Raw genomic sequence first — 56365 nt, forward strand, 5'->3', positions numbered from 1 at the left:
TACGGACGGAGCGCGCACGCGCCATTGCGGACGGTCAAGCTACGCGCGAACCGCAGGCATCGCCGATGAGGCAGCGCGCGAGCAATCGCAGGAAAGCGGCACGAATGCGGCCGAATCACGCACGAGATCGCGTAAAATTCAGGCTTCTCTGCTTGCCTTTCATCGCCCGACATGCCCGCGGAACAACCGCCCAAGAAGGAAGAAGGCGTCGCCGTCATCGACCGCGCGTGCGCCATCCTGTTCGCTTTCCGTCCCGAAGACGGCCCGCAGAACGCGGCGCTCACGCTCGCCGAACTCGCGGCGCGCACGGGGCTCTACAAGAGCACGCTGCTGCGCCTCGCCGGCGCGCTCATTCAGCATCGCTTGCTGCTGCGGCTCGAAGACGGCCGCTATCAGCTCGGACCGGCCACCTTCGGACTCGGCGCGCTTTATCAGCGCAGCCTGAATCTCGGCGACATCCTGCTGCCGCTGATGCGCGAACTCATGGAAAAAAGCGGGGAAAGCGTGTCGTTCTATGTGCGCGACAACGCGGTGCGCGTGTGTCTGCATCGCGTGGATTCGATGCATGTCGTGCGCCATCACGTGCGCGAGGGCGACGTGCTGCCGCTCGAAACCGGTTCGGGCGGGCGCGCGCTGCTCGCCTTCGGTCATGAACCGGGCGAGGCGTTCGAGCAGATCCGGCGCGACTTCTATTGCATGTCGATCGGCGAGCGCGATCGGGAAACCTCGGGCGTGTCGATGCCCGTGTTCGGCGTGCAGAACGCGCTGCGCGGCGTGATCACGCTCGCGGGTCCGAGTTCGCGCATCGACCGCGCGTTCGTGGAAACGAATCTCGATGCGTTGTTCGATTGCGCCGTGCGCGCCACCGACGCGCTGGGCGGCGACTCGCGTGCGCTGCGCGCGGCCCGTCAGGCGCACGCGCAGGGCGCGTAAAACGGCAAAAAAAGCGGCGAAAAACCGCGTTCAAACGCCGAAAGCTCAGCCCCCGCGCGGCTGCGCGCCAGCCGGCAGATGACGCTCCGGCGCGCCGGTGTACGCGTAATCGATCTGACGCGGCATTGGCCCCTTGTTGCGCTCGCCGCGTCCGCGCTGCTCCCACGCATGCGCCAGAATCCCCACCGCGCGCGAGAGGATGAACACGCCGCGCGCGAGTTCGGGCGCGAAGCCCAGTTCCGCGTAAATCACCGCGGTCACGCCATCGATATTCATCGGCACGGGCTTGTTTTTTCGGCGCTTGAGCAGCGCTTCCACGCCGCGCGCGATCAGCGCGTAACGACCGTTGATCGCGCCCGATTCCACGCGCGCATCGACGAGTTCGAGCAGCCGTCCGGCGCGCGGATCGACCGGATGAAACCGATGCCCGAAGCCCGGCAGATACTTGCCGTTTTCCGCGACGAAGGCGTCGACGCCCGCCTCGACGGCCTCGTCGAGCGGCGCGCCCGCATCGAGCCGCGCCGCAATCGACGCATAGAGTTCCACTGCCTGCTGACCCGCGCCGCCGTGCACGTCGTCGAGCGCGTTGATGGCGGACGCCATCGCGCCGTTGAGCGGCAGGCCGCAACTCGTGGCCATGCGCGAGATCGCAATCGACGGCGCATGCGGACCGTGGTCCACCGAGGCCACGAGCGCCGCTTCGAGCAGCGACGCTTCGTCGTCGCCGGGCAGCTCGCCGCGCAGCATCAGCCAGATCATCTGCGGAAAACTCACGCGGCCGATCAGCTCCTGAATCGGAAAACCGCGCACGGCGATCGAGCCGGGATGAATGTCGATGATCGAGGTGCGCCAGTAATCGGCGCAGAGGGCGGCGAGGTCGGTGTTCGTCGTGCTCATGTTCAGATGACTCCTTCGGCGCGCAGGGCGTCGATGTGCGCGGCGTCGTAGCCGAGTTGTGCAAGGGTTTCGCGTGTGTGCGCGCCGAGTGCGGGCGCGGGCGCGGCGGGGGCGGCGTCGCCGTCCGAAAGACGCAGGCCCGCGCGCGTCACGCGCTGCGCCGCCTCGCCGTTCGCCGGCGCGAATTCGCGCACGAATTGCCGCTCCGCCAGATGCGGATGCGCGAGAATCTGCGGCACCGACAGCACGCGGCCAACCGGCACGCCTTGCGCGAGCAGCCGCGCTTCCCAGTTTGCGGCGCTGTCGGCGGCGAGCGCGGCTTCGATTTCGGCCTTCAATTCGGTGCGATGCTGCTTGCGCAGATGGCGCGCGGCGAAGCGCGCATCGCTCGACAGTTCGGGACGGCCGATCACCGCGCACAGGCTCTCGAACTGACGCGTTTCGTTGGCCGCGATGTTGAGCAGACCGTCGCCGGTCGCGAACGTGCCCGAGGGCGCGGCGGTGAAATTTTCGTTGCCCATCGGCACGGGCTCCACGCTCGCGTTCAGATAGTTCGACACGACCCAGCCCATGGTCGCGAGCGTCGCTTCGAGCATCGACACGTCGAGGCGGCGTCCGCGCCCGCTCGTGCGCGCATCGACGAGCGCCGCGCAGATGCCGAACGCCGCCGTCAGGCCGCCGACCGTATCGGAGACCGGATAGCCCACGCGCAACGGCGCGCTTTCGGCGTCGCCCGTCACGCTCATCACGCCGGCCATGCCCTGGATGATCTGGTCGTAAGCGGGGCGGGGCGACAGTTCGCCGGAATCGCCGAAACCGGAAATCGCGCAATACACCAGACGCGGATTGACTTCGGATAGCTGATCGAATCCCAAACCGAGACGATCCATCACGCCGGGGCGGAAATTCTCGACCAGCACGTCGGTATCGCGCACGAGATCGAGCAGGATCGCCTTGCCGCGCGGGTCCTTGAGATTAAGCGTGATCGAGCGCTTGCCCGCATTCACGGCGACGAACGACGCGCCCATGTTGCGCGCGGCGGCGTCTTTGTCGGCGCCGAGACGGCGCGCGAGATCGCCGCCTTCGGGATGCTCGACCTTGGTGACGTCGGCGCCGAACAGCGCGAGCTGATACGCGCAGAACGGCCCGGCCAGCACGTTGGAAAGATCGAGAACGCGGATTCCTGCTAAAGGCAACATCGTGATTCCAGCCTCTGGTTCAGTTCAATGGGAAATATCGTCGAGCGAGCGGTTGTTGGTGCGCGGGCCGAACAGACCGATGGCCGCCATCACCGCGACCATCGCGCCCGTGATCAGGGCGAAGACGCCCGGCACGCCGAAATGGCGCAGCGCGAACGCGATCATGAAGCCCGAGAACATCGCGGACAGCCGCGACATCGAATAGACGAAACCGACCGCCGTGGCGCGCATGCGCGTGGGAAACAGTTCGACCTGGTAGGCGTGATAGCCGACCGAGAGCAGCGTGCCGCCGAGCGTGATGAGCACGCCGAGCACCATCAGCATCACGGGCGAGGTCTGCATGGCGAACAGCGAACCGAAGACGGCGATGGCGAGCGCGGAGAGCACGACGAGCGTCTTGCGTTCGATGCGGTCGGCGATGGCCATGCCGATCAGCGGGCCGAACGGATTCGACGCCGCGATTACGAACGCGTAGAGCAGGCTGTGCGTGATCGTCACACCCTTGGAGACGAGCAGCGTCGGCACCCACGACGCGAAACCGTAGAAGCCGATCGCCTGAAACAGATTGAAGACGAGCAGCGTGATCGTGCGGCGGCGATACGGCGGCTGCCAGATCTCGCTGAAGCGCGCCTTGCGCGGCGGCGCGGCGGTCGCGCTTTCCGTCGCAAGCGGCGGCGCGGGCAGCAGGCGGCCCGTCTGCGCTTCGATCTTCGCTTCGAGTGTCGCGAGCACGCGCGCCGCTTCGTCGTGGCGTCCGCGCTGCGCGAGCCAGCGCGCGCTTTCGGGCACGTTGCGGCGGATCGCCCACGCGATCAGCGCGCCGGCCGCGCCGAACATCACGACCCAGCGCCAGCCGTCGAACCCGAGCGGCGCGCGCGGCACGAACCACCACGCGAGCAGTGCGACCGTCGGCACCGCCGTGTACTGCACGAGATGCACAAAGGCGAACGCGCGTCCGCGCATGTGCTTGGGCACCAGCTCGCTCACGTAGGTGTCGATGGTGACGAGTTCGATGCCCACGCCGATCCCCGCGATCAGCCGCCAGAGGTTGATCGCGGGCGCGGACGTTTGCAGCGCCATCACGCAGGTGGCCGCCGAATACCAGAGCAGCGACGCCGTGAACATCGTGCGGCGGCCATAGCGGTCGGCGAGGCCGGTGAAACAGAAGGTGCCGATGAAGAGCCCCGCAAACGAGGCCGCCACGAACGCGCCCAGCCCCGAAAAGCCGAAGAACGAGGCCGTCGTGGTCGAGTAAAGGCCGCTCTTGACGAGCCCCGGCCCGACGTAGGCCGTGAAGAACAGGTCGTAGAACTCGAACCATCCGCCTGTCGCGATCAGCAGGACGAGCGTCCAGACCGCGCGCGCGGCCGGCAGGCGGTCGATGCGCGCGTTGATCTGCGCCGCGCTCGCGGGCGGGACGGATTCACGGAGCGACTCGTGCGTCGCGCCGACCGGCAAACTGGACATGGCGGGCTCCTCCTGAGCTCGGGACAAGGGCATCGGGCTGTCTCGTTCTTTTCGTTCTATCTGATAGAACGGCGTTCTAAAAATGGATGAGCCGCATGATACCCCACGTCCGGAACTCGCCTGACCAGGGCTTTTACTGAGCGAACGCAAACGGGAAATCGACGCGCAGGGCGAGGGCGGCGCATTGGGGGGACGAAGAAACGGACCGCTGGTAAGCTCGTCGATACGAGACGCGAGGCACGCAAGGCACGAAGAGGCTTGCGACATCGCCTGCAACGGCCCGGCGTTTCGCCGACCCAGGACGTCAGTCGCTGCGCGCGCAACGACTTGCACCGGCGGTCGAATCCGGCGAACTTTCAGTCAGGAGACGATGTGAACAAGAGAGTCTTCCCTGGAGTCATCGCGCGAGCGGCGCCTGCTTGGCTCGCGTTGTCGATCTCGATTGCACTCGCCGGCGGCCTCGCGCTCGCCGGCTGCGCCCACCAGGACAACGGCGGCGAACACGTGCCGGCGCAATCGAACGTCCCTTCACCGCTCGTCGATCTGGGCACGAGCGAAACCGGCGGTAGCAGCGAGACGCCCGCCATCGACGAACAGGCCACCGACGCGCTCGACGCCATGGGCGCGTATCTGCGCACGCTGCGCACGTTCCAGGTGGACGCCGACACGGTCACCGACGTCGTGCTCGACAACGGCCAGAACGCCGCGCTGCTGCGCCATACCGTGCTCAAGGTGAAGCGGCCCGATCGCATGCGCGCCGACATCACCGGTAACGGCAACGTGCGCGGCATGGTCTACGACGGCCATCGCTTCACGATCTTCAACGAGAAAAAAGGCTACTACGCGCGCCGCGACGCGCCGCCGACGCTCGACGAACTCGTGCGCGATCTGGCCGTGACGTGGCACATCGAAACGCCGCTCGCCGACCTGTTCTACTGGGGCGCCGACAAGCCCGACGATCTCGCGATCAGCTCCGCGCAGTCGCTCGGCACGGAGAAAGTCGATACGCGCAGCTGCACGCATTACGCCTACCGGCAGCCGGGCGCCGATTGGGAGCTGTGGATCGAAGCAGGGCGGCGACAGCTGCCGTGCAAGATGATCATCACCGATACCACGCAGCCGTCGCGGCCCCGGCACGAGGTCACTTATCACTGGAATCTGAATCCGGTTTTCGCGGCGTCGACCTTCGTGTTCCGCCCGCGTCCGGGCGCGCGGCAGATCGAGATGAAGCCCGCGGACCGCCCGCCTTATCAGGAGGCGGAATGATGAACAGGCACACACAACGGGCCATTGCGGCGGGTCTTGCCGTCTCGATGGCGCTGGCCGCGCCGGCGGCGCTCGCGTTCCGCGGGATGGCGCGAACCAGCATTCATCCGATGGGCGGCGGCAATTTTGGCGGCGGCGGACAGTTTCATGGACGACCGGGATTCAACGGCGGCGGCGTGCAGCACAACGGTGGTCAGCCGGGGCCGCATCCGAATCCTGGGCCGGGGCCACAACCGCATCCGCCGGGGCCGGGTCCAGGGCCGCAGCCTCATCCGCCCGGGCCTGGGCCGGGACCGCAGCCTCATCCGCCCGGACCCGGACCCGGACCCGGACCCGGACCCGGACCCGGACCCGGACCCGGACCCGGACCCGGACCCGGACCGGGGCCACAGCCTGGTCCGGGTCCGCATCCGCCCGGGCCGCCGCCTCCGCCTCCACCCCCGCCGCCATATTGGGGTGGCGGCTGGTACGTCGATCCGGTGGCTGCCGCCGTGACGGTGGGCGTAACGGCCGCGGTGGTCGGCTCGATGGTCGCCACGCTGCCGCCGTCGTGCACGGCGGTCGTGATCGGCGGCGCGAGTTACGAACAGTGCGGCGCGACGTGGTATCAGCCGCAATACATCGGTGCGCAGGTGCAGTACGTGGTGGTTTCTCCGCCGCGCTGAAGCGCGGCGAATGCGTCTGACGACGGCCGCGCCGCGCCGCGCCCGGCGCGGCCGTTTGCTTTTCACTCGCCATTGCTCGCCGCGCCACCTTTATCGCATTGATTCAACGGGGATTTTCCGCGAAAAGCAGGGCGGCGAGAGCGTCGCGGGGTAAAGCCGTGTAATGCCCCCCCTCATCGCAAATCGCTTCGACGCACCGGGCCTTAAGCAAGCCTTAAGCAACGGCAATCGAGACTATTGGCCACGTATGAAAAGTGTGCCGATGCGATGAGAGCGATCTATGCCGACCTGAAGCGAGCCCGTATGCGTCCGACCTCGAGTCGCGTCGCGGTGCTTCGGCTGTTCCACGAATTTCCGAACGAGCACATGACCGCCGATCAGGTTTTCCGGCGCGTGCCGCCGGAAACGGAGCAATGCAGCCTGGCGAGCGTGTATCGGGCGCTGTCGCAGTTGCTCGAAGCCGGTCTGATCACGAACGCGTGGATCGGCGAGCAGCGCGTCGTCTACGAACTCAATCGCGGCACGCGTCATTCGCATCTGGTCTGCAACGACTGCGGCGAAGTCGCGGATATCGACGATACCGAACTCGAGTCGCAGCACGAGACGATCGCGGGCGCGCGCGGTTTCCGCTACACGAGCGCGAGCCTCGTGATCTTCGGACGCTGCGCGCACTGTGAGGCGACGCTGGAATCGCGGGTTCGTCGCACGGGCGCGATGCACGGGCTGAGCCGCCGGCCGTAACGCGTCACACGATGCGAAGGCCGCCCGAGGCGGAAATCGGGCGGCCGGACGAGGCTGGAAGGCGCGCGGAAGACGTTTGAAACACGTCGTTCACCGCGAATTTGTGATTTTACATAACATAAATTATCGACATTTTTTGCGGCGCAGCCAGGCGTGTCGAGCGCCCATTCCTTAGCCTCAATCCTTCGCGTAATGAAACTCCGGCATCGCCTTGAGCGCGGCCTTGTCGGTTTGCAGCACGATCTGCTTGGCGCTGATGTGCAGATCGTTAAACGGCACGGCGACGAGATGTTCGCCCATGCCTAGAAAACCGCCGACGGACAAAATCGCAAATGCGCCGTCGTTCGGCGATTCGAGCACGATGTCGTCGATCGAGCCGATCTTGCTGCCGTTGTTGTCATAGACATTCGAGCCGACGAGTTTGGAGGCGCGAAAGCCCGTGCCGGACTGAACCGTCGCCATGCGCTGGACGGCGATCGATTGCGGCGCGCCCTGGGCATGCACGAGCGTCGCGCTGCCCAGCGCACCGGTGAAAACAGCCGCGTTGGCGATGGCCGCGGCAAGCGAGATGGCGCGTCGGTTCATGGTTTCCTCCTTCTATTGATTGTCATTGGCGCGGCGCGTGGCGCCGCCTGGCGAGAGCGAGGAACAAAACGCAACTGCCGTGCCTGTGAAATCGGCAAGAAGCAAGAAGCAAGCGGTCAGCGGCGCGCCAGGCGGCGCTACGCCTGCGATACCCAACGCTCGATCACCGGCCCGCTTGCGCCATCAACCGGATCGCTGGCCGGAAACGGCAACGCCGCCATCGCGCGCAATTCGTCGGACGTGAGCGCATCGCGTCGGATATCCCACTGCTGCCCGGCGGGATAGCCGCCCGCCACCTGAAACGCATCCGTGCGCGACAGAAGACAGTGGCCCGTGCCCGCCGGCAACAGCAGCACGTCGCCGGCCGCAAGGCGCACCGTTCGTCCGCCCGGGCCCCCGAGAATCACTTCCGCCGCGCCCGCGAACACGCCCAGCACCTCGTGCGCCGTCGAATGAAAATGGTGAAAGTCGAACACGCCGTTGCGCCATTGCACGGGCCACGCGTGATGCGCGAAACGCGTTTCGATCTGCTCGACGAGTTTCGGCGCATCGGCATCGAAAGCGTGTCGGTAGACGATCACCGGCAGGCGGCTGTTATTCGGCACCCAGCCGTTCGGCTGCAGCACGAAGGCGTCGATGTCGTGCGCCGACGCGCTCACTTCGCCGCGATGTTCATCGTGCCGACGATGCTGCGCGCGCATGCGCGCCAAACCGCGTGTCAATGGCATGATTACTGGTCCTGTCATGGGTTCTTTCACTCGCCGACAGCCGCCGACGCCCCGCTCGCCGGATGTTTCGACATCGTGTGCGCATGCCGTTGCGACGCGCGATTCGCCGTGCGCGTCGCGCGTGCGCCGCTCGCTGCCACGCCCGGCTCGACGCCCTGCATCGGTGCCGGATACACGCCGTTGACACCGCTTGCGGGCAGCCCCGGGCCGCCGCCGCGTGCGCCATTCGCGCCATTCGAATTGCCCTGTGCGTGCGCCTGCATGCCGCCGAACAGCGACGCCGTTACGCATACAGCGCATGCCAACCGGGGCACCGCGCGTGCGCCGAGCAGAGTGCGGATTTTCATCGGATTGACCATCGGATCGACCTCCTGGTGCGGGTTGCCGCCTCGCATGTCGAGTTCGCAACCCGCGTTCCAGCAGCGCTTTTCGTTTGCGACCGGAGTGGACGACACGGCGAGAACCGGACGAGTCGGCACGTCGCTTGCGCCATCGTCATCTCTCGCGCTTCGCCGGCGCGCGCTTTTACAGGCCTGCGCTCGACGAACACCCGGAGCCATCTATGCCCCACGCTTTCCTGCCTCATCCCTATCCTGCGCCTCTTCACGCGCATCTGCCGACCGAAGAGCCCAACACGCCGGAAACGCCCCAGCGCAAGCCTCCGCCCGTTCCGGACAGCGATGTGCCGCCGCCTCCGCCGCTCGGCGATCCGCCGTCCGACGCACCGCCCGAACGCGCCGTCGATTAGCGCAATAGCTAACGCATCGGCAAACGCGCCGAAAAGCGCGCCGAAAAACGCTACGACGACCGCTGCGGCGCGCGCGCGCCTTGCGCCGCGGTGCGCACGCTCACGAGTTCGCTGCGCGAGCGCGTGAGCAGATGCAGGATTTCGTCGGGGTCGGCGGGCTTCGTGATGTGCCAGTCGAAGCCCGCGTCAAGCGTGCGCTTGCGATCCTCGTCCTGCCCCCAGCCGGTGAGCGCCACCACCACCGTCTCCTGCGTATCGGGCAAGCTGCGCAGCGCGCGCGCCACTTCATAACCGCTCAGGCCGGGCATGCCGAGATCGAGCAGCACCGCCTCCGGATGAAACACGAGCGCGAGTTCGAGCGCCGCCGCGCCCGCATGCGCCACCCGCACCTCGTGGCCCGAGAGCGAGAGCAGCAGCGCGAGACTTTCGGCCGCGTCCTTGTTGTCGTCGACGACGAGTACGCGCCGCGCCGCCCTCGCCGGCTGATGCGCGTCGTCGACGATGGCGCGCGAACGCAGCGTGGGCACGACGATCGGCAGCACGACACGGAATTCGCTGCCGCGTCCCGGCCCGTCGGAACGCGCGTGAATGGAGCCGCCGTGCAGCCGCACGAGTCCTTTCGAGAGCGCAAGGCCAATGCCGAGTCCGCCTTCGGCGCGCGGCGAACGCGCGTCGATCTGCGAGAACATGGCGAAGAGACGTTCGTCGGCGTCGGGCGGCAGGCCGATGCCGTCGTCTTTCACGACGAGTTCGATCGTCGCGCCCTCCACCTGGATCGCGAGTTCGACGTGGCCGCCCGGATCGGTGTATTTACCCGCGTTGTTCAGCAGGTTCGAGATCACCTGTGCGAGCCGCAATGCGTCGGCGTCGATCAGCACGTCGGGCAGCGGCGCATGCACGGTGAGCGTGTGCCGCTTGCGTTCGAGCAGCGGCCGCGACGCCTCGACGGCGGTCTTGATCACGCCGCCGAGATTCACGACATCGCGGCGCAAATCGAGCTTGCCGCACGTCACGCGCGCGAGGTCGAGCAGATCGTCGAGCAATCCGGACATATGCGAAACCTGACGGCGAATCACGTCGGTCGCCCACGCCAGTTGCTCCGGCGTCAGCGACTTCGAATCGAGAATCGCCGCGGCGCTCCGGATCGGCGCGAGCGGATTGCGCAGTTCGTGCGAGAGCGTGGCGAGAAACGCGTCCTTCTGCTGATCGGCCTCCTCCAGTTGCTGACGCACGCGCACCTGCGCCGAGATATCGCGGAAATAGCAGACGAGACCGAATTCGCCGTCCGCGAGCGGCGTGCGATGCACTTCCCATTCGTAGCACTCGACGCGCTCGCGGTCGCGGCGCGGCTCGCTGCGTTCGGGCGTGTGATACGGCGCGCCGGTCGCCAGCGTGTCGCGAAAGATCGCGACGATTTCGTCCGCGTAGGGCGGGTGCCAGACGCGCCGCATCAGCGCGCCCACATCCTGGCCGGTGAGGTCCGCGGCGTCGCCGAAAAACGCCTGCGCGCCCGGATTGGTTTCGCGGATGCGCAGTTCGCGATCGATCAGATAGACGCCGAGCGGCGCTTCGTTCATCAGCGTTTCGAATTGCGCGGTGCGCACGCGGATCGCTTCCTGATCGGCCTTGCGTCCGCTGATGTCGGAGAGCAGCACGGCGGCGCCATGCGCGGCCGGATAGATGCGCACTTCGTACCAGCGCCCGCGACGCGCGCACCAGGTCTCGAACTGCTGCACCGCGCCGGCGTCGAGCGCCGCCCGCAGCGCTTCGTTGAAGCCGTTGCTGTTGGCCTCCGGACACACATCGACGATGCGCCGGCCGAGCGCGTGCGGCGCGCTCACGCCGGTCATCTCCAGGAATTGCGGATTGGCGAGCGTGATGCGCGCGTCTTCGTCGAGCATGAAGAACTGGTCCTGAATGCTCGAGAGCGCGAGTTCGAGCAACTGCTCGTTGGCGTGGCGGATCTGCGTGCGTTCGAGCAGCGCGCCCACGCGCGCGGCGAGTTCGCGCGCCGAAAACGGCTTGACGAGATAGTCGTCGGCGCCCGCGTCGAGGCCTTCGATGCGCGCCTCCTCGCCCGCGCGCGCCGAGAGCAGGATCACGGGGACTTCGCGCAGCGCCGGGTCGCGCCGCACTTCGGCCAGCAGGCCGAAGCCGTCGAGGCGCGGCATCATCACGTCGGCGAGGATCAGGTCGGGACGCGTGCGGCGGGCGCGTTCGAGCGCTTCGGCGCCGTCGGCGGCAAGTTCGACCTGCCACGCGCTCGCGAGCAAGCTGCCGACGTAGGCGCGCATGTCGGCGTTGTCGTCGACGAGCAGGATGCGCGAGCCGAACGTGAGCGCGAAACGCCGGTCGCGCAGCCCCGCCGACCATGCCGGTGCGGCGGCAGCCTCGGCGGCGACGCCATTGCCAGCGCGGGCCGCATCGACGCCGTGCTGCGCGCCCTCGCCGTTTGTCTCGCCCGCGCCCGGCGGCAAGGTGCCGAGCCAGCCCGCCGCTTCGGCGGCGAACGCGGCGGCCAGTTGCGCATCGCCGTTGCGCAGGACGTCGACGCCGCGCGGCGCGTCCGGCCCCGGCTCACGCACGCGCTCGGCCGGCAGATGCGCGCGGCCCAGCGGCACGCGCACGGTGAAGCGCGAACCGCGTCCTGGCTCGCTCGCCGCCTCGATGGTGCCGCCGTGCAGTTTCACCAGTTCCTGGACCAGCGCGAGGCCGATGCCGGAGCCCTCCTGCGTGCGCCCCTGCGTGCCCTCCACGCGATGAAAACGCTCGAACAGACGCGGCATTTCGTGCGCCGGAATACCCGAGCCGCTGTCTTCCACCGTGAGCACCGCACACTGGCCATCGCGCGCGAGATTCACGCCGATACGCCCCGCGAGCGTGAACTTGAACGCATTCGACAGCAGATTGAGGACAATCTTTTCCCACATCGGCCGGTCGACGTAGACCGCTTCGTCGAGCTGGCATTGCACGCGGTACGCGAGTCCGCCGCGCTCGATCGCCGAGCGGAACGTGCTCGCGACGTGCTGCGTATAGCGCGCGAGATCGGTGGCTTCGTAGCCGACGTCGCTGCGCCCTGCCTCGATGCGCGCGAAATCGAGCAGCGAATTCACGAGCCGCAGCAAGCGGTGGCCGTTGCGGCGCGCGAGACGCAACAGCGCGAGGCGCGCGGGATCGCGGTCGGCTGCCACGAGATCGTCGATCGGCGCGAGCATCAGCATGAGCGGCGTGCGCAGTTCGTGGCTGACGTTCGAAAAGAAGGTGGTCTTGGCGCGGTCCAGCGCGGCCAGTTGCTCGACGCGCTCGCGCTCGGTTTCCACGGCGCGCGCGCCTTCGACGATGCTGCCCGCCTGCGATCCGACGAGGCCGAGGAAGGCGCGGTAATCGTCGTCGAAAAGCAGACGCGGACTCACGCCCGCGACGAGAAAACCGAGCGTCGCGTGGCGCGCGCCATGATCGGTCGCGGCGCCCGGTGCAGCCGTCGCGCCCTGCCCGCTCTGTCCGCCCGGCGCGCGACGCCGAAGCGGCACGATCGCCGCGCGGCTCACGGGTTCGGGCCATGCCGATTCGGCGGGCAGCACGCCGTCGAGTACGGTGGTTTCGAGCAGCACGTCTTCGTGCGGCGCACATGACGCCTCGGCGAGCGCCGCCGCGAGGCTGCCGGGCGCGGTGTCGGCGAGATTCAGCCGGATGGGCAAGGGCGACGCGCCGGCGTGATTGGTGGCCGCGAGGCGCGCGCTGCCGCCATCCGCGTCGAGCAGATAGAGCGCGACGAAAGGCAGATCGTGACGGTTGCCGTCGAGCGCGGCGAGCATCTCGGCGCAGGCTTCGGCCACGGACTGCGCGTTGCGCGCCGTCCCCGACAACTGCGCGACGGTGGCGAGCCGCCGCTCGGACAGCACGCGCCGCGTTTCCTCCGTGACCACGCAGAGCATGCCCTGAACGCTGCCGCTGTCATCGTGCACGGGACCGTATGAAAACGTGTGATAAGTCTCTTCCTTGAAACCATTGCGTTCGAGAAAGAGTTGCAGGCTTTCGTCCCAGGTGGCCTCGCCGGTGGCGAGCACGTGCTCGATGCGTGAACCGGCTTCGGTCCAGACTTCGGCCCAGACCTCGCGCGCGGGCAAACCGATGAACTGCTGCTTCGCGCCGAGCGTCGGCCGATAGGCATCGTTGCAGAGAAACGTGAGTTCGGGGCCCCACGCGAGCCACATCGCGTAGCGCGACGCGAGCATCAGGCGCACGACGCTCTGCAGGCTGTGCGGCCACGCCGCGCTCGCGCCGAGCGGCGTCGCGGACCAATCGTAGCCGCGCACGAGTTCGGCCATCGTCGCCAGCGTGCCGGCGGCCTGCTGTGCAATATTTGCCGCGCTTGCCGGTATGAACTGCCCGTTCTGGGTGGGCTGCGCGTTCGCCTGGAGCGCGGGGCGCACGCCTTCTCTCACGGCCGTGCGGGCGGCCGGATTCGGGGCGTGGGCATCGTCGATCCGTTCTGACGTCATGGACATTCCCGCGTAAGCGTAGGGGCGCGATGTGGACGCAATGTGGACGCGTTATAGCCGCTTCGGGGCGGCATGCTGGCTCCGTGCGCGCGCGACGCTGCGCGGCGGTGGCGTTGCGCGCGACGAACGGGCAGCATCGCGCGGGAAGCGCTTCGCGAGCAATGCGGATGAGAGCAATTTGCGCGCCCGGTCCGCAACCGGTTGCGGCGTGCGCGAAGGCCGGGCCGACGGCGGCGGCGATTCATCAGACGAATGACGACCGCGTCGCGACGCATCCGGAACCGCGCAGAAGCGCCCGGAAGCGCGCAGAGCCGTGCTTGCGCGCGGTTGCGCATAGGCTCGCGGACGCCGACCCGCTACAATCCCGGCTTGTGCGCGGGCGCCGTGGATGAGACACGCGGCATGGACGACCCGCCGCGAAGCCTTTCTTATTCGATTATCCGCATTGCGCCATGGCCCGCATCGAGCTCCACTTCCCCGAAGACCAATACTTTTATTCGACGCATCTCACCGTACGCGTCACCGACATCAACTCGGCGAATCACCTCGCCAACGACTCGATGATCTCGATGATTTCGGAAGCGCGGGCGCGCTTCCTGTTCGACGCCGGCATCGAGGACATGAAAGACGCGCACACCAGCATCATCGTCACCGACCTCGCAACGACCTATCGCGCCGAAGCCTACGCGCGCGACCAGCTCTGCTTCGAAGTGGGCATCATGGACTTCAACAAGTACGGCGGCGACATCATCTTCCGCATCACGCGACCCACGGACGGCGCACTGATCGCCATGGCGAAGTCGGGCTTCGTGTTCTTCGACTACGAAGCCAAAAAGGTCGTGCCGATGCCGCCCGCCTTCCGCGCGAAATTTCCCGGCGTCAATTCGCTCGTCTGAGCGCTGGTCTGAGCGCCGGTCTGAGGACGCGCGCTCAACGCGGCTGGAACGCGATCAGCGCCATGCCCGCGAGCGTGAAGGCGATGCCGGCCCAGTCCCACGGGCTCGGCCGGATCGCTTCCACGCCCCACAGCCACAGAATCGCCACGCACACGTAGACGCCGCCGTAGGCCGCGTACGTGCGCCCCGCCGCGCTCGGATGCAGCGTGAGCAGCCACGCGAACAGCGCGAGCGACGCGGCGGCCGGCACGAGCCACCAGGCGCTCGCGCCTTCGCGCAGCCAGCGATACGGCAGATAGCAGCCGACGATTTCGGCCAGGGCGGTAACGACGAACAGCAGAAACGTCTTCATGAGCGGCGTGGTGGGCGCAAAGGCGCTCATGGTAGCGCAGCGGGCGCAAGACGCGCGGCGTGATCCGCGACGATTGAATCAAGCGACGATTGTGCGATTCGCAAGACTCCATTCCGGCATTGCATATCCATCAACGGATTTTCCCGTTGTTGCGGATTTAAATCGATCCTCGCATCACCAATCATTTAATCGATTTCAATTATTCAAATAATAGTCCCCAAACTCATACGCATACTGCATTCTGGCGAATTTTCATCCATGCCGATCGCATTGAATCGCAAATAAAAAGCAATTATTTCGCAATCCAGATTTGAATTTAATGGCCTATGGCGAATAATGTATTTTCGCAGTGGTCGTTTTTAATAATCGATTATCGATCGCCGAGGAAAACCATCATGCTGATCATGCGACATGCCATTTACGCCCGTTGCCTCGCCGCCGCGCTCGCGGCCGCAGCCGCCTTGCTGCCCGCTCGCGCGGCGCTGGCGCAGGACACGGCCGCCCTGCCGCGCGTCGCCGTGCTCGCCACCGGCGGCACTATCGCCGGCCAGGCCGACACGCGCGCCGCGAACGCCTATAACGCGGGCGCGGTCGGCGCGCAGCAACTCGTGCAGGCCGTGCCCGGCATCGACAAGCTCGCGCGGCTGAGCACCGAGCAGGTCGCGTCCATCGGTTCGCAGGATATGAACGACAAGGTCTGGTTCGCGCTCGCGCGGCGCATCCAGGCGCTGTTCGACCGCAACGAAGCCGACGCCGTGGTCATCACGCACGGCACCGACACGCTGGAGGAAACCGCGTTCTTCCTCGACAACGTGCTGCATACCGACAAACCGGTCGTGCTGGTGGGCTCGATGCGGCCGTCCACGGCCACGAGCGCCGACGGCCCGAGCAATCTCTACGAAGCCGTGGAGGTGGCGGCCAGTCCGTCCGCGCGCGGACGCGGCGTGATGGTCGTGCTCAACGACACCATCCAGTCGGCGCGCGGCACGACCAAGACGAACACCACGAGCGTGCAGACGTTCGCCTCGCCGAACAGCGGCCCGATCGGCTACGTCGATCCGGCGAGCGTGCGCTTTCTCACGCCCGCATTCCAGCCCGATGCGCACAAATACGCCCTGCCCTCCGGCGATCAACTGCCGCGCGTCGAGATCGTCTACTCGCACGCGAACATGGACGGCGTGCCGGTCGAGCACGCCATCGCGAGCGGCGCAAAGGGCATCGTGCTCGCGGGCGTCGGCGACGGCAACACGTCGCAGAGCGCGCTCGAAGCGCTGCAACGCGCCGCGAAACAGGGCATCGTGGTGGTGCGCTCGACGCGCGTGGGATCGGGCTTCGTGAACCGCAACGTCGAGGTCAACGACGACACAAGCGGCTTCGCCGTCTCGCTCGATCTGAATCCGCAGAAAGCGCGCGTACTCACACAACTGCTGATCGCGAACGGCGTCACCGCGCCCGCGCAGGTGCAGAAGGCGTTTGCCGCGACTTACTGAGCGCGCTCAGCCAGTCGACGCATCAAGGGCGCTCGCCGCGCGCAAGACGCGTCTCGATCTCCGTGACCACGGGCAGCAGATCCGCGACGCTGTCGATCACGTAATGCGCGCCCGCCGCGCGCAGACGCTCGATCGCCGCCGCGCGGCGCAGCGCGAATTCGTCGGGGGCGAGCGCGTGCACTTCATCTTCGCTCAGGCCGAACGCGTTGCCGCTCACCGCCACGCCCACGGCCCAGGTGCCGCCGTTGAGACCTTCCTCGATGCCGACTTCGGTGTCGTCGACCTTGATCGCATCGCGCGCGCGCCACACGCCCAGTTGCGGCAGCGTGCGATAGATCATGTATGGCGACGGACGGCCCTCGGGCGTGTCGCCGGTGCAGACGATGCTGTCGGCTTCGAAGCCCTGCTTCGCCGCGCCCGGCACGATCCGGTCGATGATTTCGCGCGTGTAGCCCGTGGTGGAACCGATGCGCACGCCATCGGCGCGCAACTGTTTCGTCACGGCGGCCACGCCCGGAATCACGTCGCTGTATTGCGCGGCGACGGCCACGTTGCGCGGCACGAACACATCGTAGACCGCATCGATGTCGGCGTCGCCGGGCATGTGGCCGTAGCGCGCCTGCCAAGCCTGCGCGACGCGCGGCAGCGCCATCAGCGCCGCGATATGCGGACGCTTGGCCATGCCCATCGGGCCGCGCGCTTCGTCGATCGAAATCGGCACGCCGAATTCCTCGAAGGTTTCGACGAACGCGCCCATGGGCGCGCGCGAGCCGTAGTCGACCACCGTGCCGGCCCAGTCGAAAATCACTGCCTTGACGTGTTGCATGATCGTGAATCCTGAAGTTGCGCAGATCGCCGCGCGGCAAGAAAGCGTGCTTGAAACCCGGGCTTCGGCGCTCAGGCCGCAAGCGCCTCGCGGGCGTCCAGCGAAGCGTGCGCGGGTGCGCCGTCGGGCACGCCGAGCGTGCGCAGCGCAGCGCCGCACGCCTCGACCACGCGACGCATGACGTGCTCGTCGAGCGCGCCGATACAGCCGATGCGGAAACTCTCCACGTTCGTCAGCTTGCCCGGATAGATGATGAAACCCTGCGCCTTCATCAGCTCGTAGAAGCGTTCGAAACTGAACGACGCATGCGCGGGCGAAAAGAACGTGACGATGATCGGCGAGCGCCACGCTGCGGTCAGCAGCGGCTCGAAACCGAGCGCGCGCAGGCCGTCGACCATCACATCGCGGTTGCGCGTGTAGCGCGCGAGGCGCCCCGCCTGCCCGCCTTCGATCTCGAACAGACGCAGCGCTTCGAGAAACGCGGCGACCGCGTGCGTGGGCGGCGTGAAGCGCCACTGGCCCGTCCGGTTCATCACGTCCCACTGATCGTGCAGATCGAGCGCGAGCGAATGGCTGTTGCCCTTCGCGGCTTGCAGCGCGCTTTGCTTCGCGATCACGAAGCCGAAGCCCGGCACGCCCTCGATGCACTTGTTCGCCGAGGACACGAACGCCTCGCACGGCAGCGTGCGCACGTCGAGCGGCACGGCGCCGAATGCGCTCATCGAATCGATCAGCAGACGGCGGCCGTGGCGCGCGGTCACTTCGGCGATTTCCTCGATCGGATTGAGGATGCCCGAGCTGGTTTCGCAATGGACGACCACGACGTGCGTGATGTCTTCGTGCGCGTCGAGCAGGCGATCGACGTCGGCGGCGCGCGGCGGCAGGTAGTCGCCCGTGTCATGCACCGTGTGGCTGCGGCCCAGATAGCGCAGCGTGGTGGCGATGCGCTTGCCGTATGCGCCGTTGGCGAGCACGAGCGCGTGGCCGTTGCGCGGCACGAAGCTGCCCAGCATCGCTTCCACGCAGTAGCTGCCGCTGCCTTGCAGGGGCACGCAGTCGTAGTCGCCGTTTGTGTCGCCGGCGACGGCCAGCAGTGCGGCGCGCAGACGCGCCGTCATCGCGCGGAAATCGGCGTCCCACGAGCCCCAGTCGCGCTGCATCGCGGCTTTGGTCGAGGCGGCCGTGGTCAGCGGGCCGGGCGTCAGCAGGTACGGATCGGCGTGGGTGTTCAAGGCGGTGCTCCAGTCAATCGTCAGCTCGGATGCCGCTACGGTACGCGAATGAAACCCATCGGTAAAATCGATATAATCGATGAGAGTATCAGCCGAACTTATGGTCTGCCGATGACCGTTTTAAGGCGATTCGATGAATTTTCGATGATGTGCGCGAAGGAGAATCTGCCATGCAGTACGCGCAGTTGCGGGCTTTTCATGCGGTCGCCGAGCACGGCGGGTTTTCGCGCGCCGCGCAGGCGCTTTCGCTCACGCAGCCGGCGGTGTCCGACCACGTGAAGCGGCTGGAGCAGGATTTCGGCGTGAAGCTGTTCGAGCGCGCGCCGCGCGGCGTCGAGCTGACCGATCTCGGGCGGCGGCTCTATGCCATCACGCGGCAAATGGTCGGCGGCGAGCGCGCCGCGCGGCGGCTGCTCGAATCGGCGGGCGCGCTCGAATCGGGCGAACTCGCGCTGGTCGCGGACGCGCCCGATCTCGCGATCAAGCTCGTCGGTGCGTTCCGGCGCCGTTATCCGGGCGTGGTGGTGAAGCTGGCCATCGCGAACGCCACGGAATGCATGCGCCGCGTGCTGGCGAGCGAAGTGGACGCGGCGATCACGGCGGCGCATCAGGTGCATAGCCGGCTGGAGACGCGCGTGCTGCGCGAGGAGCCGCTGGTGGCGGTCGTGCCCGCGGACAGTGCAGCGGCGAAGAAGCGCCGCATGACCTACGAGGAACTGGTGCGCGAGCCGATGATCTTTCGCGAAGCGCATTCGGTCACGCAGCAACTGCTCGAAGCGGAACTGGTGCGCAAGGGGTTGCAGGTGCATCCCGTGCTGTACGTCGATGGCCGCGAGGCGCTGCAGACCGCTATCGCGCAGGGACTGGGCGCGGGCGTCATCGCGGGCGCGGAGTTCGGCGAGTCGCGGCGCATCCGCGCAATCGCTTTGGTCGACTGCCAGGTGCGGATGGTCGAGTCGCTGACGCGGCTCGCGGATTCGTCGTCGAATCTGCTCGATGCGCTATTCGACACGCCACTCGATTGAGCGGCGCGGGATGGGTGCAGTGTCGGTGCTGCGTTGGCGCTACGCCACCACGATATCGGCGCCGACTTCGTGCAGCAGGTCGCGCAAGGTTTCCGCCTGATCCATGCGCGCGCCGTGCCGTAGATGGATGCGCAGCGCGCGGCCCTCGATGCCGTCGATCGGACGCACGAGCCGCAGCTCCAGTGCGAGACCGAGACCGTCGGGCGCATCGGCCTCGACCGGTTCGACGACGCGGGGCGAGAAACAGGCGGATTCGGACATGGCGCGGACCTCGTCGGTGAAAGGCACGGCTCATCGTAACCATGCGCTCGCGCCGCGCCAAACGAGAAATCCGCGTATGCAAATGAGCGCGCGGCGGGAGACGTTTGCTGCGCGCGCGCTTTGCGCCGTGGATCGCGGCGCGCATGAAAACACACCGTTGTCCGGCTGATGCAGGTGGTCGGCACCGCCGCCGGCGCGTATGACAAACAAGTGGCACACTGCACGGATCGTTCCGCCCAGTGTGTGGACGGGATCGGCCGGTGCGCCGATCGACAGGAACAGTTTATGGAACGCCCTTTCACCGATCGCCGCGAGGCAGGCCGCCTGCTCGCGGCGCAACTCGCGCCTTATGCCGGGCGCCGCGACGTCGTCGCGCTGGCGTTGCCGCGCGGCGGCGTGCCGGTCGCTTTCGAGGTCGCGCAGGCGCTGGGCGTGCCGCTCGACGTGCTGCCCGTGAGCCGGCTCGGCACGCCGTGGCAACCCGAACTCGCGATGGGCGCGCTGTCCTCGAACGGCGCGCAATACGTGAACGACGCGCTGATCCGGGAAGCCGGCGTGAGCGAGGCGCAATTGCAGAGCGCACTGGCGCTCGCGCGTATCGAACTCGGTCGGCGCGAGGCGCGTTATCGCGGCGAACGCGCGGCGCTGCCGGTCGCGGGACGCGTGGCGCTGCTGATCGACGACGGCATGGCCACGGGTGCGTCGCTCAAGGCGGCGGCGCGCGCGCTGGCGACGCTCGGTCCGGCGCGCATCGTCGCCGCGCTGCCGGTGGCGCCCGCGGGTGCGCGCGCCCGGCTCGGCGACGCCGTCGACGATCTGGTGTGCGTGCAGACGCCGGCGTCGTTCATCAGCGTCGGCCAGTTCTACTTCGATTTCGATCAGGTCGACGACGAGACCGTGCGCGAGTTGCTCGACCGCGCGGCGAACGCGGGTGCCTGACACAGCAGCCTGACGCGCACACGTTGCCCGCGCAGCGTTTCTATCCCGATCACGCCGAACGCATCACGCCGGATGCACCGGCCTGGACGCCTGCTCGCCCACCACGGTCTGCCAGGGCCGCACGCCCCACGACTTCACGAGCCCCGCGCGCACGTAGGGATCGGCTTGCGCGAAGGCTTCGGCGGCCGCCGGGCTGTCGCCCTGGAACAGCAGCAGCGCCGTATCGGTCGGCTCCGCGAGCGCGCCCGCGAGCAGCAGTTCGCCGCGCTGCGCCGCGTCCCATGCGAGACGCAGATGCTCGTCGCGGTAGGCGCCGCGGCGTTCGAGGTAGTCGTCCACGAGGTCGTATTTCAGCAGGTAATGCATGGTCGCTCTCCGTTGGCGCCGGTCGTCAAAGGCGGAATGACGAATCGGCGGGATGGTGGATCAATCGTCAACAATGGTCAGGCGAAGGCGGTTTCGACGCCGTCTGCCGGTGATTGTGCCGCACGCGCGTCAACCGAAGGCATCATCAGCTCGTTTTCAGGTTGGCTTTGCCATAATGGTCGCGGCGATGGGCAATGACGATCCGGCCTGCTCGCACCACGAACCACAACGTCCAAATCCCATGGGAGTGAACGATGAAGATGCAATCCGTCATTGCTGCAATCGTGCTGGGCGGCGTGTTCGCCGCGCCGGCGTTCGCACAGACCGCCGCGCCCGCTGCGCCGAACAGCCAGCAGTCGAAAATGAAGACCTGCAACATGCAGGCCGGCGACAAGAAAGGCGACGACCGCAAGGCCTTCATGAAGGACTGTCTCTCGGCGGGCGGCGGCGCGCCGGCGAAGATGACGCAGCAAGAGCGCATGAAGGCGTGTAACCAGCAGGCCGGCGACAAGAAAGGCGACGATCGCAAGGCCTTCATGAAGCAGTGTCTTTCGAACAAGGGCTGATCGCACGCCCGATCGCGCAGGGGTCCTGAACGACTCGCTTTGCATCTGCGCTGCGCGTACTTTTCGTTCCCGCGACGCGCCGTGGCTCATGCTGCGGCGCGTCGTTTTTCATGGTGCGCCGCACAGTACGATGCACAGCGCGATGCGCACGCCCTCGCCCCTGCGCCGACGCCGCGTTTTTCTCCTATGATGGCTCCAGCGGCCGCCCTTCCGTTACACGAAAACGCACGCCCTCGGGCCGCCGCCTGGACGCGAGAGTCTGGATGATGCGCACGGCATCGCATGGAGGCGCGGATGGTCTGGAGATACAAGAATCGGTGGTTCCGCCGCTGGCTGGTGGTGATCGTCTTCTGGCTTGTGCCGGTGATGATCGTCGCGGTGCGCGAGATCCAGGACGAGATGGCCTATAACCGCGCCGATCTCCAGCGCGCACTCACCAGCTGGACATTCACCGACGCCGAACGCAGCGCCGGCGCGCCGCTGCACTGTCGCGGCACGCCTCAGGCCGCGCGCGCACAAGGCTGCCCGGCCGACGTGCTGGCCGAAAATGCCGCGCGTCACGCCGACGCGCTCAGCGAATACGCCGTGCGGCGCGCCACGCTCATGACCTACCTCTGGCATGCCTTCGTCGGCTATTGGGTCGTGCCCGCGGCCGGCCTGCTCGCGATCGGCGTCGTGCTGGGCGGCGTCAAGCGCGCACTGCGCCGCCCGGCGGCCGCCGCCAAACCCCTGCCGGAACGCTGATTTCTCCCCTGCGGCGCGGCCCTCGCCTGCCCGGAACGCCTGTCCCGGCTCAAACGGCCGGATTCGGACCCTGTGATATAAATGTAAGGCTGACTCCGTCATCGGCACGGCCATGGCGGTAAGGCGTCCGGAAAACAGAACGGAGAAGAATATGCAAGCACGTCGCTTCATCCTGAAGACTTCCATCGCGGTCGCACTCGCGGCCTCGGCTCTCGCAGGCTGCACCACCACCGGCAACCAGCCGCCCACCGAACAATCCAACGACTCGCGCCGCCAGTCGATCGACGCCAGCGTCGACGGCACCATGTCGCGTCTGTATCAGACCGTGCCGGGCTCGCGCGAACTCGTCGGCAAGGCGCGCGGCGTGCTGGTGTTTCCCTCGGTGGTTCAGGCTGGCATCGTGGTGGGCGGCGAGCACGGCGATGGCGCGCTGCGCGTAGGCGGCGGCACGGTGGGCTACTACAGCACCACGGGCGCGTCGGTGGGCGCCACGCTGGGCGTGCAGTCGAAAGCGGTCGTCTATCTCTTCATGACGCAGGACGCGCTCGACAAATTCCGCAATTCGGACGGCTGGTCGGTGGGCGGCGACGCCTCGGTCGCGCTCGTGAAGGTCGGCGCGAACGGTTCGATCGACACCACCACGGCCACCAAGCCGGTCGAGGTTTTCGTGCTGACCAACAAGGGCCTGCTCGGCGACCTCTCGCTCGGCGGCACCAAGATCTCGCGCCTGAAACTCTAAGGCGCGGCAAGTCGCGCCCGGCACGCGCGCAATGCAAAACCGGCGGCCCATGCCGCCGGTTTTTTCATGCTCACCACGCCATGCTCAGGTCGCGGACGTGTCGATCACCTTGAAGCGCGAGCGCTTGTTCGCGCGGATCACCGCCTGATACGCCTCCACGTATTCCTGCGCCATGCGGCGCGACGTGAAGCGTTCTTCAAAACGTTGCCGCACGCCCGCGCGCGGCACGCGTGCCAGGCGGTTCACGGCGGCCACCGCGCCAATCTCGTCCTCGACGATGAAGCCCGACACGCCCTCGTCCACGACTTCCGGCACCGCGCCGCGATTGAACGCGATCACCGGCGTGCCGCAGGCCATCGCCTCGATCATCACGAGCCCGAACGGCTCCGGCCAGTCGATCGGAAACAGCAGCGCATGCGCGCCTGAGAGGAATTCGGCCTTCTGGCTATCGTTGATTTCGCCGATAAACTCGACGAACGGTAGCGCGAGCAGCGGCTTGATCTCGCGCTCGAAATACTCGCGGTCGGCTTCGTCGACCTTGGCGGCGATGCGGATCGGCAGGCCACAGCGCTCGGCGATGCGAATCGCCGTATCCACGCGTTTTTCCGGCGAAATACGGCCGAGGAACGCGAGATAACGCTGCTCGACCGGCTGCGGCGTGTAGAGGTGCTCGGGCAGCCCGTGATAGACCGTGCGTAGCCATTTGGCCTGCGGAATGGGCTGGCGTTGCGCGTTCGAGATCGAAATCACGGGCGCGGTATTGAACGTGTCGAAGACCGGCTGATGCTCGGGCAGATCGAGACGGCCGTGCAGCGTGGTCACGAACGGCGTTTCCTGGCGCTTGAACACCGAAAACGAATAGTAGTCCATATGGAAGTGCAGCACGTCGAACTGGTCGGCCTGGCGGCGCACCAGCTCCATCAGCAGCATGTGCGGCGCGACCCGGTCGCGGATGCTCGGATCGAGCCGCAACGCCCGCGGCCAGACGGCTTCGAGCTTCGCGCTCGTGACCGAATCGCCGCTGGCGAACAGCGTGACGTCGTGGCCGAGTTCGACGAGCGCCTCGGTGATGTACGACACGGCGCGTTCCGTGCCGCCATAGAGCTTGGGCGGGACCGATTCGGTCAGCGGGGCGATCTGCGCAATTCTCATCGGGTTCTCCAGCGAGTGTCTCCGGCAACGGCTGTCGCGAGGGCGTTGGCGATGCAACCTTCCAGCGCATCGACCGATTATGGGGCCGCACGGCTGGCCCACGAATGCCCCGGTTGCGCGCGCACCACATGCGCCAACCCAGGCAGGGACAGAACCGCCCGTCCCTCGTCAGCCGATGCAGCCGATGCGCGCGCGCCATCTTCATTATTCGGGATGCGGCCTGGTCGGGCCGCAACACTTTCAATTGTTATACAGACTTACACGCGGATACATCCTCGCTTTCTCGCATGGTCCGCGCGCCAGAGTGCGATTACGCGACTGAGCGCGGCAAGCACAATCAACGTGACGGCCACTTCCAGGCGGGCACGTCGTGCGCATCCTCGTCGGCGAGCGCGGTGGCACCGAGGCGCCGTTCCAGCACAATCGACTGGCTGCCCGCCTCGCGTTCGAGCGCGGCGACCAGCCGCGGCGCATGCGACACGACCAGCACCTGCGACTGCGTCGACGCCCGTGCGATCAGCCGCGCAAGCGAGGGCAGCAAGTCCGGATGCAGGCTCGTTTCGGGCTCGTCGAGCACCAGCAGCGCGGGCGGACGCGGGCTCAGCAGCGCCGCCGCGAGCAGCAGATAACGCAGCGTGCCGTCGGACAGCTCCGCGCCGCGCAACGGCCGCAAGAGCCCGTCCTGGCGCAGCGCCACCTCGAAACGCCCTTCGTGGTTCACGATCTCCGCGCGCGCGCCCGGAAACGCATCGCCGATCGCCGCATCGAGCGCCGCGCCGTCGCCGATCTCGCGGATCGTCTGCAAGGCGGCGGCGAGGTTCGCGCCGTCGTCGGAAAGCACCGGCGAATGCGTGCCGATCTGCACCTGACGCGCGGCCGCCTGCACGTCAGTGCGGAAATGATCGTAGAAGCGCCACGAGCGGATCTGCTCGCGCACCGCGATCATCTCGGGCGCGCTGCGCGGGTCGGCGAACTCCGTCATCATGCTGTCGAAGCTCGCCACCGGCTGGGCGAGCGTGGTCCAGTCGTCGCTTCCCCCGCGTCCGCCGCCCTCGCCCCGGATGCGGATCATCGGCCCCTGACGATCGACCAGCAACGCCGACGGCCGCAGGATCGGCCCGCTCCAGATGCATTCGCGCTTGATCACCGGATCGAGCGCGAACTGCGAGGTGGACGCCGGCGGCGGCAAGCCCAGATCGATCGCATAGCCGAAGGTCTCGCCCGCGAAACCGAGCTTGAGGCTCACCGCGTCCTTGCGCACCGTGCCCTGCACCGCGTGCTCGCCCGCACTCACGGCGCGCGAGAAGCGCTCGGGTCCGGCCCAGAGCGTCGATTGCAGACCGCCCTCGCGCGCCAGCGACGGAATCACACCGCCGCGCGCGGTCAGCGCGAGCAGCCGCAAGGCGCGATACAGATTCGATTTGCCACTGCCGTTCGGTCCCGTGATGACGTTGAGCGAGCCGAGCGGCACGATGAGTTCGCGCAACGAGCGGTAGTTGGCGATGGCGAGCGTAGTGAGCATGTGTCGATGAGCCGAGGCGCGTCGGGTGTGAAGATCCACGCAGGATCATACGCAATCGACGCGCGACGGCAGGCATCGATGCAACGATGGGCCCAACCTTAGCGCTGATGCGGCACGCGCGCGAGATCGCTGAGGAAACGGTCGCGCCACACGCCGAGGTCGTTGCGGCGCAGCGCCTCCATATTGGTGTGATAGCGCTCCTTGCGTTCTTCGAGCGGCATCGAGAGCGCGTGCTCGAGCGCCTCCGACATGCCCGTTGCATCGTGCGGATTGACGAGTAACGCGCCCGCGAGTTCGGCGGCCGCGCCCGCGAAAATCGACAGCACCAGCACGCCCGGATCCTCGGGATTCTGCGCGGCCACGTATTCCTTGGCGACGAGATTCATGCCGTCGTGCAACGGCGTGACGTAACCCACCTGCGACTCGCGGAACAGCGACATCAGCTTCCAGCGGTCGTACTGCTGGCTCAGGTAGCGGATCGGCGTGTAATCGAGGCCCGAGTAGCGGCCGTTGATGCGCCCCGCCTCGCGCTCCAGTTCCTCGCGAATCACCTTGTAGCTGGCCACATCCGAACGCGTGGGCGGCGCGATCTGCACGAGCGTGACTTTGCCGCGCCATTCGGGCGAATGTTCGAGCAGTTGCTCGAAGGCCTGAAAGCGCTCGACGAGGCCCTTCGAATAGTCGAGCCGGTCCACGCTCATGATGAGCTTGCGTCCTTCGAGGCTCTGCTTGAGATCGAGCACGTGCTGGCGGCTTTCGTAGCGCGCGGCCTGCTCGGCGATCTCGTCGGGAAACACGCCGATGCGGTACACGCCCGTGTGCAACGTGCGTCCGTACGCTTCGAGCACGCCCTCCTCCTCGACCTCGCCGGCTGTTTCGGCGCCCTTGCCCGGCTTCGTGGCTTCGCCCAGTTCGCGCACCGTGCCGTGCGCCTCGCGCGCGATGTAGTCGTGAAACGCCTGCTGGTCGTTGCGCGTCTGGAAGCCGAGCAGGTCGTAGCAGCACAGCGATTTCACGAGTTCCTCGTGCGGCGGAATCGTCTGCAGCACCTGCGGCGAGGGAAACGGAATGTGCAGGAAAAAGCCGATGCGGTTGCGCACGCCTTCCGAACGCAGCGCCTCGGCGAACGGAATCAGATGGTAGTCGTGGACCCAGATGATGTCGTCGGGCTCGATCAGCTTGACGAGCTTGTGCGCGAGCCAGGCGTTCACGCGGCGATAGCCCGCGTATTCGTCGCGCTCGTAGCGTGCGAGGTCGTTGCGGTAGTGGAACACCGGCCAGAGCGTGGCGTTCGAAAAACCGCGGTAGTACTGGTCGTAATCCTTCTTCGTGAGACCGACGGTCGCGAACGTCACCGGTCCTTCCTGATCGAGCGTCGGGCCCGCGTTCGCCACCGTCTCGCTCACCACGTCGCCGCTCCAGCCGAACCACACGCCGCCCGCGTCCTTGAGCGCGCCGAACACGCCCACGGCGAGGCCGCCCGCCGAGCCTTTGGTTTCGGTGGGCGTCGCCACGCGGTTAGAGACGACTATCAGTCTTGCCATCGTGCTTTTCCTCCACGGATCGCCTGCTTCGCGATGTCTTCTCGTTGTTCAATTTCAGTTATAGGCCGCGCCGGGTTTGCATCTGCGTTCACATCTGCGTCTACATTCGCCGTGGCGCGTTGCCTCTCTTTTGCCTCGTCTTGCAACCGACGTTTCAACCGCGCTCTAACACGATCTAACGCGACGGCGTCGGCTCCTCCGCCGTGCGCGAGCCGCTGTCCGCGACCGGATCGGCTTCGGTGTTGGCCGCCGTGCTCGACGCCGCGCTAGCACCGGCTCGCGAGCCGCGCCGCGTGAACGCCGGCAGCTCGCCCGTCGGCACTTCCATGCCGCTCTCGACGTCCGCCGACACTTCCGCGCGCGCCCGCGGCAGATACTGCGGAAAGTGCGCGTTGATGAAGTCGAACAGCCCTTCACGCACACGGCATCGCAAATCCCAGTTCAGCCCCGAATCCTGCGAGCTCACGAGCACGCGCAACTGCATCGCGCGCTCGTTGGCATCGGTGACCTGCAACACCTGCACGCGCTTGTCCCATTCGGGCGCGCGCTCGACGATGCGCGCCAGTTCCTCGCGCAGCGGCGCGAGCGGCGTACGGTAATCGAGCCACAGAAACACCGAGCCGATGATCTGCGAGCTGCTGCGCGTCCAGTTCGTGAACGGATTCTCGATAAACCATTGCAGCGGCACGATCAGCCGCCGCTGGTCCCAGATGCGCACCGAGACATACGTACCGGTAATTTCTTCGATGCGCCCCCACTCGCCCTGGATCACGACCACATCGTCGAGCCGGATGGGCTGGGAAATCGCGATTTGCAGACCGGCAATCAGATTCCCCAGCACGGGGCGTGCCGCGATACCGGCGACCAGACCGGCGACGCCCGCCGACGCCAGCAGACTCGCGCCGATCTGGCGCACGTTCGGGAAGGTCATCAGCGCCGCGCCGAGCCCGAAAATGATGATCACGACCATCACCGTGCGCGCGAGCACGCGCGCCTGCGTGTGGATGCGGCGCGCCTGCAGGTTGTCGGCGATATCGAGCGGATGCGCCGCGATAATCGCCTCGCCGATGGCCGCCGCGCAGCGCACGGACAACCACGTCATGGCGGCGATCAGCGCAAACGCGCAGAGCTCACGCAAGGTGCTGATGAAGTGCAGCGTGTCGGGCGCCTGCCACCAGACGAACTCCAGCGCGAGCACGGCGAGCACCATGCGCGCGGGCGGGTTCACGTAGCGCACGAACACGCTCGCATACGGATACGGCCGCGCGAGCCGGCGCACGACGCGCGCGCCGAGCCAGTGCACAGCGAAAGCGAAGGCCAGCGCGATGGCGCTGACGAGGAGCGTGCCGAGCCAGTTTTGCAACGGGGCGTCGGTCAGTCGGGAAAAGTCGTCGAGAGTGGGCATCGGTGGCCAGTTCCTCCTGCGCGTGGCGACCTGGTGGAAACGGCACGGGCGGCAGGCCCGCGGGCGAGACGGCGCGGCAGCGGCGGCGCTTTCGGCATGCGGCGGCGTCACATCGTGGCGGCGTGGCAACGCGGCGTCGGCAAAAGCCGGGCCCGTCAGGCGTAACGCTACGCGAATGCGTGTAAAAACGCGCTCAAGATTGCGCCGATGGTGCGACTCATGCGGCTAATGCAGCTGGTGCGGATCGAGCGAGCGGCGCGCTGCGCGAGACGCGGCGGCCCGGAAAAGCCGCCGCGCAGGAGAATCGACTGGCGATTGCGCCGTTGGTTCAACGGCGCTACGGATGCGAGGTGATACGGCGGAGGTTGCGGCAAAAGACGGGCAGCACGGCCGGACGCGCCGTGCCGAGGCGGCCATCAACTGCCCGTCTTGCAGGGAAACGCCTTGCCGAGCCCAAGCGAAATCGCCGTGCTGGCGTTGTAGCCCGCGATGTTCGGGTTGTCGGCGATGTACTTGCGCACGGCGTCGGTCAGCTGCGCGGAGCGCGCATCCGCCGGCAGGCAGAAGTATTGGCCGACGCGCGGGCCGGTCGTGCCGCCGATCGCGTCGATGGTGTTGAAGATGCCGTCGGCGGCACCTTCGATATACGCCGCGCACGCACTGCGCGAGGCCACGTCGGTCTTCGAGCAAAGGCGGTTGAGGTCGCTTGCGGTGAATGCGAAAGCCGAGAGCGGCAAAACGAGCGCGCCGGCGCAGAACAGAGCCCGCAGCATGGTTCTCCTTGAATCGTCGTGTGGTGCGGCGCCCCTGCGCCGCGCGCCGCCCGCCGGTGCGCGCGTGGAGCGCGGCTGCCGGCAAGGGGCAATTTCGCTATTGTGCACTGTTTTGCATAACTGCCGCTCGGGTCCGGTTCGCGCCGCACCCGCGCGGCCGTTGCGCGCGAGGCCGCGTGGCAGGCGGCCCGGGGTGCGGTCGAGCGCTGACTGAGCCGTTATCGGCCCCTTATTGCGCCGCCTGACCCATGCGCGCCGAGAGGTCCTTGATCGCATCCGGCGCCTTGTACTGCTTGGCGAAATCGAGCGCGTTCATGCCGATCTGGTTCTTGGCCTGCAGATTCGCGCCGTGATCGAGCAGCAGATTCGCGGTGCTCATGTGATCGCCGCGCGCGGCCATCATGAGCGGCGTGGTGCCGTTCGGCGACTGCGCGTTCACGTCGGCCGAATAGCCGATCAGCAGCTTCGCGACGTCGTCGTTGCCGTTTGCGGCCGCGTAGTGCAGCGGGGTCCAGCCCTGCTTGTTGACGTCGGCGCCCTTGGTGATGAGCATTTTCACGAGGTCGACGTCGCCGTTCAGCGAGGCCAGCATGAGCGCGTTTTCGCCCGCCTTGTCCTGCGCGTTGATCTTGATGGCCGGGTTGTCGAGCAGCACCGCCGCGACCTTGTCCGACTTCTCGCGGGCGGCCAGCACGAGCAGCGGCATGCCCTGGTCGTCGGTCGCGTTCGGGTCCATGCCGTTGGCGATGTCCTTGGCGACGCCCTTGTCGTCGTCGAACTTCACGCCTTTCACGAGCGAATCGATCGGCGCGGCGTGGACCGGCGCGCTGACGAGCACGGCGGCGCCCATGCCGAAAGCAAGCGCGGCGGCGACGCGGCGCACGGCGGCGCCCCGGACGGTTTGCGCGGATTTCACGGTGGACAGTTGCGAATTCGAGTTCATGTCAGGCCTTAACGTTATTCGATATCTGATTGATAACACGCCGTTTTTTCAGCGGCATTGCCCGTAGCGGCTGCGTTCAGGCCGAAGCCGGAATCTTGAAGAGCCGGAAAAAATTCTGCGTGGTGGCAGCGCCGAGTTCGGCGTCCGGCAATCCGCGTTGCTGGGCAATGAATCTTCCGACATGGCTGACGTACGCAGGTTCATTGGGTTTGCCACGAAATGGCACTGGCGCAAGATACGGCGAGTCCGTTTCGATCAAAAGACGCTCGATCGGCACGCGGCGCGCCACTTCCTGCACATCGGTCGCGCTCTTGAAGGTCACGATGCCCGACAGCGAAATGAAGAAATTCTGCGCGATAGCGCGTTCGGCGATCGCCCACGGCTCCGTGAAGCAGTGCATCACGCCGCCCGGCTCGCCCGCGCGCTCCTCTTCCATGATGCGCAGCGTGTCCTCGGAAGCGGCGCGCGTGTGGACGATCAGCGGCTTGCCGGTGGCGTGCGCCGCGCGAATGTGCACGCGAAAGCGCTCACGCTGCCATTCCATGTCGTCGATGGTGCGTTCGCCCAGACGGTAGTAATCGAGCCCCGTTTCGCCGATCGCCACCACCTTCGGGTGTTTCGCCAGCTCGACGAGGTCGGCGACCGAGGGCTCCTGCACGTCTTCGTGGTCCGGATGCACGCCCACCGACGCGTAGACGTTCTCGTAGCGGCTCGCGATATCGAGCACCGAGGGCAGCGTCTCCAGATCGACCGAGACGCACAGCGCGTGCGTCACGGACTGCTCGCGCATGTTTTCGAGCACCTGCGGCAGCCGGTCGGCGAGGCCCTCGAAGTTGATGTGGCAATGCGAATCGACAAACATGGACAAGTCCTGCGGTGAAAATCGTTAAGGCTAAGCGAGGCTCAAGGCCGGCGCGGCGCGCTGTGTGATCAAACGCGCATCAAATACGCGTCAGGCGAACATTTCACGATAGCCGAGAAACAGTTCCTCGAATACGAGCCGCGCATTGAGCGGATGGTTTTCGATCGCGCGCTGACGCGTCACGGTCTTCATGTAGCGCGCGAGCGCCGGGCTGTCGAGCTTCGCGGCGCAGCGCCCGAGCGCGGCCGCCGACTGCGGGTAATAGCGCGGACGGCCCGCCGTGCGTTCGGCCAGCAGATCGTAGACCCAGCGCTGCAACCAGCCGAGCACCAGCGGCACCGGCAGCTTTTGCAGCGTCTCGCCGCAGGCGAACGGATCGCAGGCCGGACCGGCGGCGAGCTGGGCGAGCGTCCAGTCGCGCAGCGTGCGGTTTTCGTCGCTCGCGAGCGCGAGTGCCGCAAGCGGCGCGCCGCCCGCTTCGGCCAGCAGCCCGACCGGATCGTCCACGCCCTGCTGCGCAAGCCAGGCCTGCGCCTCGGCAGGCGCGGGCGTGCTCATCGGCCACTGGCGGCAGCGGCTGATGATGGTCGGCAGCAAACGGTCGATGCGCGCCGAGACCATCAGGAACACCACGCCCGAAGGCGGTTCCTCCAGCGTTTTCAGCAGCGCGTTCGCGGCGGCGACGTTGAGCGCTTCGGCCGGATACAGCACGACCACGCGCATGCCGCCGCGATGCGAGCCGACGCCCGTGAAATCGAGCAGCGCGCGCACCTGCTCGATGCGGATTTCCTTGCTGGGCGCGCGCCCTTTCTTGCCTTCGTCGTCGCCCTTGTCGGCTTTCTCGGGCTTGCCGTCGCTGTCGTCGCCCGTCGGGCCGACGAGGCTGGCGAGCGCTTCGGGCACCACCGCGCGGTAATCGGGATGATTGCCCTGCTCGAACCAGTGGCACGCCGGGCAGGCGCCGCACGGCTGACCGTCGGGGTGCGGCGACTCGCACAGCAGCCCCTTCGCCAGATGCTGGGCGAACTGGAGCTTGCCGATGCCGGCCTGGCCGTGCAGCAGCAGCGCATGCGGCCAGTGGCTGCGCAACTGCTGAAGGCGTTCCCAGTCGCCGCTCTGCCACGGATAGATCATATTTAGAATCAATCAGTTAGGCGAAGTTCGCGAGATTTCGCGCGAACCACGCCGTTCATATAACTTCGCCAAATAACGCTTTGCAATCAGAGCGTTGCGATGATCTGCTCAAGCTTGGCGCGAATTCCGTCGATGCTCTGCGAGGAATCGACGATCGCGAAGCGGTACGGCGCCTCTTCCGCGCGGCGCAGGTACTCGGCGCGCGTGCGCGTGAAGAACGCATCGGTCTCGCTTTCGAAGCGGTCCGGCTCGCGCGCCGCGCCGCGCCGCTCGCTGGCGGTGTCGGGCGCGATGTCGAACAGGATGGTCAGATCGGGCTGAAAACCGCCCTGCACCCAGCGTTCAAGCGTTTCCAGCTTGTCGCGCGGCAGGCCGCGGCCGCCGCCCTGATAGGCAAAGGTCGCGTCGGAAAAGCGGTCCGACAGCACCCAGTCGCCGCGTGCGAGCGCCGGCTCGATCACGCGCGCGAGATGCTCGCGACGCGCCGCGAACATCAGCAGCGCCTCGGTTTCGAGGTCCATCTGCTCGTGCAGCAGGAGATCGCGCAGCGATTCGCCGAGCGGCGTGCCGCCCGGTTCGCGCGTCATGACCACCGTGCGGCCGCCGGCAGCGAGCTTGTGCTCGAGCTGCTCGCGGAACCAGGCCAGATGCGTGGTCTTGCCCGCGCCGTCGATGCCCTCGAACGTGATGAATCGGCCACGCGCCATTTAGTTACCCCGGATGTATTTGTCGACGGCCTTGTTGTGGTCGACGAGATTGTCGGAAAACACGCTGCTGCCGTCGCCGCGCGCCACGAAATACAGCGCGCCGGTCGCCGCCGGATTGAGCGCTGCCTGCAATGCCGCGGCGCCGGGCAACGCGATTGGCGTTGGCGGCAGTCCTGGGCGCAGGTACGTATTGTAAAGAGTGTCGGTTTGCAGATCGCGCTTGTGCAGACGCCCCAGATAGCCCGCGCCCATCCCGTAGATCACCGCCGGATCGGTCTGCAGCGGCATGCCCACCTTGAGGCGGTTCGTGAATACGGCGGCCACCAGCGGACGGTCGCCGGCCTTGCCGGTTTCCTTTTCGACCAGCGAAGCGAGCGTCAGCGCCTCGTACGGCGACTTCAGCGGCAGACCCGGCGCGCGCGCGGCCCATGCCTCGTTCAGATGCGTCTGCATGAGCTTATAGGCGCGGCGGAAGACGTCCAGATCGCTCGAACCCTTGTCGAACAGATAGGTGTCGGGGAAGAACAGGCCCTCGCCGCTGCCCTCGGGCGAAGCGGGCGCGCCGATCGCCGTCAGAAGCTGGGCGTCGTTCATGCCCGCGGTGTCGTGGCGCAGCGCCGGATTCGCGTCGAGCTCGTCGCGCATGCGCTTGAAGGTCCAGCCTTCGATGATGGTCGCGACGTATTCGTTGACGTCGCCGAGCGCCATCTTCTGCAGCACTTCGTAGGGCGTGATGCCCGCCTTGAATTCGTAATTGCCCGATTTGAGATGGCTCTGCAGGCCGAGCGCGCGGGTCATCAGCACGAACAACTGGGGCTGGACCGGCACGCCGCCGCGGCTCAACTGGGCGGTAACGCTGCGCACGGTGCTGTGCGGCTTGATGGTGACGTCGAGCTGCTGGACCGCGAGTGCAACGGGCGTGGTGGCCCAGTACCAGACACCGCCTGCGGCGGCTGCGCCCAGCACGGCGCACGCAACGCCGGCGGCAAGGCATTTCTTCAGGAGGGACATGGAAACATGACTCAGGGGGACCTCATATAATAACTGCTTGCCCTCGCTAAAGTCAGGATTGACTGTTCCCCGAATCCATGAACTCCCCGCTCGCTCCCGCTACTACGCTTTCCTCCTCGCCGGCCGTGCAGGCTGATCTGCCCGCCCCGACCGCCGCCGACTTCGACGCCGCGCTCAAGGGCGGCGCCTACGCGATCCTGCCGCAGTTCGGCGTGATCGACGCCAACGGCGAAGACGCCGCCACTTTCCTGCACAGCCAGCTCACCAACGACATCCAGCATCTGGACGTCGCGGGCGCGCGCCTCGCGGGCTACTGCTCGGCCAAGGGCCGCCTGCTCGCGTCGTTCCTCGTCTGGAAAAGCGCCGAGACGATCCGCCTGCTGATCTCGAAGGACGTGCAGGCCGCGGTGCAAAAACGCCTGTCGATGTTCGTGCTGCGCGCCAAGGCCAAGCTCGTCGACGACAGCGACAAGCTGCTCGTGGTCGGCTTCGCGGGCGACGTGCGCGGCGCGCTGTCGGGCGTGTTCGACGCACTGCCCGACGGCGTGCACGTCAAGGTCGACGACACCGCCGGCTCGCTGATCCGCCTGCCCGACGCGGCCGGCCGTCTGCGCTATCTGCTGGTCGGTCCGAAGGACGCGGTCGAAGCGAAACTCGCCGCGCTCGACGGCAAGATCGCGCGCGTCACGCCCGCGCTGTGGGACTGGTTCGACATCCACGCGGGCGAGCCGCGCGTCACGCAAGCCGTGAGCGAGCAGTTCGTGCCGCAGATGATCAACTTCGACGTGCTCGGCGGCGTGAACTTCAAGAAGGGCTGCTATCCGGGTCAGGAAGTGGTCGCGCGCAGCCAGTATCGCGGCACGATCAAGCGGCGCACGGCGCTCGCGAGCGTCGCGGCCGGTCGCGACGCCGCGCGTCCGGGCGTCGAGCTGTTCCATTCCGACGATCCGGGCCAACCCTGCGGCATGATCGTGAATGCGGCCGCGTCGCCCGAAGGCGGCGTCGATCTGCTCACCGAGATCAAGCTCGCGGCGCTCGAAGCGGGCAGCGTGCATCTGGGCGCCGCCGACGGCCCCGCGCTGCGCTTCTTGCCGCTGCCCTACGCACTGCCCACCGAGGTCTGACGCGTTGTCGGCACTGGAAGTGTTGGTGTTGGCGTTCTGGCCGGTCGGAACGCGGCCGCCCTCTGCGTGCGGCCTGAGCGACGGAGGTCGCGCGCCATGTGCCTGATCGTGTTCGACTGGCGCCCGCAGGCGACCGCAGGCGCGCGCTTCACGCTCGCCGCGAACCGCGACGAGTTCCTGCGCCGCACCGCCGCGCCGCTGCAATGGTGGGCCGACGCGCCCGACGTGCTCGCGGGCCGCGATCTCGTCGGCGGCGGCACGTGGCTCGGCATGACGCGCGGCGGGCGCTTCGCCGCGCTCACCAACTATCGCGCGCCGCGCGATATGCGCCCCGACGCGCCCACGCGCGGCACGCTGGTGTCTCGCTGGCTGATGGGGTCGTCGGCGGCGACCGGGACGCTGCCCGACAGCGCGCTCGGCTATCTCGACGAAGTCGCGCGCGACGGAGCGCTCTACAACGGCTTCAATCTGATCATCGGCGACTGGACGCGCGGCGAGCTCGCCTGGTATTGCAATCGCGCCGACCGCGCGCCCGCGCTGCTGCCCGAAGGCACGCACGGCATCTCCAACGCGGTGCTCGACACGCCGTGGCCGAAGCTCGTGCACAAGCGCGCGGAACTCGCCCGACTCACGCAACCCACGCAGCGCGCGAGCGACGGCGCCGACGTCCCGCTCGAACGTCTGATCGAGATGATGCGCGACCCGCGCGTGGCGCCCGACGCCGACCTGCCCGCGACCGGCATTCCGCTCGAACGCGAGCGCGCGCTGTCGGCGGCCTTCATCGAAACGCCCGATTACGGCACGCGCGGCACCACGGCGCTGCGCGTACGCGTGAACGGCGCGCGTCTGGACGTCGAGGCGCTCGAACGCAGCGACGACGACGGCTCGCACCGCCTCGTGCGCCCGGGCGCATTCGAGCGCCACGAACGCTACGTCATCGACACGGCGCGCTAAGCCGCTCCGCTCATCACGCCTCCACACCGAACGCCGCGCGCAACGCTTGCGCGGCGTCGGCGTGCGCGCGACGCGCGTCGTCGACGTAAGCGCCCATCTTGAAGAACTCGTGGATCATGCCGTCGTAGCGCACCAGCGTGACGTCATTGCCCGCCGCGCGCAGTTTCTCCGCGTACGCCACGCCTTCGTCGACGAGCGGATCGAACTCCGCCACCGCGATCCACGCCGGTGCCAGCCCGCGAAAATCCGGCACGCCGCTCGTGCCGCCAATGCCGTGCTTGCCGTCGAGCGGCGCGAAGCGCCAATCGTCGCGGTCTGAAGCGGCGCGCACGTAATGGTTGAAGAACCACTGGATCGTGGCTTCGGTCAGCAGATAGCCGTCCGCGAGACGCCGGTGCGAGTCCGTGTCCTGATAGCCGCCCGTGCCCGGATAAATCAGCATTTGCAGCACGGGCGCGATGCCCGCGTCGCGCGCGAGGACGGCGCACACCGTTGCGAGCGTGCCGCCCGCGCTGTCGCCGCCGACGGCCAGGCGCGCGGCGTCGATGCCATATTCCGCCGCATGCGCGTGCAGCCACATGTAGGCGTCGAAGGTGTCGTGAACGGCGGTGGGAAACTTGTGCTCGGGCGCGAGCCGGTAGTCGACCGAGAGCACGGCGCAGCGCGCGTCGTGCGCGAACATACGGCACAGCGCATCGTGCGTATCGACGCTGCCGACGGTGAAGCCGCCGCCGTGGACATACACCAGCGCGGGCAGCGGCTGCGCCCAATTCGGTTCGACCGGCGTATAGAGACGCGCGCGGATCGTCTCGCCGTCGCGCACGGGAAGGCGCAGATCGTCGACCGCGTGCATCGGCGCGGCCGCGATCTCCAGCACCGAGGCGCTTTTCTCGTAGGACGCGCGCGCGTCCTGAGGCGTGAGTTCGTGATACGGCGTGCGGCCCGCGCGGGCCACCATTTCGAGGACGAGTGCGATCTTCGCGTTCAGCGGCATGGTCCCGGTTCGTGCAGGAGAAAAAGTTGCGGATAACGCCTTGCGCAACCGGGACCGTTCGCCGGGCTGCGCGTCAGGACGCGGCGTTGGCTTTCGCCTCGGCTTTGACTTCGGGCTTGAGCGACAGCGGATCGGTCGGATTGCGCAGCGTTTCGATGTCTTCGTGACGCAGCTTGACCGAAGCGAGTATGCCCGGATGCGTAAGGATGTAAAAGCGCGCATCGCGCACGGCGTCGAACGTGGCTTTCGCGACGTCGTCGGGCGTGAGGCGGCCCGAACGCACGGCGCGCTGCAATTGCAGATCGGCGGCCTGTTGCGAGCGCGTGGGCGGCGCGTCGTTGCGCAGATCGTCGGGACGGCTGCGCTCGGCGTTGGCGATGCCCGTCGGCACGAAAGCCGGACACAGCAGCGAGCAGCTCACCACGTCGCTCACGTTCTTGAGGTCGTGATAGAGCGTTTCGGTGAGCGAGACCACCGCGTGCTTCGACGCGTTGTAGACGCCCATCGCGGGCGGCGACAGCAGACCCGCCACCGACGCCGTATTGACGATATGCGCGCGCTCGCCCTGCTTGAGCATGATCGGCGCGAAGCTGCGCACGCCGTTCGCCACGCCCATCACGTTCACGCCGAACACCCACTCCCAGTCCTTCGCGCTGCTTTCCCAGAGGAAGCCGCCCGTGCCCACGCCCGCGTTGTTGAACAGCAGATGGACCTTGCCATAGGCCTCGATCGCCGCTTGCGCGAGCGCGTCGACCTGGGCGGGATCGCGTACGTCGGTGCGCACGCCGATCGCCTGCGCGCCCTGCTCGCGGATTGCCTGCACGGCGGCGTCGAGCGTGGCGGCGTCGACGTCGGCGAGCACGAGTTTCATGCCGAGCGCGGCGGCCTGTTGCGCGAACGCGCGGCCAAAGCCGCTCGCCGCGCCGGTGATGACGGCCACGCGGCCTTCGAACTGAAATGGATCGGACATCGCGTCTCCGGTGCTATTCGTTAGGGATGCAGAAGTCATGGAAAGGGGCCGGCGCGGTTCGTCAGATCAGTTTGACGAGCTGCTTGCCGAAATTCTGGCCTTTGAGCATGCCGAGGAACGCGGCGGGCGCGTTGTCGAGACCGTCGGCGATCGTCTCGCGATACACCAACTGTTTCTTCGCGACCAGCGCGCCGAGTTCGCCGAGCGCCTGCGGCCACACGTCCATGTGTTCGCTCACGATGAAACCCTGCACCAGCAGGCGCTGCGTGAGCAGCAGTTGCGGATACTTGAGCGGCATCGGCTCGCCGTCGTAGCCCGCGATCATGCCGCACAGTGCGATGCGGCCGAACGCGTTCATGCGCGCGAGCGTGGCGTCGAGCACCGCGCCGCCCACGTTTTCGAAATAGCCGTCCACGCCGTCCGGCGTCGCGGCCTTGAGATCGGGATACAGATTGCCGGCCTTGTAGTCGACGCAGGCGTCGAAGCCCAGTTCCTCGACCACGTAACGGCACTTTTCCGCGCCGCCCGCGATGCCGACCGCACGGCAGCCCGCACGCTTCGCCAGTTGGCCAACCACGCTGCCGACCGCGCCGCTTGCCGCGCTCACGACCACGGTCTCGCCCGCCTTCGGCGCGATGATGCGGTTCAGGCCGTACCACGCGGTGACGCCCGGCATGCCGACCGGACCGAGGTACGCGGAAAGCGGCACATGCGTCGTATCGACGACGTGCATGTCGTTGCCGTCCGAGGTCGCGAATTCCTGCCAGCCGGCCATGCCGACTACCTTGTCGCCCACCTTGAATTTCGGATTGAGCGACTCGACCACCTCGCCCACCGTGCCGCCGATCATCACCGAATCGAGCGGTTGCGGCGCCGCATACGACTTGCTGTCGTTCATACGGCCGCGCATGTACGGATCGAGCGACAGATAGTGATTGCGCACGCGCACCTGACCCTGGGCGAGCGGCGCGAGCGGCGTTTCGACGAGACGGAAGTTATCGACGCTGGCAGCGCCTTCGGGACGCGAGGCGAGCAGGATCTGGCGATTGGTCTGGGTCATGAGCGTGGTCAGGCTTCGAAGAGGCGCGGCACGGGCCGCGCGGGGTGGAAACGGATGCGCGCCCGCCAGAAACAGTGATCGTTTCATTGCGGAGCGGGCGCGCAAGCCAGGCGCGAAGCCGGGCGAAAGCGACGATCAGCCGTCGCTCGGGCCCGGCTTCGCGTTGGGATCGCTGCGCAGGCGCTGGCGCGTGACGTCGCGACCCACAGCGAGCTTGCGCATGTATTTGAAGGTGCCGAGCGCCTTGGCGACGAAGTGGCCTTCGCTGTCGCGGATCTCGCCTTCGCAATAAGCCATCGTGGTCGAGCGGTGCAGCACGCGGCCATAGGCGCGCAGTTCGCCGCGACCCGGCTGCATGAAGTTCACTTTCATCTCGACGGTGACGACGCCCACGCCGTCAGCGGCGACGCTGCGCGCGGCCATCGCGAGCGCGATGTCGGCGAGCGTCATGGTCACGCCGCCATGCGCGACGTCCCACGTGTTCAGGTGACGCTCGGCAAGCGGCAGCATCACTTCGCTCGCGCCGTCGCGCGCGCTGACGAGCTGCGCGCCCAGATGGTCGACGAACGGGCTTTCGATCACCATGCCCGCGTTCTGGGCATCGTGCGGCTGTGCCGATTGTGCCGTTGGGGCCGGCTGCGCTGGCTGCTGGGCCTCGCCGCCGCTCGGCGCGCTGCCCTGGGTGGTATCTGCGGTTCCGATCATGGCGAGCTTCACACGACGTAATCGACAGCCTGACGCGACTCGACCACGCGCTTGGCGAAGTCCTTCACGACGAGGTGTTCGGGGTGAACCTGGTAAGCGTCGAGCGCGGCCTTGTCGGCGAAATCGGAAAGCAGCGCGAGATCGTAGGTCGAATCGAGACCCTCGCCCGCCACGCCGACTTCGAGATGCAGCGTGCCCGGCACGAGGTCGCGGCAGGCTTCGAGCAGCGTCTTGAACTTCGCGACATTCTCGGCGCGCGTCGCGCCTTCGGCCGTTTCCTTGAGCTTCCACATCACGATATGACGAATCACGGTTTCACCTTTTCTCTGTTGCATGAACGGGGCTCGCGCGCCGTGCGAAGCACGGGCGCAAGGCAGCCGTCATGATACCCGTGCGAGCGCGCGTACATGGCCCGCTCATGCCTTCGCGCCCGCGCCCGGCAGCGCGTTTTCGCGGGCCAGCCGGTGTGCGATCGCGCCGATCCGCAGCAGCGCATCATCGGCGCTATGGGGCAGCGGACCCGGACAGCTCACGCGGATGCAATGTTCGAAACGCCCCGAGTTCGAAAACACGGTGCCGGGCATGATGCGGATACGCTCGGCGAGCGCGGCGTCGAACAGCGCCATCGACGACACATGCCGCGGCAACTCGATCCAGAACGCCAGCCCGCCTGCCGGCGGCGTGAAGCGCGTGCCCTCGGGAAACGCCGCGCCGATGCCCTGCGCCATACGTTCGCGCTGCGCGCGCAGCCGCTCGCGCAGGCGGCGCAAATGGCGTTCGTGCGCCTGGCTTTGCAGGAACTCGGCGAGCACGGCCTGCGAAAGCGGTTCGTTCAGGCGCGACTGCGAAAACTTCAGCATCGCGATGCGCGCGTGCCAGCGCCCGCCCGCCATCCAGCCCACGCGCATGCCCGGCGCGAGCGTCTTGTTGAACGACGTGCAGTGAATCACCGTGCCCGCGCTGTCCCACGCTTTCAGGGCGCGCGGCGCGGTCTCGCCTTCGACGAGTTCGCGGTACGGATCGTCTTCGATCACGGCCACGCCCGCCTGCGTGCACAACTCGACAATGCGCTGCTTGTGCGCATCCGGCATCACGCAGCCGAGCGGATTCTGCAGATGCGGCACCACCACCACGGCCTTCAGTTCCGGATGCTGCTGCAAGGCGAATTCGAGCGCCTCGACCGACAGCCCGGTGGTCGGGCTCGCGGGAATTTCGAGCGCGCGCAGACCGAGACTTTCGAGCACCTGCAGCAAGCCGTAAAAACACGGCGATTCGACGGCGACCGTGTCGCCGGGCTGCGTCACCGCGCGCAGGGCGAGATTGACCGCCTCGGTGCCGCCGTTGGTCATGACGATCTCGTCGGCGTGAACGGCGAAGCCCGCCGCAAGCGCACGTCGCGCGATCACGGCGCGCAGTTGCGGATCGCCGCGCTCATGGCCCGGCGACGTGAGCAGATCGGGACGGCGGCGCAGGATGCGCACGGCGATCTTCTGCAATTCCTCGCCGGGAAACAGCGCGTCGGCGGCGGTCACGCCGCCGAGATTGAGCGCATCGGGCACCTGCTGAAAGCGCGCCACGAGCGCGGAAATGGCCGCGTGCATGCCGACGAACTGCGCGACGAGCGGTTCGCGGTGCGTCGCGTCCTGCCAGTCGGGCTCGCGCGCGGCGGGCAGCGTGTTCGCATTCGCCGCGCGCACGAAATAGCCTTCGCGCGGACGCGCCTCGATCAGCGATTCGCGTTCGAGCACGCGATAGCTTTCGGTCGCGGTGGCGAGACTCACGTCGTGCTGGCGCATGAACGCGCGCATCGACGGCATGCGGTCGCCGGGACGCAGCACGCCGCTTTCGATGGAGCGCCGGTAGTGGCCGGCGAGTTGCCGGTAAAGAGGCTGATCGGGGACGTTCATCGGTCGATGATGCCAGAGCGGCGGCCGGGCGCGACAGATACACGTCTTGTCGCTTTGCACCGATACAGCGCGATGTTTGTCACCGCTGTAGCGCAACGGATCGCGCCCCGTTGTGCCTGTTGCGCGCGCGTTCGCGCCCATAAAGTCGGGGCATGTCAGCACTTCAACGTTCAGGTCTCGATCATGCACGACTTGCCCACCCTCTCGTCTTTTGCCCCGGGCGCGCCCGACGCGGCTTTGGCGTCGCCGCCGCCGCTGCTGCGCATCGCGCCCCATCAGGTTCACTGGATCGCCTTGCGTCGCGGCGCTGCGCTCGTTGCAGTGGAAGGCGCGCTGTGCGTGACGTATCGCGATGCCGCTCTCGCCCTGGCCGGCCACGTCGCACCGCTACAGGCGCGGCGCCTCGACGAAGGCGAGCGTTATCCGATCAGCGATCGGGGCTGGTACGGCTTGAGCGGCGTGGAACGCGATGCCGCCGGCGTGCTGATCGTGCCGGCGGCCGCGTCGCCGCTCGTGGCGTGGGCGCGCCGCTGGATCGCGCGCCTTGCGGGCGTTACACGACTTCGAAAAGCCCCGCCGCGCCCTGACCGCCACCGATACACATCGTGACGACGACGAGCTTCGCGCCGCGGCGCTTGCCTTCGATCAGCGCATGACCGGTGAGACGCGCACCCGAAACGCCATACGGGTGACCGACCGCGATCGCGCCGCCGTTCACGTTCAGGCGATCGGCGGGAATGCCGAGCTTGTCGCGGCAATAGAGCACCTGCACCGCGAACGCTTCGTTCAGTTCCCACAGGTCGATGTCCTCGACCTTGAGGCCCGCCTGCTTGAGGAGCTTCGGCACCGCGAACACCGGGCCGATGCCCATTTCGTCGGGCTCGCAACCGGCCACGGCGAAGCCGCGGAAGATGCCGAGCGGTTGCAGGCCCTCGCGTTCCGCGACCTTGGCGTTCATGACCACGCAGGCGCTCGCGCCGTCCGAGAACTGGCTCGCGTTGCCCGCCGTGATCACGCCGCCGGGCATCGCCGTGCGGATCTTCGCCACGCCTTCGAGCGTGGTGTCGCCGCGAATGCCTTCGTCGGACGAGATCGTCACTTCCTTCGTGATCAGCTGGCCCGAAGCCTTGTCGGCGACGCCCGCGAGCACCGTCATCGGCACGATTTCGTCGTTGAAGAGACCCGCCGCCTGCGCCGCGGCCGCGCGCAGTTGCGACTGCACGCCGTATTCGTCCTGACGATCCTTCGAGATTTCGTAGCGTTTCGCGACGTTTTCCGCCGTCTGCAGCATGCTCCAGTAGATTTCCGGCTTGTGCTGGCTGAGCCAGCCTTCGGCCATCATGTGGCGATTCATTTCGTTCTGCACGCACGAAATGGATTCCACGCCGCCCGCCACGAACACGTCGCCTTCACCGGCAATCACGCGTTGCGCCGCGAGCGCAATCGTCTGGAGACCGGACGAACAGAAACGGTTCACCGTCATGCCCGGCACCGAGACCGGCAGGCCCGCGCGCAGCGCGATCTGGCGAGCGATGTTGGCGCCCGTCGCGCCTTCGGGATTGGCGCAGCCCATGATCACGTCCTCGACGCGCGCGGGGTCGATCTTCGCGCGCTCGACGGCGGCCTGCGTGACGTGGCCGCCGAGCGTGGCGCCGTGCGTCATGTTGAACGAGCCCTTCCACGATTTGGCGAGGCCCGTGCGGGCGGTCGAAACGATTACGGCGTCAGTCATCTGTGTGTCTCCTTGTCGATCGGCGCTTGCGCCTGTGCGCGGTGCGCCGATCCCATCCCAATGGTTTGATCCGGTGAATCTCTGTCGCTTCGAACGAACGAATGCGGGGGAATCTGCGCCCTCAGGCCGCGCCGCGCAGCACGTCGGCCGACTGCGCGCGCTTCACGCCCGCCGCCTGCAACTGCTCCCACGCGGCGGCCAGCGAGCCGTTCAGGTCGATGGCGCGCGAGGCGTCTTCGATCAGCACGGTTTCGAAGCCCGCGGCGCGCGCATCGAGCGCGGACCACGCAACGCAATAGTCGGTCGCGAGGCCGCAGCAGTACACGCGCTTCGCGCCCGTATCGCGCAGATAGCCCGCGAGTCCGGTGGGCGTCGTGCGATCGGCTTCGAGAAACGCCGAGTAGCTGTCGACGTCCACGTGATGACCCTTGCGGATGACCGCGCGCGCATGCGGCACGTCGAGATCGCGATGCAAAGCCGCGCCTGGCGTGCCCTGCACGCAGTGCGTGGGCCACAGCACCTGCTCGCCGTACGGCAGCGCGACGGTCTCGAAGGGCTGGCGCCCCGCGTGATTCGCGGCAAACGACACGTGCGCCGCCGGGTGCCAATCCTGCGTGAGCACCACATGCGCGAAGCCCTGCGCGAGCCGGTTGGCGACCGGCACGACTTCGTCGCCGTGCGCGACGGCCAGCGCCCCGCCTGGCATGAAGTCGTATTGCAGGTCGATCAGCAGGAGCACGTCGTCTGCGCTTCTCATCGTGTTCGTCCGTTCTTGCTAGCGTTGATACATCTGGTTGATACGCGTGCGGGCGTCGCTCAGTTGAACGCGCCGCCGTTCTCCGCGCGCTTGGCCAGCGACGACGCGATCTGCCAGGCGTCGCCGTTCGGCTGTTGCGCGTAGCGGCGAATCGAGCGCGCCACGTTGTAGAGACCGACCGTGTCGGCGTAGAGCATCGGGCCGCCGCGCCACAGCGGGAAGCCGTAGCCCGTGAGATAGACCATGTCGATGTCCGACGCCTTCGACGCGATGCCTTCTTCGAGAATCTTCGCGCCTTCGTTGACGAGCGCGTAGACCAGGCGCTCGACGATTTCCTCGTCGCTGATCTTGCGGCGTTCGGCGCCCGCTTCCTTCGAGTACGCGACGATCATGTCGTCGACGAGCTTCGAGGGCAGCGCATTGCGTTCGCCCGCCTTGTAGTCGTACCAGCCCGCGCCGGTCTTCTGGCCGAAGCGCCCCGTTTCGCACAGACGGTCGGCGATCTTCGAGTACTTCATGTCCGGATGTTCCTGGTAACGACGCTTGCGGATCGCCCAGCCGATATCGTTGCCCGCGAGGTCGCTCATGCGGAACGGCCCCATCGCGAAGCCGAACTTCTCGATCGCGCGGTCGACCTGCGCGGGCAGCGCGCCTTCTTCGAGCATGTAGAGCGCCTGGCGCACGTACTGCTCGATCATGCGGTTGCCGATGAAGCCGTCGCACACGCCCGAGACCACGGCCGTCTTGCGGATCTTCTTCGCGACCTGCATGACGGTGGCCAGCACGTCCTTCGCGGTTTCCTTGCCGCGCACGACTTCGAGCAGCTTCATGACGTTGGCCGGACTGAAGAAGTGCAGACCGACCACGTCCTGCGGACGCTTCGTGAAGGCCGCGATCTTGTCGACGTCGAGCGTCGAGGTGTTCGAGGCGAGAATGGCGCCCGGCTTCGCGACTTCGTCCAGACGCTTGAACACCTGCTCCTTCACGCCGAGTTCTTCGAACACCGCTTCGATGATGAGATCGGCCTGCTTGAGGTCGTGGTAGGACAGCGTCGGGCTGATCAGCGCCATGCGCGCGTCGAGCTTCTCCTGCGTGAGCTTGCCCTTCTTGACCTGCGCTTCGTAGTTCTTGCGGATCGTGGCGAGACCGCGATCGAGCGCTTCCTGCTTCGTTTCGAGCAGCGTGACCGGCACGCCCGCGTTCAGGAAGTTCATCGTGATGCCGCCGCCCATCGTGCCTGCGCCGATCACCGCGACTGTCTGGATGTCGCGCGTGGGCGTGCTCGACGGCACATCGGGAATCTTGCTCGCGGCGCGCTCGCCGAAGAACGCGTGACGCAGCGCGTGCGATTCCGGCGTTTGCACCAGTTCGACGAAGCATTCGCGCTCGTAGGCGAGGCCCTTGTCGAAGCCCTGCTTCACGCCCGCGGCGATGGCGTCGATGCACTTGACCGGCGCCGGATAGTTCTTCGACATCGCGCCCACGGTGTTGCGCGAGAACTGCAGGAAGCCTTCGGCGTTCGGATGCTCGATCTTGCGGTTGCGCACGAGCGGATGCGGACCCTGCTTGTCGGCGGCCTTGCGCGCGAACGCAACGGCTTCGTCGAGCAGATCGCCTTGCGCCATGGCGTCGAACAGGCCCGACTTCGCGAGCTTCTCGCTCGGCACCGGCGCGCCGCTGACGATCATGTTCAGCGCGGCTTCGAGGCCGATCGCGCGCGGCAGGCGCTGCGTGCCGCCCGCGCCGGGCAGAATGCCGAGCTTCACTTCGGGCAGCGCGATCTGCGCGCCGGGCGCCGCGATGCGATAGTGCGCGCCGAGCGCCAGTTCGAGGCCGCCGCCCATCGCCACGCTGTGGATCGCCGCGACCACCGGCTTCGCACTCTTCTCCACTTCCTTGATGACGGTGTGGAGCGTGGGCTCCTGGGTGGCCTTCGGCGTGTTGAATTCGGTGATGTCGGCGCCGCCCGAAAACGCCTTGCCCGCGCCCGTGATGACGATGGCCGTGACCGCCGTGTCGGCGTTGGCGCGCGCGATGCCCTCGACGATGCCGGTACGGGTCGCGTGACCCAGGCCGTTGACGGGCGGATTGTTGAGCGTGATGACGGCGACGCCGTCGCGAGTCGTGTAAATCACTGCCGCGTTGTCCACTACCATTTGCCTGCCTCCATGCTTGCGGGCCGCGTTGTGCGTCGCCGGCTTCATTGTCCGACATTCCCGGTCAGCAGGCAGAATACCGAAAAAAGAACGTTCGTTCCATTTTTTTCGATAACAAAGGCGTCAGGGTTTGTACCGACCGTCGTGCAGGTTTGGGAACAAACGGCTCGAAGCGTACGGAAAGCGCATAAAAAAACGCGGCCCGCAGGCCGCGCCGAAGCAACGCTCGATACGTATCGAGCTAACCGTGATGCGGCTCTAATCGGGCGTCGCCGCCGACTTGACCGGGTGCGCGCCGCCACCCGCGTGCGCATCGATATTCGCGTCGAGCGGCTCCATCGGACATTGCTCGCTCGCCGCTGCCGCCGTGGGCAGCACGTGATCGCGGAACTGCTCGCGCAGTTTGAGCTTTTGCAGCTTGCCGGTGGCCGTGTGCGGCAGTTCGTCGACGAAAGCCACGTCGTCGGGCTGCCACCATTTCACGACCTTGCCGTCGAAATACGCGAGCAGCGCCTCGCGGGTGACCTCGGCGCCGGGCTTCTTCACCGCGACGATCAGCGGCCGCTCGGTCCAGCGCGGATGCGCACAGGCAATACACGCGGCCTCCGCAATCGCCGGATGCGAAACCGCGATGTTTTCCAGCTCGATCGAACTGATCCACTCGCCGCCCGACTTGATCACGTCCTTGCTGCGGTCGGTGATGTGCAGGAAGCCGTCGGCGTCGATGGTCGCGACGTCGCCGGTCGGGAACCAGCCGTCGATCAGCGGCGTGCCGCCCGCCTGCCGGAAATAACGGTCGATGACCCACGGCCCGCGCACATGCAGGTCGCCGAACGCGACGCCGTCCCACGGCAACTCGCGCCCGTCGTCGCCGACGATCTTCATGTCGACGCCGAAAATCACGCGTCCCTGCTTTTCGAGCAGCGCGCGGCGCGCGTCCGGCGGACGCTGCGACTGCTCCCAGTTGAGCTTCGCGAGCGTGCCGAGCGGCGACATCTCCGTCATGCCCCACGCGTGAATCACCTGCACGCCGTAGGTGTCTTCGTAAGTGCGCAGCATCGCGGGCGGACACGCCGAACCGCCGATCACCGTACGCTGCAAGGTCGAAAACTTCACGCCCGCGTCGCGCATATACGTGAGCAGGCCGAGCCACACTGTCGGCACGCCCGCCGAACAGGTCACGCCCTCGGACTCCATCAACTCGTAGAGCGACTTGCCGTCGAGATCCTTGCCGGGCAGCACGAGCTTGGTGCCGTTCAGCGGCGCCGCGTGCGGAATGCCCCACGCATTCACATGGAACATCGGCACGACGGGCAGGATCGCGTCGCGCGCCGAGAGCCCGATCGAATCGGGCAAGGACGCCGCGTACGCATGCAGCACCGACGAACGATGCGTGTAGAGCGCGCCCTTCGGATTGCCGGTGGTGCCCGATGTGTAGCAGAGATTCGACGCGCTACGCTCGTCGAGCAAGGGCCAGGCATAATCGCCGTCTTGCGCCGCGAGCAGCGTTTCATACGCGAGCACCGGCGTTTTCATCGCCGGGAGACAGGATTCGTCGCACAGCGCGATCCAGCCGCGCACGTTCGGACATTGCGGCGCGAGTGCGTCGACGAGCGGCGCGAACGTGAGGTCGAACAGCACATAGCGATCGTCGGCGTGATTGACGATCCAGGCGATCTGCTCGGGAAAGAGACGCGGATTGATCGTGTGGCACACGGCGCCGAAACCGGTCACGCCGAAATACGCTTCCATGTGCCGGTAGCCGTTCCAGGCCAGCGTGCCGACGCGCTCGCCGGGCTCGACGCCCAGCGCGATGAGCGCCTGCGCGAGCTGCTTCGCGCGCGTCTCGCAATCGCGGTAGGTATAGCGGTGCAGGTCGCCCTCGATGCGGCGCGAAACGATCTCGGTGTTGCCGTGATGACGCGCGGCATGCGCGATCAGCGACGACACGAGAAGCGGCACGTCCATCATGTGTCCCAGCAGCGGCGCAGTCATGCTCGTCGGTCTCCTCGGCTCGAATGCGATCATTCTCGTTATGGGATGGAGCGGGCTCGCCGGGTCCGGCGCGTGCGCGTGCGGGAGGCGTGCCGCCCGACGGTGTCGATGACAACGATGGCCTGTCCTGCACGCCGGCGGGCGCGGACTTACAATATCGGCTAATCCACAGGCGCTCAACATGTCGTTTTCACCAGGCCTTTCAGACTCGCAAGGCGGCACGTCCGCCCCCCAGGCGCCGCAAAGCGGCGCACTCGCCGACTTCGAACGCGCGCTCACCGCAGCGCGCGACGACGCGTTCGCCGCGCTCGGCGCCACCTTCCACACGCGCCTGCCCGGCGCGCCGCTGCCCGCGCCCTACGTGGTCGGGTTCTCGGCGGACACGGCCGCGCTGCTCGGGCTCGATCCGGGCGTCGTGAACGATCCGTCATTCGCGGCGTTTTTCTGCGGCAACTTCACCCGCGAACGCTCGCCCTCGGCCATGTCGTATGCGGCCGTTTACTCGGGGCATCAGTTCGGCGTGTGGGCGGGCCAGCTCGGCGACGGCCGCGCGCTGATGCTCGGCGAAGTCGAGCACGCGGGCCGGCGCTACGACGTCCAGCTCAAGGGCGCGGGCCGCACGCCCTACTCGCGCATGGGCGACGGCCGCGCGGTGCTGCGCTCGTCGATCCGCGAATATCTGTGCTCGGAAGCCATGCATCACCTCGGCATTCCGACCACGCGCGCGCTCGCCGTGATCGGCTCCGATCAGACCGTGCGCCGCGAGGAACTCGAAACGGCCGCCGTCGTCACGCGCGTGTCGCCGAGCTTCGTGCGCTTCGGCCACTTCGAGCACTTCTATTCGCAGGACAACGTCGAGGCGCTGCGCACGCTTGCCGATCACGTCATCGACCGTTTCTATCCGCAGCTGCGCGAAGCTGACGACCCGTATCTCGCGCTGCTCGATCAGGCCGTGCGCACCACGGCGGCGCTGATGGTCGAGTGGCAGGCCGTGGGTTTCTGCCACGGCGTGATGAACACCGACAACATGTCGATCCTCGGTCTCACGATCGACTACGGCCCGTTCGGTTTCATCGACGGCTTCGACGCGAATCACATCTGCAATCATTCGGATTCGCAGGGTCGCTACGCGTACCGCAATCAGCCGCAGATCGGCTACTGGAATCTCTTTTGCCTCGCGCAGGCGCTGTTGCCGCTGTTCGGCCCGCAGTACGACCAGACCGACGAGAAAGCGCACACCGAGCGCTGCATCGCCGACGCGCAACGCGTGCTCGAAGGCTTCAAGGGGCATTTCGCGCCCGCGCTCGAAGCGCGCATGCGTGCGAAGCTCGGCCTCGAACACGCGCGTGAAGGCGACGATCAGCTCGCGAACCAGCTGTTCGAAATCATGCATGCGAATCGCGCCGACTTCACGCTGACGTTCCGCCATCTCTCGCGCGTTTCGAAGCACGACGCGAGCGGCGACACGAGCGTGCGCGACCTGTTCCTCGATCGCGCCGCGTTCGACGCGTGGGCCGTCACCTATCGCGCGCGTCTCGCGCACGAAACCCGCGACGACGCCACGCGCGCCGCAGCGATGAACCGCGTCAATCCGAAGTTCGTGCTGCGCAATCACCTCGCGCAAACGGCCATCGAGCGCGCGGCACAGAAGGATTTCAGCGAAGTCGAGCGGCTCGCGACGGTGCTCAGGCGTCCCTTCGACGAGCAGCCGGAATACGAAAGCTACGCGGCGCTGCCGCCCGACTGGGCGAGCTCGCTCGAAGTCAGTTGCTCTTCGTGAGCGCGCCCCCATCTAAGCGACTCTTCCGCACTTCCCCTCGACCGCAACCCGACAGGAACCCGACATGAGCCAGGACGACCACAACTCCGACGCCTACCCCGGCCACAAGTCCGACGCCGAATGGCGCGAGAAGCTCGACCCCACGCAATACCAGGTCACGCGCCATGCGGCCACCGAACGCGCCTTCACCGGCAAGTACTGGGACCACAACGAGCGCGGCATCTACGACTGCGTCTGCTGTGGCACGCCGCTGTTCGAATCCGACACGAAATTCGACGCCGGTTGCGGCTGGCCGAGCTACTTCCGTCCGATCGACGGCGAGGTAATCGAGGAGCGCACGGACCGCACGCACGGCATGCTGCGCATCGAGGTGCGTTGCAAGAACTGCGGCGCGCATCTGGGCCACGTATTCGAAGATGGTCCGGCCCCGACCGGCCTGCGGTATTGCATCAATTCGGCTGCGTTACAATTCGAGCCCAAGTAAGCGAGGCGCCGCCTCGCGCGAGGGCGCAAACGCCCGCCGGCCCTGGGGCCGCGCGGGCGTCGCGCCCTCTTTTAGCGGCTCTTAGAGCCAACTTCCAGGCCGATAATGAAATTTCTGTTTGATCTGTTCCCGATCATCCTGTTCTTCGTCGCCTTCAAGCTGTGGGGCATCTTCACGGCCACCGCCGTGGCCATCGCGGCGACGCTCGTGCAAATCGCCTGGGTCGCGTTTCGTCACCGCAAGGTCGACCCGATGCTGTGGCTGAGTCTGGGCATCGTCGTCGTGTTCGGCGGCGCCACGCTCATGCTGCACGACGAAACCTTCATCAAGTGGAAACCCACGGTGCTCTACTGGGCGTTCTCCATCGTGCTGCTGGTCTCGCAGGTCGCGTTCAGCAAGAACCTCATCGAAGCGATGATGGGCAAGCAGATCACGCTGCCCACGCGCATCTGGACGCAACTGAACTTCGTCTGGTCGGTCTTCTTCGCGCTGCTCGGCATCCTGAACCTGTTCGTCGCGTTCCACTTCTCGACCGACGCCTGGGTTGATTTCAAACTGTTCGGCGCGACCGGCATTCTGGTGGTGTTCATCGTCGGCCAGAGCCTGTGGCTGTCGCGTCACATGAAGGAAGAAGAATGAGCGACGAGTTCCTTAACGCCTCGCCGGCAGAGCGCCTCGCGCTGATCGAAACGCGCGTCACCGCGGCGCTCGCGCCGGTCGATTCGATCGTCGTGCGCGACGACAGCGCACAGCACGCCGGTCACGCCGGTGCCTCGGCGGGCGGGCATTATCACGTCACGATCGTTGCGTCCGCATTCGCCGGGAAAGCCCGCGTGGCAAGGCACCGCATGGTGTATGATGCGCTGGCCGAAGCCATGCAGCGCGGCATCCATGCACTCGCGATCACGGCGCTCACGCCCGAAGAAGCCGCGGCGCTGCCCCGCTAAGCCCCACTTTATTTGGTTCGCCCTTTTGGTTCGCCCTGTTAGGACTTACAGATGACCTTGAAGAAAACCCGTCTCTGGGTGTTGCTGGCTGCGTTCGCTGCGGCTCCCGCTTTTGCGCAGAACATCGCCGTCGTGAACGGCACGCCGATTCCGAAGGCGCGCGCCGACGCGCTCGTCGCCCAGGTCGTGGCCCAGGGCCAGCAAGACACGCCGGATCTGCAAAAGGCCGTGCGTGAAGAGCTGATCAACCGCGAAGTGCTGATGCAGGAAGCGGCGCGTCTGGGCATTCCGAATCGTCCGGACGTGAAGGCGCAACTGGCGATGGCCCAGCAGCAGGTCATCCTGCACGCGTGGATCGAGGACTTCCTCAAGACCAACCAGCCGACGGACGCCGACGTCAAGGCCATGTACGACAAGCTCACGCAAGGCGCGGGCGGCAAGGAATATCACCTGCATCACATCCTCGTCGACAACGAGCAGCAGGCCAAGGACCTGATCGCGAAGATCAAGGGCGGCGCGAGCTTCGAAGACCTCGCGAAGCAGTACTCGAAGGATCCGGGTTCGGCGAAGAACGGCGGCGATCTCGACTGGTCGGACCCGAAGGCCTACGTGCCTGAGTTCGCCGCGGCCGCTACGTCGCTGCAGAAAGGCCAGGTCACCGATACGCCGGTGCACACGCAGTTCGGCTGGCACATCATCCGCGTGGACGACATCCGCGCGATCGCCCCGCCGCCGCTCGAGCAGGTTCGCCCGCAGATCGTGCAGCAGCTCCAGCAGGAAAAGCTGCTCGCGTTCGAGAAGCAACTGCGCGCGCAAGCGAAGATCCAGTAAATCCGCACTGCGGTTTTGCTGTAGGAAAAACCCCGCGACCTTTCGAGGCGCGGGGTTTTTTCATGCTGGCGGATTCAGTTCGTAGCTCGTGCTGCGCCCGCCGCTCTCGTTCTTGCGCAGCACGCCGCGCGCGAGCAGGTCGTTGATGTCGCGCAGCGCCGTATCCGACGAGCACTTGGCCAGCGCGGCCCATTTGCTGCTGGTGAGCTTGCCGTCGAAACCGTCGAGCAGACGATTGACGACCTTGGCCTGGCGCTCGTTGAACGGCGCGTCCGCCCATTGACGCCAGAAGCGCGCCTTGACGAACACCGAGTCGAGCGTGATCTGCGCGTGATCGACCGCGCGATGCAAGGTGTCGAGAAACCAGCGCAGCCACTCGGTCACATCCATTGAACGCCGCTGCGAGCGTTCGAGAATCTCGTAGTACGCCTTGCGCTCGCGCTGGATTTGCGCCGACAGGCTGTAGAAGCGCTGCGAACTGCCGTCCGCGCGCGCGAGCAGCAGATCGCCGATTGCGCGCGCGACACGGCCGTTGCCGTCGTCGAACGGATGCAGCGTGACGAACCAGAGATGGCCGAGTCCGGCCTTGATCAGCGGCGGCATCTGCGCGGGCGCGTTGACCCAGGCGAGAAAGCGCGCCAGCTCCGCTTCGAGACGCGGCGCGGGCGGCGCTTCGAAGTGCACATGCTGACGCCCGATCGGCCCCGACACGACCTGCATCGGACCGGTGGCATCGTCACGCCAGGCGCCGACGCGAATCGGCGTGAGGCCCGCGTAACCGGTCGGAAACAACGCGGCGTGCCAGCCGAACAGGCGTTCGCGCGTGACCGGAAAACGGCTGGCGGCCGTCGCGTCGAGCACCATTTCCACGACGCCTTCCACATGCCGATCGACGGGCGCGAGCGCGCCAATGTCCACGCCCAGACGCCGCGCGATCGACGAACGCACCGAGACCACGCTCAGACGCTCGCCCTCGATTTCGCTGGTCTTCAGCACGTCCTCGGTGAGCGCCGCGAGGCTCGCCTGGTCACGCAGACGCATGCCGACATCCGCGAGACGGCCCATCAGCACGCCCTGGGCGCGGCTCGCCTCGGCCATGGGCTCGGCGAGCGCGGCCATGTCGAAGCGCCACTCGGGCCAGTCGCCGGCTTGCCAGATGTAGGTGTATTCGCCGCTATTCATGCGGTGATTATGGCGCGGATTCGCCGCATGCACAATTTATTCTCCGCACATTATGCGGCGAATAGGGTCGCTATTCGCCGCACGCCCAAACAAAAACCCCGGTCACGCCCGCCGTAGCGGACCTGACCGGGGTTCCGGGATGCGAACGGGGGGCTGGCCTCAATCCGACATCAGCCAGCCCTGGTGCGCCTTAACCCACCCACTTGCGCGCGTTCTGGAACGCACGCTGCCACGGGCTCGCCTCGCCCCAGCTTTCCGGATGCCAGCTCATCGTCACGGTGCGCTGCACGCGTTCCGTGTGCGGCATCAGGACGGTGAAGCGGCCGTCGGCGGTCGTAACCGAGGTGATGCCTTGCGGCGAACCGTTCGGGTTGAACGGATAGCCCTCGGTCGCCTGACCGCGGTGATCGACGTAACGCATCGCCACCGCAACCTTCGAGATGTCGCCCTGCTGCGAGAAGTCCGCGAAGCCTTCGCCGTGCGCGACCGCGACCGGAATGCGCGAGCCTTCCATGCCGTTGAAGAAGATCGACGGCGAGCTCTGCACTTCGACCAGCGAGAAGCGCGCTTCGAACTGCTCCGACTTGTTGCGCGTGAATTTCGGCCAGGCTTCGGCGCCCGGAATCATCGAGGCGAGGCTCGACAGCATCTGGCAACCATTGCAGATGCCGAGCGCAAACGTGTCCTGGCGCGCGAAGAAGGCTGCGAACATGTCCGCGAGCTGCGCGTTGAAGCGGATCGTCTTGGCCCAGCCTTCGCCCGCGCCCAGCACGTCGCCGTACGAGAAGCCGCCGCAGGCCACCGCGCCCGCGAAATCGGCGAGCGTGGCGCGCCCTGCGAGCAGGTCGCTCATGTGGACGTCGTGCGCGTCGAAACCGGCGCGATCGAACGCGTAGGCGGTTTCGAGGTGCGAGTTCACGCCCTGCTCGCGCAGGATCGCGACGCGCGGACGCGCGCCCTTCCCGATGAACGGCGCGGCGACGTCTTCGGCCGGATCGAACGTGAGTTGCGGCTGCATGCCCGGATCGGCGGCGTCGAGCAGCGCGTCGTATTCGGCGTCGGCGCAGGCCGGGTTATCGCGCAGACGCGCGATGCGCCAGCTCACTTCGCTCCACACACGCTGCAGTTCGGCGCGCGGCGCTTCGTAGATGCGCTTGGCGTCGCGGTAGATCTCGATCGAGTCGCGGTTGTTGAGCGTGCCGATCACGTTCGAACACACCGACAGGTTGTGCTCGCGCAGCACGGCCAGCACGGCATCGCGCTGCGTGGCCGGCACCTGGATCACGGCGCCCAGTTCTTCCGAGAACAGCGCGCGCAGCGTGCGGTCGTCGCGGCGGCCGCTGGTCTGCTTCGCCCAGTCCTTGGCGTCGCCGAAGTCGGTGCCGTGCTCGCCGTCGAGCGTGAGCATGTCGACGTTCAGCGACACGCCCGTGTGACCCGCGAACGCCATTTCGCAGACCGTCGCCCACAGGCCGCCGTCCGAGCGGTCGTGGTACGCGAGCAGCTGGTCGTTCGCGTTGAGCTTCTGGATCGCGTTGAAGAACTGCTTGAGGTCTTCGGCGCTGTCGACGTCCGGCGCGGCGTCGCCGACCTGTTGCGTGACCTGCGCGAAAATCGAGCCGCCCATGCGGTTCTTGCCGCGGCCCAGATCGATCGCGATCAGCACCGACTCGCCCGCTTCGTCGACACGGCGCAGTTGCGGCGTGAGGTGACGGCGCACGTCCTCGACCGGCGCGAACGCCGAGATGATCAGCGAAACCGGCGCGACCACTTCCTTCGCCACGCCTTCGTCGTTCCACTTCGTGCGCATCGAGAGCGAATCCTTGCCCACCGGAATGCCGATGCCGAGCGCCGGGCACAGTTCCATGCCGATCGCCTTGACCGTGTCGTAGAGCGCGGCGTCTTCGCCCGGCGCGCCGCACGCGGCCATCCAGTTCGCCGACAGCTTCAGCTTGTCGAGCGACGCGATGGGCGCGCTGGCGATGTTCGTGACGGCCTCGCCGATAGCCATGCGGCCCGACGCCGGCGCGTCGATCACGGCGAGCGGCGTGCGCTCGCCCATCGTCATCGCTTCGCCCTTGTAGCCGGCGTAGTCGAGCGTGGTGATCGCGCAGTCGGCGACCGGCACCTGCCACGGGCCGACCATCTGGTCGCGCACGTTCGTGCCGCCCACCGAGCGGTCGCCGATGGTGATCAGGAACGACTTGCTGCCGACGGTCGGATGGCGCAGCACGCTCTTCGCGACTTCGTCGAGCGCAATGCCCGTGACGTCGACCGGCACGAGCGGCGTGCTCGCGTGCTCGACGTTGCGGTGCATGCGCGGCGGCTTGCCGAGCAGGATGTCCATCGGCATGTCGACGGGCTGGTGGCCGCCGTTCGCGGCGAGCGCCTGCGCGTCGGTGTCGATCAGCTTCAGTTCGCGTTCGGCCGTCGCCACGCCCACCACGGCGAACGGGCAGCGCTCGCGCGCGCAGATCGCTTCGAAGTTCGGCAGATCGGCGGGCGAAATCGCCAGAACGTAACGTTCCTGCGATTCGTTCGACCAGATTTCGCGCGGCGAGAGGCCC

Annotated in this window: 54 protein-coding genes (1 of these 54 running past the window's edge); 20 read left to right on the forward strand and 34 right to left on the reverse strand. The window is 67.0% G+C overall.

Annotation, left to right across the window (positions count from 1 at the left end; all coding sequences use genetic code 11):
- The first annotated feature begins 171 nt into the window (after positions 1-171).
- Positions 172-933, forward strand: coding sequence for an IclR family transcriptional regulator (locus BMY06_RS16110; RefSeq protein WP_065057466.1), 762 nt, complete (start codon positions 172-174; stop codon positions 931-933).
- Positions 934-978: 45 nt separating this feature from the next.
- Here BMY06_RS16110 and BMY06_RS16115 read toward each other — a convergent pair whose 3' ends face one another.
- From BMY06_RS16115 to BMY06_RS16125, 3 genes are read right to left on the reverse strand one after another with little or no spacing between them, the layout of a single operon-like run.
- Positions 979-1830: a citryl-CoA lyase gene (locus BMY06_RS16115; RefSeq protein ID WP_074984128.1), complete on the reverse strand. Its 852-nt coding sequence runs from the start codon at positions 1828-1830 to the stop codon at positions 979-981.
- Positions 1831-1832: 2 nt separating this feature from the next.
- Positions 1833-3029 carry a CaiB/BaiF CoA transferase family protein gene (locus BMY06_RS16120; RefSeq protein ID WP_074984130.1) on the reverse strand — a complete coding sequence of 399 codons (1197 nt, stop codon included), beginning with the start codon at positions 3027-3029 and terminating at the stop codon, positions 1833-1835.
- 24 nt (positions 3030-3053) lie between these two features.
- Positions 3054-4496, reverse strand: a complete 1443-nt coding sequence (locus BMY06_RS16125) for an MFS transporter (RefSeq protein ID WP_065057469.1) — start codon at positions 4494-4496, stop codon at positions 3054-3056.
- Between the two features lie 372 nt (positions 4497-4868).
- Between BMY06_RS16125 and BMY06_RS16130 the strand changes: the two genes are divergently transcribed.
- The 3 genes from BMY06_RS16130 to BMY06_RS16145 all read left to right on the forward strand — a co-directional run bounded on the left by BMY06_RS16130 (position 4869) and on the right by BMY06_RS16145 (position 7168).
- Positions 4869-5762: a DUF2092 domain-containing protein gene (locus tag BMY06_RS16130; protein ID WP_124263262.1), complete on the forward strand. Its 894-nt coding sequence runs from the start codon at positions 4869-4871 to the stop codon at positions 5760-5762.
- Between the two features lie 479 nt (positions 5763-6241).
- A complete protein-coding gene (locus BMY06_RS16140; RefSeq protein WP_065057472.1) occupies positions 6242-6427 on the forward strand; it encodes a DUF6515 family protein in 186 nt (61 codons plus the stop codon).
- Between the two features lie 303 nt (positions 6428-6730).
- Positions 6731-7168, forward strand: a complete 438-nt coding sequence (locus BMY06_RS16145; RefSeq protein ID WP_231957394.1) for a Fur family transcriptional regulator — start codon at positions 6731-6733, stop codon at positions 7166-7168.
- A 177-nt stretch (positions 7169-7345) separates the two neighbouring features.
- Here the strand turns inward: BMY06_RS16145 and BMY06_RS16150 are convergent, their stop codons facing one another.
- The 3 genes from BMY06_RS16150 to BMY06_RS16160 form a co-directional block, all read right to left on the reverse strand.
- Positions 7346-7753 (reverse strand): PRC-barrel domain-containing protein, encoded by a 408-nt coding sequence (locus BMY06_RS16150; RefSeq protein WP_065065502.1) that lies wholly within the window; start codon positions 7751-7753, stop codon positions 7346-7348.
- 137 nt (positions 7754-7890) lie between these two features.
- On the reverse strand, positions 7891-8481 hold the full coding sequence (locus BMY06_RS16155) for a cupin domain-containing protein (protein ID WP_373681704.1): 591 nt from the start codon (positions 8479-8481) through the stop codon (positions 7891-7893).
- A 26-nt stretch (positions 8482-8507) separates the two neighbouring features.
- Positions 8508-8960, reverse strand: a complete 453-nt coding sequence (locus tag BMY06_RS16160) for a hypothetical protein (RefSeq protein WP_124263263.1) — start codon at positions 8958-8960, stop codon at positions 8508-8510.
- An 83-nt stretch (positions 8961-9043) separates the two neighbouring features.
- On the opposite strand from BMY06_RS16160, the gene BMY06_RS16165 reads away from it, so the two are divergent.
- The gene (locus BMY06_RS16165; RefSeq protein ID WP_065065504.1) at positions 9044-9229 is read left to right on the forward strand and encodes a hypothetical protein; all 186 of its coding nucleotides are present in this window, start codon (positions 9044-9046) and stop codon (positions 9227-9229) included.
- Between the two features lie 50 nt (positions 9230-9279).
- Here the strand turns inward: BMY06_RS16165 and BMY06_RS16170 are convergent, their stop codons facing one another.
- The gene (locus tag BMY06_RS16170; protein ID WP_074984138.1) at positions 9280-13731 is read right to left on the reverse strand and encodes an ATP-binding protein; all 4452 of its coding nucleotides are present in this window, start codon (positions 13729-13731) and stop codon (positions 9280-9282) included.
- A 452-nt stretch (positions 13732-14183) separates the two neighbouring features.
- Between BMY06_RS16170 and BMY06_RS16180 the strand changes: the two genes are divergently transcribed.
- A complete protein-coding gene (locus BMY06_RS16180; RefSeq protein ID WP_065065507.1) occupies positions 14184-14627 on the forward strand; it encodes a thioesterase family protein in 444 nt (147 codons plus the stop codon).
- A 34-nt stretch (positions 14628-14661) separates the two neighbouring features.
- On the opposite strand, the gene BMY06_RS16185 is transcribed toward BMY06_RS16180, so the two are convergent.
- Complete coding sequence (locus tag BMY06_RS16185) at positions 14662-14979, reverse strand: YnfA family protein (protein WP_027814707.1); 318 nt, start codon at positions 14977-14979, stop codon at positions 14662-14664.
- Positions 14980-15374: 395 nt separating this feature from the next.
- Here BMY06_RS16185 and BMY06_RS16190 point away from each other — a divergent pair, with 395 nt between their 5' ends.
- Positions 15375-16469 (forward strand): asparaginase, encoded by a 1095-nt coding sequence (locus BMY06_RS16190; RefSeq protein ID WP_080180157.1) that lies wholly within the window; start codon positions 15375-15377, stop codon positions 16467-16469.
- Between the two features lie 22 nt (positions 16470-16491).
- Here the strand turns inward: BMY06_RS16190 and phnX are convergent, their stop codons facing one another.
- Both phnX and BMY06_RS16200 read right to left on the reverse strand, forming a co-directional pair.
- Complete coding sequence (gene phnX / locus BMY06_RS16195) at positions 16492-17295, reverse strand: phosphonoacetaldehyde hydrolase (RefSeq protein ID WP_074984142.1); 804 nt, start codon at positions 17293-17295, stop codon at positions 16492-16494.
- Between the two features lie 71 nt (positions 17296-17366).
- On the reverse strand, positions 17367-18527 hold the full coding sequence (locus tag BMY06_RS16200; protein ID WP_390970140.1) for a 2-aminoethylphosphonate--pyruvate transaminase: 1161 nt from the start codon (positions 18525-18527) through the stop codon (positions 17367-17369).
- 170 nt (positions 18528-18697) lie between these two features.
- On the opposite strand from BMY06_RS16200, the gene BMY06_RS16205 reads away from it, so the two are divergent.
- Complete coding sequence (locus tag BMY06_RS16205) at positions 18698-19552, forward strand: LysR substrate-binding domain-containing protein (protein WP_065065511.1); 855 nt, start codon at positions 18698-18700, stop codon at positions 19550-19552.
- A 39-nt stretch (positions 19553-19591) separates the two neighbouring features.
- Here the strand turns inward: BMY06_RS16205 and BMY06_RS16210 are convergent, their stop codons facing one another.
- Positions 19592-19813: a hypothetical protein gene (locus tag BMY06_RS16210; protein ID WP_065065512.1), complete on the reverse strand. Its 222-nt coding sequence runs from the start codon at positions 19811-19813 to the stop codon at positions 19592-19594.
- Positions 19814-20098: 285 nt separating this feature from the next.
- Between BMY06_RS16210 and BMY06_RS16215 the strand changes: the two genes are divergently transcribed.
- Positions 20099-20752: a phosphoribosyltransferase gene (locus BMY06_RS16215; protein WP_074984145.1), complete on the forward strand. Its 654-nt coding sequence runs from the start codon at positions 20099-20101 to the stop codon at positions 20750-20752.
- A 63-nt stretch (positions 20753-20815) separates the two neighbouring features.
- Here the strand turns inward: BMY06_RS16215 and BMY06_RS16220 are convergent, their stop codons facing one another.
- Positions 20816-21118, reverse strand: coding sequence for a YciI-like protein (locus BMY06_RS16220; RefSeq protein ID WP_065065513.1), 303 nt, complete (start codon positions 21116-21118; stop codon positions 20816-20818).
- Positions 21119-21372: 254 nt separating this feature from the next.
- Between BMY06_RS16220 and BMY06_RS16225 the strand changes: the two genes are divergently transcribed.
- From BMY06_RS16225 to BMY06_RS16235, 3 genes are all read left to right on the forward strand, one after another.
- Positions 21373-21684, forward strand: coding sequence for a PsiF family protein (locus tag BMY06_RS16225; protein WP_065065514.1), 312 nt, complete (start codon positions 21373-21375; stop codon positions 21682-21684).
- Between the two features lie 294 nt (positions 21685-21978).
- A complete protein-coding gene (locus BMY06_RS16230) occupies positions 21979-22428 on the forward strand; it encodes a hypothetical protein (RefSeq protein ID WP_065065515.1) in 450 nt (149 codons plus the stop codon).
- Between the two features lie 151 nt (positions 22429-22579).
- Complete coding sequence (locus BMY06_RS16235) at positions 22580-23167, forward strand: BPSL1445 family SYLF domain-containing lipoprotein (RefSeq protein ID WP_065065516.1); 588 nt, start codon at positions 22580-22582, stop codon at positions 23165-23167.
- Positions 23168-23251: 84 nt separating this feature from the next.
- Here BMY06_RS16235 and BMY06_RS16240 read toward each other — a convergent pair whose 3' ends face one another.
- The 10 genes from BMY06_RS16240 to mltG all read right to left on the reverse strand — a co-directional run bounded on the left by BMY06_RS16240 (position 23252) and on the right by mltG (position 34220).
- Positions 23252-24319, reverse strand: a complete 1068-nt coding sequence (locus BMY06_RS16240; RefSeq protein WP_065065517.1) for a glycosyltransferase family 4 protein — start codon at positions 24317-24319, stop codon at positions 23252-23254.
- Positions 24320-24656: 337 nt separating this feature from the next.
- Positions 24657-25841: an AAA family ATPase gene (locus BMY06_RS16245; protein WP_074984147.1), complete on the reverse strand. Its 1185-nt coding sequence runs from the start codon at positions 25839-25841 to the stop codon at positions 24657-24659.
- 98 nt (positions 25842-25939) lie between these two features.
- The gene (gene otsA, locus BMY06_RS16250) at positions 25940-27385 is read right to left on the reverse strand and encodes an alpha,alpha-trehalose-phosphate synthase (UDP-forming) (protein WP_065065519.1); all 1446 of its coding nucleotides are present in this window, start codon (positions 27383-27385) and stop codon (positions 25940-25942) included.
- A gap of 175 nt (positions 27386-27560) precedes the next feature.
- On the reverse strand, positions 27561-28790 hold the full coding sequence (locus tag BMY06_RS16255; RefSeq protein WP_074984149.1) for a mechanosensitive ion channel family protein: 1230 nt from the start codon (positions 28788-28790) through the stop codon (positions 27561-27563).
- A gap of 416 nt (positions 28791-29206) precedes the next feature.
- Complete coding sequence (locus BMY06_RS16260; RefSeq protein WP_065065521.1) at positions 29207-29563, reverse strand: Rap1a/Tai family immunity protein; 357 nt, start codon at positions 29561-29563, stop codon at positions 29207-29209.
- A 229-nt stretch (positions 29564-29792) separates the two neighbouring features.
- The gene (locus tag BMY06_RS16265) at positions 29793-30506 is read right to left on the reverse strand and encodes an ankyrin repeat domain-containing protein (protein WP_065065522.1); all 714 of its coding nucleotides are present in this window, start codon (positions 30504-30506) and stop codon (positions 29793-29795) included.
- 76 nt (positions 30507-30582) lie between these two features.
- The gene (locus tag BMY06_RS16270) at positions 30583-31368 is read right to left on the reverse strand and encodes a TatD family hydrolase (protein WP_065065523.1); all 786 of its coding nucleotides are present in this window, start codon (positions 31366-31368) and stop codon (positions 30583-30585) included.
- Between the two features lie 90 nt (positions 31369-31458).
- Positions 31459-32502 (reverse strand): DNA polymerase III subunit delta', encoded by a 1044-nt coding sequence (locus tag BMY06_RS16275; RefSeq protein WP_074984151.1) that lies wholly within the window; start codon positions 32500-32502, stop codon positions 31459-31461.
- An 86-nt stretch (positions 32503-32588) separates the two neighbouring features.
- Positions 32589-33209: a dTMP kinase gene (gene tmk / locus BMY06_RS16280; protein WP_065065525.1), complete on the reverse strand. Its 621-nt coding sequence runs from the start codon at positions 33207-33209 to the stop codon at positions 32589-32591.
- Positions 33210-34220 (reverse strand): endolytic transglycosylase MltG, encoded by a 1011-nt coding sequence (mltG, locus tag BMY06_RS16285; protein ID WP_074984152.1) that lies wholly within the window; start codon positions 34218-34220, stop codon positions 33210-33212. It lies immediately after the preceding gene.
- A gap of 77 nt (positions 34221-34297) precedes the next feature.
- Between mltG and ygfZ the strand changes: the two genes are divergently transcribed.
- Together ygfZ and BMY06_RS16295 are read left to right on the forward strand one after the other, a co-directional pair.
- Positions 34298-35344: a CAF17-like 4Fe-4S cluster assembly/insertion protein YgfZ gene (gene ygfZ / locus BMY06_RS16290; RefSeq protein ID WP_074984154.1), complete on the forward strand. Its 1047-nt coding sequence runs from the start codon at positions 34298-34300 to the stop codon at positions 35342-35344.
- 96 nt (positions 35345-35440) lie between these two features.
- Entirely contained in the window at positions 35441-36298 is an 858-nt protein-coding gene (locus BMY06_RS16295) for an NRDE family protein (RefSeq protein ID WP_065065528.1), read from the forward strand.
- Between the two features lie 13 nt (positions 36299-36311).
- Here BMY06_RS16295 and BMY06_RS16300 read toward each other — a convergent pair whose 3' ends face one another.
- The 6 genes from BMY06_RS16300 to BMY06_RS16325 form a co-directional block, all read right to left on the reverse strand.
- On the reverse strand, positions 36312-37292 hold the full coding sequence (locus BMY06_RS16300; protein WP_065065529.1) for an alpha/beta hydrolase: 981 nt from the start codon (positions 37290-37292) through the stop codon (positions 36312-36314).
- 73 nt (positions 37293-37365) lie between these two features.
- Complete coding sequence (locus BMY06_RS16305) at positions 37366-38262, reverse strand: SDR family oxidoreductase (protein ID WP_074984155.1); 897 nt, start codon at positions 38260-38262, stop codon at positions 37366-37368.
- Between the two features lie 61 nt (positions 38263-38323).
- The gene (locus BMY06_RS16310) at positions 38324-39322 is read right to left on the reverse strand and encodes an NADP-dependent oxidoreductase (protein ID WP_074984157.1); all 999 of its coding nucleotides are present in this window, start codon (positions 39320-39322) and stop codon (positions 38324-38326) included.
- Positions 39323-39457: 135 nt separating this feature from the next.
- Positions 39458-39907 carry a PaaI family thioesterase gene (locus tag BMY06_RS16315; RefSeq protein ID WP_065065532.1) on the reverse strand — a complete coding sequence of 150 codons (450 nt, stop codon included), beginning with the start codon at positions 39905-39907 and terminating at the stop codon, positions 39458-39460.
- Positions 39908-40035: 128 nt separating this feature from the next.
- Positions 40036-40338, reverse strand: a complete 303-nt coding sequence (locus tag BMY06_RS16320) for a Dabb family protein (RefSeq protein ID WP_065065587.1) — start codon at positions 40336-40338, stop codon at positions 40036-40038.
- Between the two features lie 105 nt (positions 40339-40443).
- Positions 40444-41934 carry an aminotransferase-like domain-containing protein gene (locus BMY06_RS16325; RefSeq protein WP_065065533.1) on the reverse strand — a complete coding sequence of 497 codons (1491 nt, stop codon included), beginning with the start codon at positions 41932-41934 and terminating at the stop codon, positions 40444-40446.
- A gap of 72 nt (positions 41935-42006) precedes the next feature.
- On the opposite strand from BMY06_RS16325, the gene BMY06_RS16330 reads away from it, so the two are divergent.
- Complete coding sequence (locus BMY06_RS16330) at positions 42007-42543, forward strand: hypothetical protein (protein ID WP_143064423.1); 537 nt, start codon at positions 42007-42009, stop codon at positions 42541-42543.
- On the opposite strand, the gene BMY06_RS16335 is transcribed toward BMY06_RS16330, so the two are convergent.
- From BMY06_RS16335 to BMY06_RS16350, 4 genes are all read right to left on the reverse strand, one after another.
- Entirely contained in the window at positions 42488-43666 is a 1179-nt protein-coding gene (locus BMY06_RS16335) for an acetyl-CoA C-acyltransferase (protein ID WP_074984161.1), read from the reverse strand. The genes BMY06_RS16330 and BMY06_RS16335 overlap by 56 nt on opposite strands.
- Before the next feature lie 121 nt (positions 43667-43787).
- The gene (pncA, locus tag BMY06_RS16340; protein ID WP_074984163.1) at positions 43788-44423 is read right to left on the reverse strand and encodes a bifunctional nicotinamidase/pyrazinamidase; all 636 of its coding nucleotides are present in this window, start codon (positions 44421-44423) and stop codon (positions 43788-43790) included.
- A gap of 59 nt (positions 44424-44482) precedes the next feature.
- Positions 44483-46579, reverse strand: coding sequence for a 3-hydroxyacyl-CoA dehydrogenase NAD-binding domain-containing protein (locus BMY06_RS16345; protein WP_074984165.1), 2097 nt, complete (start codon positions 46577-46579; stop codon positions 44483-44485).
- A gap of 258 nt (positions 46580-46837) precedes the next feature.
- Positions 46838-48574, reverse strand: coding sequence for a 3-(methylthio)propionyl-CoA ligase (locus BMY06_RS16350; RefSeq protein WP_065065537.1), 1737 nt, complete (start codon positions 48572-48574; stop codon positions 46838-46840).
- A 181-nt stretch (positions 48575-48755) separates the two neighbouring features.
- Here BMY06_RS16350 and BMY06_RS16355 point away from each other — a divergent pair, with 181 nt between their 5' ends.
- The 5 genes from BMY06_RS16355 (at position 48756) to BMY06_RS16375 (ending at position 52616) form a co-directional block, all read left to right on the forward strand.
- Positions 48756-50354 (forward strand): protein adenylyltransferase SelO, encoded by a 1599-nt coding sequence (locus tag BMY06_RS16355; protein WP_074984167.1) that lies wholly within the window; start codon positions 48756-48758, stop codon positions 50352-50354.
- Positions 50355-50418: 64 nt separating this feature from the next.
- The gene (gene msrB / locus BMY06_RS16360) at positions 50419-50838 is read left to right on the forward strand and encodes a peptide-methionine (R)-S-oxide reductase MsrB (protein WP_065065539.1); all 420 of its coding nucleotides are present in this window, start codon (positions 50419-50421) and stop codon (positions 50836-50838) included.
- A 105-nt stretch (positions 50839-50943) separates the two neighbouring features.
- Positions 50944-51477, forward strand: a complete 534-nt coding sequence (locus tag BMY06_RS16365) for a septation protein A (RefSeq protein WP_074984168.1) — start codon at positions 50944-50946, stop codon at positions 51475-51477.
- Positions 51474-51785 (forward strand): BolA family protein, encoded by a 312-nt coding sequence (locus BMY06_RS16370; RefSeq protein WP_074984170.1) that lies wholly within the window; start codon positions 51474-51476, stop codon positions 51783-51785. The genes BMY06_RS16365 and BMY06_RS16370 overlap by 4 nt, the downstream gene beginning before the upstream one ends.
- Positions 51786-51836: 51 nt before the next feature.
- Positions 51837-52616, forward strand: a complete 780-nt coding sequence (locus BMY06_RS16375; protein WP_074984172.1) for a peptidylprolyl isomerase — start codon at positions 51837-51839, stop codon at positions 52614-52616.
- 60 nt (positions 52617-52676) lie between these two features.
- Here BMY06_RS16375 and BMY06_RS16380 read toward each other — a convergent pair whose 3' ends face one another.
- On the reverse strand, positions 52677-53798 hold the full coding sequence (locus BMY06_RS16380) for a Fic family protein (RefSeq protein ID WP_074984328.1): 1122 nt from the start codon (positions 53796-53798) through the stop codon (positions 52677-52679).
- A 190-nt stretch (positions 53799-53988) separates the two neighbouring features.
- Positions 53989-56365: the 3' portion of a phosphoribosylformylglycinamidine synthase gene (gene purL, locus BMY06_RS16385; protein WP_074984174.1), read on the reverse strand. The gene runs 1709 nt beyond the window's last position; only the last 2377 of its 4086 coding nucleotides appear in the window; its start codon lies off the right edge, out of view; its stop codon occupies positions 53989-53991.

Origin of the sequence: Paraburkholderia tropica, from assembly GCF_900109265.1 — a bacterium.
GTDB lineage: Bacteria > Pseudomonadota > Gammaproteobacteria > Burkholderiales > Burkholderiaceae > Paraburkholderia > Paraburkholderia tropica.

Bases quoted from the DNA above. Each gene is read 5' to 3' on its own strand.
- BMY06_RS16305 (WP_074984155.1), bottom strand. From the start codon at position 38,262: ATGTCCGATCCATTTCAGTTCGAAGGCCGCGTGGCCGTCATCACCGGC.
- BMY06_RS16300 (WP_065065529.1), bottom strand. From the start codon at position 37,292: ATGCCGCTGAACGCGAAGATCGCACTCGTCCTCGAAATGGTGGCCCGC.
- BMY06_RS16210 (WP_065065512.1), bottom strand. From the start codon at position 19,813: ATGTCCGAATCCGCCTGTTTCTCGCCCCGCGTCGTCGAACCGGTCGAG.
- BMY06_RS16180 (WP_065065507.1), top strand. From the start codon at position 14,184: ATGGCCCGCATCGAGCTCCACTTCCCCGAAGACCAATACTTTTATTCG.
- BMY06_RS16270 (WP_065065523.1), bottom strand. From the start codon at position 31,368: ATGTTTGTCGATTCGCATTGCCACATCAACTTCGAGGGCCTCGCCGAC.
- BMY06_RS16350 (WP_065065537.1), bottom strand. From the start codon at position 48,574: ATGACTGCGCCGCTGCTGGGACACATGATGGACGTGCCGCTTCTCGTG.
- BMY06_RS16335 (WP_074984161.1), bottom strand. From the start codon at position 43,666: ATGACTGACGCCGTAATCGTTTCGACCGCCCGCACGGGCCTCGCCAAA.
- BMY06_RS16370 (WP_074984170.1), top strand. From the start codon at position 51,474: ATGAGCGACGAGTTCCTTAACGCCTCGCCGGCAGAGCGCCTCGCGCTG.
- BMY06_RS16265 (WP_065065522.1), bottom strand. From the start codon at position 30,506: ATGAACTCGAATTCGCAACTGTCCACCGTGAAATCCGCGCAAACCGTC.
- tmk (WP_065065525.1), bottom strand. From the start codon at position 33,209: ATGGCGCGTGGCCGATTCATCACGTTCGAGGGCATCGACGGCGCGGGC.
- BMY06_RS16220 (WP_065065513.1), bottom strand. From the start codon at position 21,118: ATGCATTACCTGCTGAAATACGACCTCGTGGACGACTACCTCGAACGC.
- otsA (WP_065065519.1), bottom strand. From the start codon at position 27,385: ATGGCAAGACTGATAGTCGTCTCTAACCGCGTGGCGACGCCCACCGAA.
- BMY06_RS16245 (WP_074984147.1), bottom strand. From the start codon at position 25,841: ATGCTCACTACGCTCGCCATCGCCAACTACCGCTCGTTGCGCGAACTC.
- mltG (WP_074984152.1), bottom strand. From the start codon at position 34,220: ATGTCCCTCCTGAAGAAATGCCTTGCCGCCGGCGTTGCGTGCGCCGTG.
- BMY06_RS16150 (WP_065065502.1), bottom strand. From the start codon at position 7,753: ATGAACCGACGCGCCATCTCGCTTGCCGCGGCCATCGCCAACGCGGCT.
- BMY06_RS16225 (WP_065065514.1), top strand. From the start codon at position 21,373: ATGAAGATGCAATCCGTCATTGCTGCAATCGTGCTGGGCGGCGTGTTC.
- BMY06_RS16190 (WP_080180157.1), top strand. From the start codon at position 15,375: ATGCTGATCATGCGACATGCCATTTACGCCCGTTGCCTCGCCGCCGCG.
- BMY06_RS16345 (WP_074984165.1), bottom strand. From the start codon at position 46,579: ATGGTAGTGGACAACGCGGCAGTGATTTACACGACTCGCGACGGCGTC.
- BMY06_RS16355 (WP_074984167.1), top strand. From the start codon at position 48,756: ATGTCGTTTTCACCAGGCCTTTCAGACTCGCAAGGCGGCACGTCCGCC.
- BMY06_RS16115 (WP_074984128.1), bottom strand. From the start codon at position 1,830: ATGAGCACGACGAACACCGACCTCGCCGCCCTCTGCGCCGATTACTGG.
- BMY06_RS16155 (WP_373681704.1), bottom strand. From the start codon at position 8,481: ATGCCATTGACACGCGGTTTGGCGCGCATGCGCGCGCAGCATCGTCGG.
- pncA (WP_074984163.1), bottom strand. From the start codon at position 44,423: ATGAGAAGCGCAGACGACGTGCTCCTGCTGATCGACCTGCAATACGAC.
- BMY06_RS16330 (WP_143064423.1), top strand. From the start codon at position 42,007: ATGTTTGTCACCGCTGTAGCGCAACGGATCGCGCCCCGTTGTGCCTGT.
- BMY06_RS16230 (WP_065065515.1), top strand. From the start codon at position 21,979: ATGGTCTGGAGATACAAGAATCGGTGGTTCCGCCGCTGGCTGGTGGTG.
- msrB (WP_065065539.1), top strand. From the start codon at position 50,419: ATGAGCCAGGACGACCACAACTCCGACGCCTACCCCGGCCACAAGTCC.
- BMY06_RS16295 (WP_065065528.1), top strand. From the start codon at position 35,441: ATGTGCCTGATCGTGTTCGACTGGCGCCCGCAGGCGACCGCAGGCGCG.
- BMY06_RS16240 (WP_065065517.1), bottom strand. From the start codon at position 24,319: ATGAGAATTGCGCAGATCGCCCCGCTGACCGAATCGGTCCCGCCCAAG.
- BMY06_RS16325 (WP_065065533.1), bottom strand. From the start codon at position 41,934: ATGAACGTCCCCGATCAGCCTCTTTACCGGCAACTCGCCGGCCACTAC.
- BMY06_RS16215 (WP_074984145.1), top strand. From the start codon at position 20,099: ATGGAACGCCCTTTCACCGATCGCCGCGAGGCAGGCCGCCTGCTCGCG.
- BMY06_RS16235 (WP_065065516.1), top strand. From the start codon at position 22,580: ATGCAAGCACGTCGCTTCATCCTGAAGACTTCCATCGCGGTCGCACTC.
- BMY06_RS16185 (WP_027814707.1), bottom strand. From the start codon at position 14,979: ATGAAGACGTTTCTGCTGTTCGTCGTTACCGCCCTGGCCGAAATCGTC.
- BMY06_RS16170 (WP_074984138.1), bottom strand. From the start codon at position 13,731: ATGACGTCAGAACGGATCGACGATGCCCACGCCCCGAATCCGGCCGCC.
- BMY06_RS16125 (WP_065057469.1), bottom strand. From the start codon at position 4,496: ATGTCCAGTTTGCCGGTCGGCGCGACGCACGAGTCGCTCCGTGAATCC.
- BMY06_RS16315 (WP_065065532.1), bottom strand. From the start codon at position 39,907: ATGGTGATCGAAAGCCCGTTCGTCGACCATCTGGGCGCGCAGCTCGTC.
- BMY06_RS16145 (WP_231957394.1), top strand. From the start codon at position 6,731: ATGCGTCCGACCTCGAGTCGCGTCGCGGTGCTTCGGCTGTTCCACGAA.
- BMY06_RS16375 (WP_074984172.1), top strand. From the start codon at position 51,837: ATGACCTTGAAGAAAACCCGTCTCTGGGTGTTGCTGGCTGCGTTCGCT.
- BMY06_RS16380 (WP_074984328.1), bottom strand. From the start codon at position 53,798: ATGAATAGCGGCGAATACACCTACATCTGGCAAGCCGGCGACTGGCCC.
- BMY06_RS16310 (WP_074984157.1), bottom strand. From the start codon at position 39,322: ATGACCCAGACCAATCGCCAGATCCTGCTCGCCTCGCGTCCCGAAGGC.
- BMY06_RS16165 (WP_065065504.1), top strand. From the start codon at position 9,044: ATGCCCCACGCTTTCCTGCCTCATCCCTATCCTGCGCCTCTTCACGCG.
- BMY06_RS16275 (WP_074984151.1), bottom strand. From the start codon at position 32,502: ATGATCTATCCGTGGCAGAGCGGCGACTGGGAACGCCTTCAGCAGTTG.
- BMY06_RS16205 (WP_065065511.1), top strand. From the start codon at position 18,698: ATGCAGTACGCGCAGTTGCGGGCTTTTCATGCGGTCGCCGAGCACGGC.
- ygfZ (WP_074984154.1), top strand. From the start codon at position 34,298: ATGAACTCCCCGCTCGCTCCCGCTACTACGCTTTCCTCCTCGCCGGCC.
- phnX (WP_074984142.1), bottom strand. From the start codon at position 17,295: ATGCAACACGTCAAGGCAGTGATTTTCGACTGGGCCGGCACGGTGGTC.
- BMY06_RS16365 (WP_074984168.1), top strand. From the start codon at position 50,944: ATGAAATTTCTGTTTGATCTGTTCCCGATCATCCTGTTCTTCGTCGCC.
- BMY06_RS16110 (WP_065057466.1), top strand. From the start codon at position 172: ATGCCCGCGGAACAACCGCCCAAGAAGGAAGAAGGCGTCGCCGTCATC.
- BMY06_RS16120 (WP_074984130.1), bottom strand. From the start codon at position 3,029: ATGTTGCCTTTAGCAGGAATCCGCGTTCTCGATCTTTCCAACGTGCTG.
- BMY06_RS16255 (WP_074984149.1), bottom strand. From the start codon at position 28,790: ATGCCCACTCTCGACGACTTTTCCCGACTGACCGACGCCCCGTTGCAA.
- BMY06_RS16260 (WP_065065521.1), bottom strand. From the start codon at position 29,563: ATGCTGCGGGCTCTGTTCTGCGCCGGCGCGCTCGTTTTGCCGCTCTCG.